Origin of the sequence: Pseudochrobactrum sp. B5, assembly GCF_001939785.1 — a bacterium.
Taxonomy (GTDB): Bacteria; Pseudomonadota; Alphaproteobacteria; order Rhizobiales; family Rhizobiaceae; genus Pseudochrobactrum; species Pseudochrobactrum saccharolyticum.
In genome coordinates, this window is the sequence record NZ_MOYL01000008.1 from 1 (window position 1) to 55932 (window position 55932).

Genomic DNA, 55932 nt, shown 5'->3' on the forward strand with positions numbered 1-55932 from the left:
ACCCGATTGGGGATGAAATATTGAAGCTATAAGCTTCAGGAACGGTTGGAGCAGCCCGTTCGACCGGCAATTGATAATCAATCAATTGCTTAACGGTCTCACCTCGTCAGGCTCATAACCTGAAGGCCGCAGGTTCAAATCCTGCCCCCGCAACCATCTTTACTTGCGATGCACCCCGCTCTCCGGCGGGGTTTTTCGTTTGTGCGGAAATCGTAAGGATTCCAGCGAGATCGCCCTGCACGTCGATCTCCATCTTGCCGTCGACCGGCGTCAGCACAATCTGATCTACCAGAGAGCGAATGGTGTCGGCTGCCTCTATCCGCTTGCCCTCTTCTTCATCCTGAAGCGACTCGTAGAGCTGCTGGATGCGCTTGCGGTATTGCAGCGCCATGCTTGGGTGCAGCAGGGGCGGCGACTCGTCAGCTTCGGCCAGGAACAGTTCCAGTTCCTTCCTCCGCTTTTCCAAGCTCACCATCTTTGTATTGAGAGCGTCGGCAGCGCCGCCTTTAAGGATCAGGTTGAGAAGGGTTTCGAGTTCGCGATCAATCTTCGCGATCTCGGTTTCCGCTGAGGCAATACCGACGCGGCCTTCCATTCGCAGGCGGTTCATCTCTTGCGTGAATACCTCGCAGAAATGGGCAAACAGCTCAGGGTCAACGAGTCGGGTGCGCAGCGCATTCAGCACGCGCGATTCCAACTCGTCGCGGCGGATATTGACCCGGTTGTCGCAGGTGCCTTTGTTGCGAGCTGTCGAGCATCCGATCAGCGTTGCCGAGATCGCGGAGTACCCGCCACCACAGCATGAACATTTGGTTAGGCCCGAGAAGAGGTATTTGGGGCGCCGCCGGTGATTGACGGTGCGGACATCTGTGTTGCCGTTATCGTCGCGGGTGAGCTTGTTCTTCTCCTGCCGTGCCTTCACAGCATTCCAGAGATCGTCGTCGAGGATCCGGAGCTCTGGCGTCTCCTGGATGACCCATTCCGATTCCGGGTTGGGGCGCGCCTGCCGCTTTCCGGTGTTCGGGTCCTTTACGAAGCGCTGGCGGTTCCAGACGATCTTGCCGACATACATCTCATTATTGAGGATGCCGTTGCCACGCTTCGGGTTGCCGTTGATCGTGCTGAAACCCCAGTCGCCGCCCGAAGGGGCCGGAATGCCGTCCTTGTTCAGTGCAAAAGCGATGGTCTTTGCCGACTTACCGGCGGCGTAGTCGCGGAAGATGCGGAGAACGACGGCGGCCTGGTCTTCGTTGATGGTGCGGTCGCCGCGAATGGGTTCGCCATTGGCGTCCAGCTTCTTGACCACATCGTAGCCATAGGAATTGCCGCCACCCGATTTGCCAGCCTCGACACGGCCGCGCTGGCCGCGGCGGGTCTTGTCAGCAAGATCTTTAAGGAAGAGGGCATTCATCGTGCCCTTCAGACCGACATGCAGATGGCTGACCTCGCCTTCAGACAAGGTGAACATCTTCACATCCGCATAGGACATGCGTTTGAAGATGCCGGCGATGTCTTCCTGATCACGCGAGAGGCGATCCATCGCCTCAGAGAGGATCACGTCGAACCGGCCGCTCATGGCGTCGGTCATCAGGGCCTGGATGCCCGGACGGATCAGGGATGCTCCTGAAATCGCGTGGTCCGTGTATTCTTCGATGACGTGCCAGCCCTGCTTTTCGGCATGGAGGCGGCACATGCGAAGCTGGTCGGCGATGGAAGCGTCGCGTTGATTGTCAGAAGAATAACGGGCGTAGATCGCGACTTTCAAAACATTGCTCCCATCCGCATCAGGAGGTCCGCTTCCTCCTTTGCCTGGACAACTTCACTTCCTCTGCAAAGCATTCCCGTGCCGCCTGCTTTGCCAGGATGCCGACCAGACGCAGAAGGCGAGGGTCGGGACTGCTGCGCGGCGTAAACGTCAACTCCGGCGCGTCCAGCAGCAAAGATTCGAGCAGCGCTTCGCGCTCGGCTCCTGTCATCTTTGCTGTGTTTTGTGGGGCTCGCAAGGTCATAACTGACAGCATTCGTCCCATGCCCGGCATAAGCAACGGAATTTGCGGGCGAACATTTGGCGGCGTTCAGTGTGCCAATGCGCGTTATGGCGTGCGGCGGCGTAACATGGCGTGCCATGGCAGAGTAAAATGACCTGTCGGAATCGCTCGATGTCGCCGTCATCTTTTGCCTCGTTGCTGGTCCCTCGGAAGCTGTTGCTTGCAAATGAGACTTTATCGTATTGTAATTAGAGATACAAGGCGCTATCTTCCGACTAAGGAGACTCGCCATGGGCAACACTGCCGAACGCAAGGAATATCCGATCTCGATGCGTCTGCCCGAAGCGGATGTTGCCATGATCGATCGCGCCGCCAGCCTGCGCGGCCGCTCGCGCACCGATTTCGTGCGCGACGCCGCTGTGCGCGCGGCCGAGGAGGTCGTCATGGAGCAGGGTCTGATCCGGATGAGCCCGGAAGGCTTTGCTCAGTTCATGGATGTGCTGTCGCGCCCGGCCGCTCCCGTTCCGGAGATGGTTGAAGTGCTGAAGCGGCCTGCGCCGTGGGAGCCCGGCTACGCGGCGAAGCGGTAATCCCTTGCTGCTTTCAGGACCCGAGCCGCTTTCCGCCGCCCACGATGTTTCTGAGTTTACCTGTGGCAAGCCGACGCTCGACCACTGGCTGAAAACCCGCGCGCTCTCCAATCAGCAGAAGGGCTTTACCGCCGTTCTCGTCGTGCATGAGGCAGGGCGTGTGGTGGGATATTACGGCCTTGCACCAACAGCCGTTGTGCCATCGGTGCTACCGCGCTCCATCCGGACGGGGCAGCCGCCTAATCCAATTCCCTGCATGCTGCTTGGTCAGCTCGCGACCGATATCGGCTCGGCCGGGTTGGGCATCGGGACTGGCCTTGTGAAGCACGCCCTCCAACGTTGCGTTCAGGCCGCATCGCTGATCGGTGGGCGGGCATTGATGGTCAACGCCGTCGACGGGGAGGCTGCCGAATTCTGGCAGCGCCGAGGATTTGAGCCTACCAGAGATGATGAACTGGTCCTGTTTCGCTCGATCAGCGATATTGCTGCGTCGCTCCGTGAGGCTGGAAGGTGAATAGCCCCATGTTTGGTGGACGTCTTCCTTGCTAAATTGAGGCAAGGACCTGCGCCGGACATTCAAGACGGTGACCGGCAAGGCGAGGATCTCGAAGGAAATCCGCGACCGCCTCCAGAACCACGCGTTGCAGGATGTCAGCTGCGAGAAGCATGACTGCTAGGCACTACATGGTGGAAAAGCGCGCCGACATGACGAAAGGGGAAAAGTTCGTCTCCGCCACGCTTGCCAAGAGGTGCCGGAAGGGCATGCAATAGCCCGGCGTTCGACGGCACTCAGATCCTGTCTGAAAACCGATCATAAGCATCGATCCGCCGAACCGGGGGATCGACCTCATATCGATAGATTTCCGTTCTCAAGAACCGTAGCTCGGCCTCGCACTGAGCCTCGGGAACGTCGATATACCATGCGCGCGGCTGCGGGCCGGGATCGCCGTTCCAGCGGTATCCCCGCGCTTTGAGGACATCCTTGAGGTCAAAGGGCGCGTTCTCCGCCCAGATGCGCCAAGAAACGGCACGAGCGCCGTCCAGGAGGCGGCTGAGACCTGTAGCGCCAGATCGGGGCAGCCACATCGCCAACAACTCGACCGTAGCAAGACAGTCGTGCATCGCGCGGTGGCGGTCGTAGAAGAAGCCGGCGGCCTGAGCGAGATAGGCGAGTTTCGTGCCCTCGAACCCCTCTGCTGCCCAATCGATCTGGCTGAGCGAGCATGCCCACGGCTTCGTCGAGAACACGTCGTTGAATCGTTCGAGGAAGCGGCGGTCGAACGCCGCATTGTGCGCGATGACGAGCGAAGCCGGCGCTGCGAATGAGGCTACCGCTGCGGGATCAACAATCTGGCCGGCCACCATCTCGTTGGTGATGCCCGTGATCGCGGTGATTTCCGGGGCGATAGGCTTGCTCGGCTGACGCAGCCTTTGGAAGCTGTCGCCCACGCTGAAAATGGTGCCATCCAAGCCGTAGTTGAATGGTGTCATGGCGAGTTCGATGATCTCGTCGCGCTGAGGGTCGAGCCCCGTGGTCTCCACATCGACCACCAGGCCGAGGCGCAGCGGCGTGCCTGGCGGAGGAACGATGCGAGGGCGCGGTTTGAGACGCCGGATGACCCGGTAGTCTCCCGTGGCCTCCAGCGCCTGCGCCAGGGTCTCCAGATGGTCAGAAGATGTCATCGTCTGACGCTTCGTTTACTGCCATCGGCTCCCCTCCAGCGGTATCGGCCGGAGCGAGTCGAATGTCGGCGGCTCGACCTTCTTCGTGGAACCACAAATCGACCACGGCGGTATCGTCGCTGCGCGGCCGCGGTGATGCCTCCCGCACCTTGAATGTCGTCGGGAGATTGACCGATGTTCCGAACACCAGCGCGTGCTGCCGAGGCAATGACGGCAAACGCTTCAAGACGGAATCCGAGATGAACGGCGTCATCTGCCGAATCTGAGAAAGATCGTCGGGGTTCTGGATGCGGTGAACCAGGAAATTGGAGCACTGGCTGAGAACCGTCTTGGACAGCTCACTCGGGCGTTGTGATGCCAAGAGCACGAACATGCCGTATTTGCGTCCTTCCTTGGCGATGCGCTCGAATATCTTGGTTGCGTCGATGGAAAACCGGGAGGGCGTAGAGGCAATATACCTGTGAGCCTCTTCGAGGAGCAGGTGTATCGGGAAGCGGTTTCTTGGTTCCGCATGACGAAGAAACCGAAAAAGCATGCGTGCGATGACCGCACTGACCAGCTCAACGATTTCATCTTCGACGGAATTCAGATCAATGATAATGACTTGATTGCGTTTGGTGAACGCTTCACCAACAGCCCTTTCCAGACCGACGATGTTGGTCAAGAACTCCAGATCGCTTACAGCCGCACCAACGTCAGCTCCTTCGTGACGTAAAAAGGCATATTCAGTCCTCTCTTGGAGAGATCGGAGCCGCGTGACCATGGACGAGCAGTAATCTCGGATTTGGCGGTTGCCGTGGGCCTCCTCATAAAGGATCGCGAAATCCAGACATTCGTGCAGCTCATCGAAAGAGAACGGCGTCCGATTGTAGGCTGGTAAGGGAGCATCCTTCTGGAGCTTCTTCCTTACTTCATCCAGAAATGCCGATTGGTTGTTGCCAGAAAAATTTCCGTATTGAAAATTCGGACTGAAGCGGTTCAACAACGCCATATTCAGATCGTTCGTCGGATACTTCTGAAGAAGGGAAACGACGCGCTGAAACTTCGACACTGGGGAGTCGCCATCCGCACCTCGAAAGCACTCGATGATGCAAGTGGCGACAAAGTGTTCGCGCAGCGCCAGAGCGTCTGGCGTGTTGGCATGAAAGAGACTTGTCAGACCTAACGCCGTCCGAAGAACCGGCAGTTGCGTTCGCTCGCTCGCCTGCAAAAGCAGTTCCCATTCTGCCATTTCCAGGAACCAGTGTGGCATCCGAAAGCCAGCGGTCGTCCCATCAAGGGTTACGCGATGGACGCCGATGCCGCCGTCTTTTGCCAAAGGAGCAAGCGCCTCGTGATACTCGCCATTCACGTCGAAGACGATAAACGTCGCTCCGCGAGCGTGATGTTCGTCCGGCTTGTCGAAAAGAGACTGTAGTACCGAGGCGACCGTGCATGACTTGCCGCTGCCGGTGTTACCCAGGACGGCAACGTGGCCACCGAAGAACTCGTTCAGACGGACTTTGACGTCGTAGTCCTCGAACACCACGGACTTGCCGATTGGCAGAACCCGGTAGCGCGTGGCGCCTTCTGGTTGGCAGACGCCACCATCCGGGCCGATTGACGGCACGACGGCCGCCTCGGTCTCGAAGATGCGATCGAGTTCGCCGTCCAGGGCATAGAGTGCGTCCGCATAGAGGGACGGGAAAACCGACACACCGAAGCGGAACGCGCCGCCGCGCATCGGCAACATGCCGACGGGCACCACATCCAGATATTTTGAGGAACCAGCCCGGTCGAAGTCGCCCCGCTCGGACGGCGTGCTCGCATCGCGTTCACGCAGGCCGACAACCTCGACCACGACATATTCCGACTGCGACGGAATCATCAGGAATGATCCCAGCCGCGCCACATAATGCACGTCGTCGAAGCCGACGACCGTGAAATTGTCGGTGCCGACGTGCATCTCGACGACAAAGCGGTCGGCCGCGACCGAGACCACCTTGCCGATCGCCCGCTTGCGATCGTCGTGGCTCATGCCTCGCCATCCTTTGTCTCGTCGCCCCTTTTCGGCGCCAGCTCCGACAACACCTTGCGGACGGCGTCATCAATCCTGTCGCTGGGGCGCTGGGGCATGAAATGCTCTACGATCATGTCGAAGTAGTGCGCCCTCGTCCCCGCGGTAGGACCATTGCCTCCAATGATCCAAATGCGCGGATCGCGCAGCGCCCGCAGCTTGGCGATCTCGCCGTCCGTATCCGGCGCCGCGAAGATCACCAGACGGAACGTCGGGATCGTTAGCGCCTGGTAGATGATGTTGTTCAGGTGCTCATCGCCGAAGGCGTAGCCGGCCGTGATGAGAACGCTCTGCTCGCGCACGATCCGGGACTGAAATTCCCGGAACAGGTCTGCGTAGGGCGAGCCGAGCGAAGAGTTCTGCTTCGCCGGCGTCGGATAGATCAGCATCTGGTTCGTGGATTCCGGTGGCCAGACTTCCTTGATCGGGAAGAGGCCATGATCGTCCTCGGTCCAAGTGACCGAACCATGCAATTTGCAGAGATAGACGAAGGCGTCCACGGCGGTCCACTTGCGGCTGGCGACGTCGAGCTGCTCGGCCAGAGCATAGCGGAAGATCGCCGGGTTGAAGCGGCGTTCCACGACGCCGGAAAAACCGTTGGCATAGGGAATGCCCAGGCGATCCATCGCCAATTCGCTGAAATGATCGTAGTTGGTCGTGAACACCCAGGGCCGGGGCAAGGACCGATCGCGTAGGACCAGTTTCTTGTAGAAACGCTCGTAGAGGTCGCGCACGGTCGTGTCGCCCTCCGTGGCGAAGGCCCCTTGGGTGACACGGGTCCATAGGAAGTCCTGGACCTTCTTGATGATGCCGTCGAGAACAGCGCGATAGGGGTGAAGATCGGGATTCTCGCTCTGGCGCAGCACGAACCGTTGCGCGAACAGCACCTCCATCAAGCGTTCCAGGTTACGGCTGTAGTCCTTCGCCAGGTTGACCCCGAGCGCATCGAGATAGTCGAGTTCGTCTTTGGTTAGCCGCCACGGCGCCGGTACAGCGCCGGCTGTTGGCGGATCGCTGTAGAATCCTGCCGCGCGTGCCTCGATGGTTTCGCCGCAAAACTCCTTGGCCAGCGGCGCCATGGTCGCAATGCCGAGTTCCTTTTTGTCCTTCATCAGGGAAGAACATCCGGCGCCGAGCAGAAATGCGATATTCTTGGCGTTCATGGCCTCGGAAATCGCCTTGCGGGCGCTCTCGATCCCCTTGTTCCAGTCCAGTTCAGATGGCTCGGCATCGCCGTCCCGCAGAAACTGGAATTTTCGCTCTTCTTCGACTTCGCTCATATACCCCCGGTCCTCCCAGTTTCTTACTCGGCTGCTCTGTTCGCGCGCGCGGCTATATCAGCGCACTGCGCCATGAGCGCTTCGAACGGCTCCTCGTCGTCGAAGAGCAGTCCATCCTCAACCATGCGGGCATAGTCATCCTCCAACGCCTTCGCGCCATCGCCGACCGGCACGAGTTGCAAGCCGCCGCTGACAGCCGCTGCATAGTCGATCGGCGTGCGGTCGGCGGCCTTCTCTGCGAAGAACATCGACTTGTGCCGGGCGACAGCGTTGACCAGGTCGCGATCGGCAAAAGCGGCTTCCGCGAAGCCGGCTTCGTCCAGTCGGACAACATCGTGCCAATGTCGCGCGAAGCGGTCGCCGCGCAGCCGCTCCTGGAGGCAGAAGACGTGGATGGCGGTCGCCTTCTCCCAGAACGTCCGCTCCGCGTGCATGACGCGCGGCCGCGCAGTCGGGAAGAGCAGCCCCTCGATCAGGCCGGCCGCGTCGCAGACGACGTCGCGCAAGCTCGCAGGTTCGCCCGTCGAGCGCGCGCCGAACTCCAGCATGACGCTTGGAGCCACATAGCCGGACCCGGCTGCGGTCGCCTCATAGTCGATGAAGAGCTTCTCATCCTCGACGCGGACGGCCGCCGCCAGCCCTTCAGCGGCCAGGGCCTTCGCGATTACCGGCTGCACCGTCTCTGCGACCCAGGCCGGCAAACGCCGGCGGACCTCGCTGGACCAGCGCTTTTCCTCGCTTCGTGTCTTCGGCAGACCCTCGCGATTGTCCCCGACCAGATCGGACGCAATCGCCCGAATGTCGTAGGTCAGATCCACATCCTCCGAAAAACGGCGAATGACCTGATAGGCTTTTGACAGCGACGTCCCGCCCTTGAACACCAGATGTTCGCCGAGCGGTGTCGCGTAGAGGGTCGCCAGCGCCCACACCACCCACACATCCTTTTCGAGAAGATGGGTGGGACGACCCGAACGGTCGGCGACGACGCCCAACGCGTCACGCCGATCCTCGGCCGAAAGCTGGAGGAAAACGTCAGCCATAGGCCGCCTTTCCGACGCTCTGCGCGAGCCATGTCGGAAGCTGCGGCGCGGCGGCGACCAGTTCGCCGAACACACCAGGCGGCATCTTCCGCTTCAAGGTCGTGAGCGCGGCCTCCGCCCTTTCGGGGCCGAGCCAGGCCAGCGCCCGCACGGCCTCGCCTGCGGGGCGGTTGGCCAGGGCCAGTTGCCAGCGCGGCGCGTGCCGCAATTCGACGACCTGCTTGCCGAGGTGCATCTTTCGGCTGCGTCCGGAGGTCAGATAGACCGAGCGGACGGGCACCTGCGTCGTCAAGCCAAGCGCGTTCGCCGCGGCGGCTCCGTTCGAGACGATGATCTCCCCTTTTTGGGTCGCGAGGGCCTCGACAGCCTGCTCGACCGAAGGTGCGCGCGTGCCAAACCGACTGGCGATGGGGCGCAGATAGACGCCACGACCGGCGCGGATGAGCTGCCCGCGCTCGGACAGACGCGACAATGCCTGATCCACGGCCGCCCGGTTTCCGAGGTGGAGCAGGCCCTTGGCGGACACAGGGACGCCTTCGGGCAGTCCCGTCGCATGGGCCAGAATCTGTTCGGTCAACCGTGTCATCGTCTTTCTCCTGTTGGAAATATATGCGAGTTTCTGACAGTTTTCAAGGAAACGCAGGGGAACATACCGAATAGGGGAAAGCCTTCCCCTGCGGCCGAGCCTTGGTCTCTGCCTACCCCTTCTGCGGGGAGATCCCCGCAACACCCCTCAGAGTGAGAGTGCGGACGGGTTTTCCGTGACGGGTTAAGAGCTGGAGGAGAGGCTTCCGGCGCCCGTCGCGGAGATCATCCCGATGGCCAGACAGGGTCGTAACCTCGCGGAAGGTGGCGCGCGCAGCAACCTTTATGACGACATCACCAACAAGATCATGGCCGAGCTGGAGCAAGGGCGGTTGCCATGGGGCCAGCCATGGGGCGCGTCGCCCGATACCGCCCCGCTGGGCCTGCCGAGAAATGCGTCAACTGGCCGGTCCTATTCCGGCATCAATATCCTGATCCTCTGGGGCGCTGTCATTCAGCATGGTTACCCTGGTCAATCGTGGCTAACTTTCCGCCAGGCGCTTTCGCTTGGCGGTAATGTCCGGAAGGGTGAGCGCGGCACCACCGTCGTATATGCCGACCGATTCACCCCCGAGGACGAAAAGCGCCGTGCCCGCGAGACCGGTGAGGATGCGCATGCCATACCGTTTCTGAAGCGGTTCACGGTCTTTAATGCCGCACAATGCGATGGCCTTCCCGATGACATCACGGCAGTCGCGCCGCCACCGCCGCCAGGCCTGATCGAACCTCGAGTCGAGGCGCTGATCGAGGCCACCGGCATCGACTTCCGTATCGGTGGTAATCGCGCCTTCTATATGCCGTCGCTCGACTATGTGCAGGTGCCGCCTCCACAAGCCTATTTCGAGCCGATCAACTGGCACCGGACGGCCCTGCACGAGCTGGGTCACGCCAGCGGCCATCACAGCCGTCTCGACCGCGATCTGACCGGCTCGTTCGGCTCGAAGAAATACGCCTTCGAGGAGATGATTGCCGAGCAGACCGCAGCTTTCAGCTGCGCTGCGCTCGGGATCGTGCCGACCGTGCGCCATGCCGATTACATCGGGTCGTGGCTGGAGGTCATGCGCGAGGATTCTCGCGCCATTGTCCGCGCAGCCTCGCAGGCGAGCAAGGCGGCAGACTGGCTGCTGTCGTATCTGCCGGCCGAGGACACCGTGGAGCAGGATGCCAGCGTAACCGACCGGAGGGCTGCGGCATGATCCTCCTGACCGGCACACAGCGTGACCGCCTGCTGGCCAATGGTCGTCAGCGCGATCAGGATCACATCCCGGTCGTGAAGTTCTTCAACCCCTTCGGCGCGGGCGTCTGGCTCGCCACCGAACTGGATGAGGATGGCGACATCATGTTCGGCCTGGCCGATCTCGGTTATCCCGAACTGGGCTCGTGGAGCCTGAGCGAGATGCAGTCAGTCCGGCTGCCCTTCGGCATGGGCATCGAGCGCGATCTGCTGTTCACCGGGGATTTCTCGATCTCGGTCTGGGCTGAGGCCGCCCGTGAGACCGGCAGCATCCGCGCCGCCGAGCGTCTGCTCTACCGCGTCGGCGCGGGCTTTTCCCGTACATCCGTCGATACGGAAAACCGGAGTGCCTGATTTCCGGGTTTCAGGTTCTGCGGCTGGCGTCGCTCTCTTCAGAGGAAGAGGGCGGCGCTTCGCTTCGTGACGGGCTGATAGCCGGAGAGAGAGGCTCACCGGCGTCCGTCATGGAGTAGCTGACATGGCCACTGCCGTTCAGAAGATCACCCTGTCGTCCTCGCGCGACATTCCCTTCAACAAGCTGGTGCTCAGCCAGTCCAATGTCCGGCGCGTCAAGGCCGGGATCTCGGTCGAGGAACTGGCCGAGTCTATCGCCCGTCGCGGCCTGATCCAGTCCCTGCATGTCCGCCCGGTGGTGGATGCCGAGGGCAAGGAAACCGGCATGTTCGAGGTGCCCGCCGGCGGTCGCCGTTTCCGGGCGCTGGAACTGCTGGTCAAGCAGAAGCGCCTCGCCAAGATCGCGCCGGTCCCCTGCGTCGTGTCGGAGGCCAGCGCCGATGTGCTGATCGACGAGGTTTCGCTCGCCGAGAACATCGAGCGCGCACCGCTGCATCCCCTCGACCAGTTCCGCGCCTTCCAGGCCATGCGCGAAAAGGGCATGACCGAGGAAGCCATCGCCGCCGCCTTCTTCGTGGATGCCAAAGTGGTGAAACAGCGCCTGCGTCTGGTTTCCGTTTCGCCGGCCCTGCTCGACGTCTATGCCGAGGACGGCATGACGCTGGAGCAGCTGATGGCCTTCAGCGTCAGCTCTGACCATGCCCGTCAGGAGCAGGTCTGGGAGGCAATCAAGGATGGCTGGCAGAAAGAACCCTACCACATCCGGCGCCTGCTGACCGAAACCACGGTCCGCGCCGCCGACAAGCGGGCGGTTTTTGTCGGCATTGCAGCCTATGAAGAGGCTGGCGGTTGCGTGCTGCGCGATCTCTTTCAGCAGGACGATGGTGGCTGGTTGCAAGATCCGGTGCTGCTCGACCGGCTCGTGGGCGAAAAGCTGAAAGCCGAGGTCGAAGCCATCGCTGCCGAGGGCTGGAAGTGGATCGAGGTCGCCATCACCTTTCCCTACGGTCACGATCATGGCCTTCGCCAGATTGTCGGCACCACGGTCGATCTGACCGAAGAGGAACGCGCCACCCGCGAAGCATTGCGCGACGAATATGACCGGCTTGAAGCCGAATATGGCGAGGCTGACGAACTGCCTGACGAGATCGACGCCCGCCTCGGTGAGATCGAACAGGCGCTGGAAACCTTCGATCGCCGTCCGATGACCTTCGAGCCGGATCAGATCGGCATGGCGGGTGTCTTCGTCAGCATCGACGCCGATGGCGAATTGCTGATCGAACGGGGCTATGTTCGCGCCGAGGATGAAACACCTGCGGAACCGGAGGCTGAGATCATTGACCCGGAAACCGGCGAGGTGATCCAGCGCGCCGAACCGGAGGTGAGCCGCATGCATGCGGTTATCACGTTGGGCGGCCAGGCGGTCGAAACAGAGGAGGAAGACGAGGCCGACACCATCAAGCCGCTGCCCGATCGCCTTGTCAGCGAACTGACTGCGCATCGCACGCTGGCGCTGCGGGATGCAGTCGCAGTGAACCCGCATGTCGCCATGACGGCACTGCTCCACCGCCTGGTCATGGATTGCTTCATGCCGCATTCTAGTCGCGGTTGCCTGGAAGCACAGGTCCGGGAGGTCCATCTGCCCGCACAGGCTGAAGATCTGCGCGATAGCGCGTCGGCCAAGGCCATTGCAGACCGGCACGAACGCTGGGGCGATCATGTCCCGGCAGACGATGCTGCCCTCTGGGATTGGCTGGCCGATCTGGACGATGGTTCGCGCATGGATCTGCTCGCCCATTGCGTCAGCTTCGGTGTCAACGCGCTCTATGAAAAACCCAACCCTTACAGCGGCACGGGCGTCAGCCAGCATGGGCTGGACGTCCGCCTGTCGCAGGCTGACCGGCTGGCCCGTTCAACTGGCCTCGACATGGTGGCCGTGGGCTGGCGGCCGACGGTTGGCAATTATCTCGGCCGCGTGACCAAACCGCGTATCTTGGAAGCCGTGCGCGAAGGGGCCGGAGATCGGGCTGCCGATCTGATCGGACACCTCAAGAAGGGCGACATGGCCAAGGAGGCCGAACGCCTGCTGGCCGAGACCGGCTGGCTGCCCGAGCCGCTGCGCATGGTGGACGATGGTATCGAAGTCGATCCGGCATCGGGCGCTGCGGCGGAAGCCGACGATCTGCCCGATTTCCTCACCGGCGATGGCGAGGACGATCCGGCTGACGACGAGGAAGATCAGCATATGGTCGCTGCTGAATAGCACTCATGCGGGGCGGCTTCGGTCGCCCCGTTTATCACCCTCCGTTTCCGCAACTCGCCCGGTCCTCGTGATCGGGCTTTTTCTTTGGAGAGCCGCCATGCCTGCCATGATCGACGTTGACGAAATCTTCGCCCAGGACCGTGAGAATCCTCCGGCTGAGCGCACGTTGCCCTGGGAGGAAAGCCGCGATGGCATCACCGTCGTCGTGGAACCGAAACCGCATTGGGCCGAAGATATGCGGGTGTTCCGTCTCGATGCCCGCGAGCATTGCCGCTACGCCGAATGGACTACCCATGGCGGCCGAGCGCGCTTCTATGGTCATATCGACACATCGGGCGACGATCTGATGATGAAAGCACGCGCGATGATCGTCCGCGAAATTGCCGATGGGCTTTGGGGCTGAAGACCCGATCGCAGGGTGCCGGGCCGTGAGGATGAGAGGTGTTCACCTCCCACAGTTCCAGCTCCAGCTTCACCATAACCCAGGTCATCCCTGCACATGGGCAAGCGGCAAACATCTCCGGCCTGAAGGGAACACGATCCTGATGCCAGCATGGTGGCAAGGCTGGCGTAGCAGAGCATCTGCGACGGGTATCCGGCATCCTGTCAGATGCGAAGCACCACCCCCGCTTCCATTCGCAAACCTTGGTCCGATCCGTCTCTTTGACATTCAACCCCAAAGGGGTCGGCTTACGCGCGCGTGCCGCCCTCGGGGATTCGGAAAAAGTCCGAACGCCCTCGGGTGATTGCAGATCCGGTCAGACACTTCGGGCGCCTGTCGCGCGGGGGATGGTCCCCCGCCTCCAAAGACAGGAGCCGGAACCCATGTCCTATGCAGATGCCACCGCCTTCGCCGCCAGCCTCGCCGCCACGCTGATGGTCTCGATCGTCGTGTTCCAGGCCGGAGACGGCACCCACGCCGCTTGCCCCGCCGCCGAGTTCGACGGCGACGACGACATGGTGAAGCTGGAGCTGGACCCGTGGGAGTAAGGCGCGAAAGCGCCTCATCCCCGACGGCCCGAGCGCGGAAAACCGCGTTTCGGGCCTTCATTGCCTTACGATGGTCCCCCATCGTTGGCAGCGGAACCGGGGACAAACCCCGGTCAGAGAGGAAGAGTGCGGGCCGTTCGGCCGTGACGGGTTGAGGGTCGGAGAGAGAGGCTTTCCGGCGCCCGTCATGGAGTAATCCCGATGGCCTTTGCCCGTTCCGAAACCTTCCGCTCCATCGGCCAGATTCTGGCTGCCGATGTTCTGCCCGCGCTTTATCGGTCGCAGAAGCTGCCGCTGTGCATCTCCTGCCTGGGCGTGGCCAGTTATGACGCCAGTGACGTGGCGAACAGCTTTGACCGCGTGATCCCGCTTGGGGAATGCCCGTCACCGGAAGAAGCCATCCAGTCCGCAGCCTTGCGCCTGTCGCGCGATGATATTTGCACGGGGCCGGACAGCTTCCCATATTTTCAGCCGCGCATCATGCTCATTCAGGACCGCGATCAGCGCCTGGTCCTCGCTGGCGAAATCCGCGCCGGCATTATCCTCTGGCAACAGCCGGTCGCTTCCGATGCCGCGGCACGCAGGATCGTGACAGAGGCAAGCCGCCTGCGCGGCATGGCGTTTCGGACATCAGATTCCGGTGATGCGAGACAGCTGCGTTACCGCGCCGCTGCGCTGGAGGCCCGTCTGGTCGATCCCTTCTGGCGCGAAACCTCGGCCGATCTGCTCCGCCTGCCGCAGGCTGCCTGAGCTTCACCCATTTCCCTCCCCTTCGGCCCAGCCATACGCCGGGCCATGTCATGTCTGGAGACCGCCATGGCCGATTATTACACGCACTTTTCCTGCCTGCTTGACGTGGGCACCCCCGAAAACGCCGCCCGCGCGCTCGATCTCTACAACGCTCTGGCGGATGACAATGCCGCTGAGGATCCGCCCTCAGATGGCTTCCTGCTCTCCATCCAGCCAGAGCATGGCGGCACGCAGCTCTGGATGCGCGATGACATTACCGGCGATCCCGAGCATGTCGTCCAGTTTGTCAAACGCTGCGCTGCCGAATTTGGCCTCAGCGGATTATGGGGTTTCCAGTACGCAAACAGCTGCTCGAAACCGCGCATCGACGGATTTGGTGGCGGCGCGCATGTCCTCGATCTTGCCACCGGTGAAACGGTGGACTGGATCTACACCGATGGTTGGCTTTCCTCGGTTCTGGAAGGGAGAGATCCCTATGCCTGAGATCATCGAAACCACAGTTTATCGCCTGGGCGAATTGTCCGATGCGGCGAAGGACAAGGCCCGCGCCTGGTATCGTGAGGGCGGCTTCGACTATGACTGGTACGATGCCGTCTATGAAGATTTCCAGCGCATCGCGGAAATCCTCGGGCTGAACCTCAACACCCGCACCGTCCGGTTGATGGGCGGCGGTACACGGCAGGACCCCTGCATCTGGTTCCGGGGCTTCTGCTCGCAGGGCGACGGTGCGTGCTTCGAGACCTTCTATTCCTACCGGAAGCATGCGCCGCGCCTGATCCGGGAATACGCCCCGCAGGACACCGAACTGCACCGCATCGCCGACGCCCTTCAGGCGGTCCAGCGCCGCAACTTCTATCAGCTTCGTGCCGATGCCAGCCATCGCGGCCATTATTATCACGAATACTGCATGTCGATCTCGGTCGAGCGAAACAGCCCGATCTGGCAGGACATGACCGCCGATGCCGAGGAGACGATCATCGAGGCGCTGCGCGATTTGGCCCGCTGGCTCTACCGCCAGCTTGAACGCGAATATGATCTTCTGTCCTCGGACGAAGTGGTCGATGAAACGATCGCCGCCAATGAATACACCTTCACCGAAGCCGGTCGCCGCTTCGGATGATCCTGAGAAGACACTGACAAGCGCCCCGCCGTCCGGTCGAGGCGCTTTTTTCCTGCTGCGGTTTGAGAGACAGAGGCTGGCCGGAAGGGGTCAGGTCCGGGCGGTCGAGAGAGCGCTGTCCGGGCTTGTCCTTCCCGCTCTCCTGAGGTTCCCGACATGAACATGGTTTTCCCCGTGACCGATCCGGTCACGCCGCTGGCGGCTGCGCCCGCAATTCTGGCTGCGGCCAATCTTCTGCTCCCCCATCTCGAACGCGGTGAGCGCGTCGATGCCGCCACCTTGCGCGGGGCGATGGAAACGGCCTTCGGTGCGTCCGACGCTACCGGCGTCTGGGATTGGAAGCTGGCCTATGAGGCGTGCGAAGTCGCCACCGTCCTTTTCCTGCGCAAATACGGAAAAGCGCTTTTCCGTAAAGCCGCTTCTCCGGCTGCACGGCTTTCCGTGCTGGCAAAGATCGTGGGGCTGTTACCCACACAGACCCGGCGTTCCGAGGAAAGCCAGAACTTCCAGCAGTTTTCGACGCCGATCCCCCTCGGCCTTTCCGCTCTGACAGCCGCCGCGATCACACCTGATGACAGGGTGCTGGAACCGTCCGCTGGCACCGGCCTTCTGGCGATCCTGGCGCAGACCATCGGCGGCTCGCTGATCCTCAACGAGCTGGCCGATACCCGTGCTGAACTGCTTGCCGAGCTCTTTCCGGCCTTTGCCGTCAACCGGTTCGACGCCGCCCAGATCGACGATCATCTGGCCCCGGATGCCGTCCCGTCCGTGGTGCTGATGAACCCGCCATTTTCGGTCATGGCCAATGTCAGCGGGCGCGCCGCTGATGCGGCCTACCGCCATGTTGCCTCGGCACTGGCCCGCCTTGCTCCCGGCGGCCGGTTGGTGACGATCACCGGCGCAGGCTTTGGCCCCGAGGCTCCGGCATGGCGTGATGCCTTCATCCGCTTGCAGGCGCGTGGTCGTGTGGTGTTCACCGCCGCCGTCGATGGCGCGGTCTACGCAAAGCACGGCACCACGATCGACACGCGGCTGACCGTGATCGACAAATTGCCCGCCGAAGATCCGGCGAGTTTTCCGGCCTCACCGGGCATCGCTCCCGATGTTGCCACGCTGATCGGATGGATCGAGGCGCATGTCCCGCAGCGTTCGCCGGTATTATTGCCGAAGATCGCGGTGCCCGCTTCAACCGCCGCGCCGAAGACCGTGCGCGGCTATCTGGCCCGCGCGACAGCATCGCGGCCTGCCGCTGCTCCGGCCAACGATCCCGAGGGCGTCGAACTCGTCTATGAGACCGTGGACTGGACGCCACCGGAAGGTGCTCGCCTGTCCGATGCCATCTATGAGGAATATGCACTGCAATCGCTGCGCATTGCTGGCGCGCAGCCGCATCCGACCAAACTGGTGCAATCCGCCGCCATGGCCTCGGTCGCACCGCCGAAACCCTCCTACCGGCCCATGCTGCCCGCTGACATCTTAGCGCGTCTGTCGGACGCCCAGCTTGAAACGGTGATCTATGCCGGTGAAGCTCATGCCGATCATCTCGCCGGCGCATGGACCGTGGACGAGCATTTCGACAATGTGAGCGCCGCGCCCGAAGATGCTGCGGGATCGATCCGCTTTCGGCGGGGCTTCATGCTCGGTGATGGAACCGGCGCTGGCAAAGGCCGCCAGTCCGCGGCCATCATTCTCGACAACTGGCTGCGCGGTCGGCGCAAGGCGATCTGGATCTCCAAATCCGACAAGCTGATCGAGGACGCGCAGCGCGACTGGTCGGCGCTCGGCATGGAACGACTGCTTGTCACGCCTCTGTCACGCTTCCCTCAAGGTGCAAAGATCACGCTGTCGGAAGGCATCCTTTTTACCACCTATGCCACGCTACGTTCCGACGATCGGGGCGAGAAGGTTTCCCGCGTCAAACAGATCGTCGAATGGTTGGGGTCCGATTTCGATGGAGCCATTATCTTCGACGAGAGCCATTCCATGCAGAATGCCGGTGGCGGAAAAGGCGAACGCGGTGATGTCGCCGCTTCTCAGCAGGGACGTGCAGGCCTGCGGCTCCAGCACGCGCTGCCCGACGCCCGCGTGGTTTACGTCTCGGCGACCGGCGCCACTACCGTCCACAATCTCGCCTATGCGCAGCGCCTCTGGGGTGGTGAGGATTTTCCGTTCCAGACCCGCGCCGAGTTCGTCGAGGCGATCGAGGCCGGTGGAGTTGCGGCCATGGAAGTGTTGGCACGCGACCTGCGGTCTCTCGGCCTCTATACCGCGCGCTCGCTCTCCTATGATGGCGTCGAATATGAACTGATCGAGCATCAGCTCACGGATGAACAACGGCATATCTACGATTCATATGCTGCCGCCTTCGCGGTGATTCATGGGAACCTGGACGCGGCCATGGAGGCCGCCAACATCACCGGCAGCGAGGGTACGCTGAACCGGCAGGCGAAGTCCGCCGCCCGCTCGGCCTTTGAAAGCACCAAGCAGCGCTTCTTCGGCCATCTGCTGACCTCCATGAAAACCCCGACCCTGATCCGGTCCATCGAGGCCGATCTGGAAGCGAGCCACGCGGCCGTCATCCAGATCGTCTCGACTGGCGAAGCCCTGATGGAACGGCGGCTGTCCGAGATCCCGACCGAGGAGTGGAATGATATTTCCGTCGATGTGACGCCCAGGGAGTATGTCGGCTCGTATTTGCAGCATTCCTTCCCGGTGCAGCTCTATGAACCCTTCACCGACGGCGAGGGAAACCTCTCGTCACGCCCCGTCTTCCGCGACGGTCAGCCGGTGGAATGCCGCGAAGCCGTAGCTCGGCGCGACGAGATGCTGGAGCAGCTGGGTTCGCTTCCACCTGTCCCGGGTGCGCTCGACCAGATCGTGCAGCGCTTCGGCACGGATATGGTGGCGGAGGTTACAGGCCGGTCGCGGCGGATCGTGCGCAAGGGCAACGGGGCATCGGTCCGCCTTGCGGTCGAGAACCGAGCGCCTTCCGCCAACCTTGCCGAGACTTCGGCCTTCATGGATGACCAGAAGCGTATCCTGATCTTCTCGGATGCCGGTGGCACGGGACGCAGCTATCACGCCGAACTCTCGGCGAAAAACCAGCGACTGCGCGTGCATTACCTGCTGGAGCCGGGCTGGAAGGCTGATGCCGCCATTCAGGGGCTGGGCCGCACCAACCGGACCAATCAGGCGCAGCCACCGCTGTTCCGGCCAATCGCCACGGACGTCAAAGCCGAGAAGCGCTTCCTCTCAACCATCGCCCGTCGCCTCGACACGCTGGGCGCGATCACCCGCGGCCAGCGCCAGACCGGCGGTCAGGGCCTGTTCCGTCCCGAGGACAATCTGGAATCCGCCTATGCCCGCGATGCGTTGCGCCAGCTCTATCTGCTGATCGTGCGCGGCAAGGTCGAGGGATGTTCGCTCGAACGGTTTGAATCCGCCACCGGCCTGAAGCTGATGGACAGCAACGGTGTGAAGGACGACCTGCCGCCGATCACGACCTTCCTCAACCGCCTGCTGGCGCTGACCATCGAGTTGCAGGGCATCCTGTTCTCGGCCTTCGAGCAGCTTCTGCAGGCGCGTATCGACGGGGCGATTGCATCCGGCACCTATGACATGGGGCTGGAAACGCTGAAGGCCGAAAGCTTCATCGTCACAGACCGGCAGGTGATCCACACCCATCCGGGCACCGGCGCGGAAACCCGGCTCCTGACGCTCACCGAGCGCAAATGCAATCGGCCGGTCACGCTCGATGCCGCCTTGGCGGAACTGGATGATCCCCGCGCAAGATTGCTCATCAACGAGCGATCCGGTCGTGCCGCGGTGCAGATCCCGACCACCAGCGTCATGCTGGATGATGGCGAGATAGAACGGCGCGTGCGGTTGATCCGGCCCATGGAGGCGATGAACATTCCGGTGCGGGCGATGGGTGAGACCCATTGGCTTGAGGCCGACCGTGCCGCCTTCACCGTGGCCTGGAAGGCGGAACTGGCCGAGGTGCCCGCGTTCACCGACAGCATCCTGCATATGGTGACGGGGTTGCTGCTGCCAATCTGGAAGCGTCTGCCGCAGGACTCCTCCCGCGTCTATCGGCTCCAGACCGACGAGGGCGAACGCATCATCGGTCGCCGTGTGTCGCCGGCCTGGGCGGCGAATGCCTCGACCAGTGGCGTTACCAGCAGCCTGACACCGGATGCCGCCTATGCCGCGCTGATCGAAGGCCGCACGATCCTGGATCTCGCCGAGGGGCTGCAACTGCGCCGCGTCCGTGTCATGGGCGCCAACCGGATCGAGCTGACCGGCTTTACTGACGCGATGCGCGACCGGCTGCGGGCCTATGGCCTCTTCAGCGAGATCATCTCGTGGAAACTGCGCTTCTTCGTGCCCATCGCTGCAACGGGACCGGAGATCATCGGCAAATTGCTTGACCGCTTCCCGGCCCTGCGCATCGGTGAGCGGGAGGCCGCATAATGGCGCGTCTCAACGCTTCCGAACTGGCGCAGCGTCTCGGCCGACAGGCCGAGGCGGTGTGCCGTCACTATCTGTCGAATGGTCGCAAACAGGGCAATTACTGGCAGGTTGGTGATGTCCGAAACACCGCTGGTCGCTCCATGTTCGTCCGGCTGCATGACAGCGTGAAAGGCATTGCCGGTAAATGGCAGGACTCGGCGACGGGTGAGTATGGCGATCTGCTGGACGTGATCCGGCACTCGCTCGGTCTGCTCGACTTCGCAGACGTTGCCGAAGAAGCCCGGCGCTTCCTCAACCTGCCGCATCCTGAACCGCAGCCGCCAGCCCGTCAGTCCCGAACGCCAGCACCATCGGGATCATCCGAGGCCGCACGTCGCCTCTGGCGCATGACGCAGCCGCTGATCGGCAGTACCGCAGAAGCGTATTTACGCGGACGCGGCATTATGGATTTACGCCGGACCGCAAATCTGCGCTTTCACCCCGACTGTTACTGGCGGCCTGAGGACGATGGGCCGACGCAAGTCTGGCCCGCCATGATCGCCGCCGTCACCGACCTTGATGGCAGGATTACCGGCGCACACCGCACATGGCTGGCCCCGGACGGTTCCGGCAAGGCGCCTGTCGATCCGCCGAGGAAGGCAATGGGCGACCTGCTCGGACATGCGGTTCGTTTCGGGTGCGTGAGGGACGTCATGGCAGCGGGGGAAGGCATCGAAACCATCCTGTCGCTGCGCCAGGCTCTGCGCAACATGCCGATGGTTTCCGCACTCTCGGCCGGACACCTCGCGGCCATCCTGTTCCCACCGCACCTGCGCAGGCTCTATATCGTCCGTGATAACGATCCGGCAGGTGATAGCGCCCGCGATAGCCTGGTGGACCGGGCGCACGAGGCCGGAATCGAGGCTATCACGCTCTCGCCCATGATGGGGGACTTCAACGAAGATCTCGCAACTTACGGGCTGAATGCCGTTCGGGCAAAGATCCGGGTGCAAATCGCTCCCGAGGACGTCAGCCGCTTCATGGCTTCAAGTGCATAGCCGGTACGGGGCCGTGATGGAGCCGTTCCAATTCCTGTCATGCGCATAGGCTGCATCCTGTCATCAGCAGAGGACCGCGCCTTGGCCTTCCGAGAGGGCGATCGGCCCACAAACGCTGCGGTCAGGCAATGGCGGCGCCCGACTGATTTCCGTCGGCGGGCAAGCTCGCCTTTACAGCGCGAAACAAATCAGCCGGGCTTTGCCATCAAGGCCCTCGCCAGAGGCTCGCGCTGCCAGACCGGAGCGCCCGTGGGCGTGTCTCGCCATGAAGGCCGCGACGGTCGCGGTCCAACTGACGGAAGCATCCCATGTACGCGCACGACGATTTCGACCCCGATCACAGCACGTCCCCGACCGGCCACGCCATCGAAGAACTCGAACTCTACGGCTACCACCCCTCGGAAGACGAGGCCGATCCCCGGATCACACCCGAAGATCACGTCATCCAGGGCGCAGTCTCCGACATCTTCGACGCCCTGATTTCCACTATGGCCGACACCAGCCTCGATTTCGACCTCGACGAAATCTTATGGTCCACCGTCAACACCTTCCACCGTGCCGTTGAGCGGATCGAACGCAAACTCGACGACAACGAGCAAGCCCAGAAGCGCCTTCAGCGCGAACAGGACGGCAGCGAGGTCAAATCCGTCCAACTCGAAACCCTGATCGGCGCGGGACAAAGCCTGATCGAGCGCCGCGACAGCATGGAAACCTTCCGCGAAACCGCCGCCGACATCTATCTGCGCACCACCGGCACGCCCTGGTCGCAACGCTCCGGCTCACGGGTCAACCATCGCCAGATGACCTCGGCCATGATCGACAGCCGCGACTTCATCGCCGCAAAACGCCGGGCCGACAACGAGGTGCTACTGCCCGCGGGGCCGAAGATCGCCTTTTCGGGTGGTAACACCACCGATCACCGGACGATCTGGGCCAAGCTCGATCAGGTTCACGCAAAGCACCCGGACATGGTGCTGATGCATGGCGGATCGCCCAAGGGCGCGGAACGCATTGCGGCCACCTGGGCCAATAACCGCAAGGTCGCGCAGGTTGCGTTCAAACCCGACTGGACGAAGCATGCTAAGGCCGCGCCCTTCAAGCGCAACGATCAGATGCTTGGCGTCATGCCGATCGGCGTCATCATCTTTCCCGGCACCGGCATTCAGGACAACCTGGCCGACAAAGCCCGCAAGATGGGCATCCCGGTCTATCGCTTCGGAAGCGGCAGCGCGTGAGCGCTGCCTATCCACATCACCGCGGGCCGGATGGTCGAAGCCACCGATCATTCCGGCTCGCGCAGCTGTGCATGTTCATGCTATATTCTCTCCTGCGCCATGGTGGTGGTGGAAGGCGCGACCGTTCAATCCCTTGCACGGAGACACCACCATGATCGTTCTCGGAATTCTTGTTTCCATCGCAGCCATTGGCACCATGTGCTGGCTGATGTTCAACCTTGCCGTCTTTGCCCTGCCGTTCTTTATCGGCCTAAATGCTGGCATCTGGACCTATGGCACGGGTGCTGGTTGGCTTGGCGCGATACTCGTTGGCCTCGCCGCGGCCGGCCTGACACTGGCTGTCGCTCAGGGCTTGCTCATGCTGATCCGCCCGATCTGGGCGCGGCTGCTGATTGCGCTGGCCTTCGTCGCTCCAGCGGGCATGGCTGGATTTTACGCCACCCTCGACATCGTCAAACATATGATGCCCTCGGAGACATGGCAGGTAATCTTCTCAGTGATTGGGGCAGCCACAGTGGGTTTGACGGCCTTCCTGCGGGTCGCGGGCATGACGGCAACTGGTGCTGTGAATGATAGCCTCGCGCACACATGAAATGCTGAACGCAGTTGCCCGAAACGCGCATGCGCCGCCAGTGGAGACCACGGTTCACCTTCACGCGAGACATGAGGACTGGCGTAGAGTTTCCTTGCTGCCGGTTGAGTAGATAGAAGGTCAGCTGACGCTGACGCCACTGGAAACAGCGGCTGCGGGTCAGTGCAGCAGGAAGCGCGCGCATTATCGAAATTAAATTACCGCCAATTTATCTTGTCGCGGTCCATGCCCTGCAACACATGGCCTAGCGCGCTGTCTGGGGCTGTCAGATGGATTACCAGATGGTCCATACTGCGCGTGAGCGGGATCATTAACCAATTCAAGGCATAAGCGCGCTGCTCAGCGGCGAGCTTTTCCTCAAACGCGGATTCGGTGAATAAGAAACCCAGATCGTTCTTGAGCTCATCGCGCAGCCTTTCGATGTCGATATCCGGTTTGGCAATGACGTAATCATAGAAAAGGTCGAGTCCCATGCACAGCGTGGCCCATCCTTCCATGCCTCGACAACTTTGATACAGCACAGCCCTCAATGCAGTCTGGCGACTAGGATATTCGCGGTTTTGCCGTGTTTCCCAATCGTAGCCGCGCCAGTAATCTGCATGATTTTGCTCTTGAACATTTTCAAACAGGTTACAGTAATTGGCTCCCGGGGTTGCGGCCGTTTGCGGTAAGCATACCAGCGCATCCACCGCCCGCATGTGCGGTTGGTTTACCAAATCTTCGCCCAGTATCTCCAGGGCGCGTTCAATCGCCCGGCGCGGCTGCGGTTCTACTAGCACAGTCACGCGGCCACCCGTCACTGCTTGGTCTGGCTCTACATCCCAATCCGGCACCTTGAGCGCATGGGCAATGTCGGTGATGGTATCACATGTCGCTGCCTTTGTGCGGCGCGAGGTACGCAATGGCACGACACGGTTCTTCGCAATATCGCCACGATCCCAGTCGCAGCGGACGCGGTCTACGAATTGATCCACCCCATCTGCTACGATTACTCGTTCCGAACCAAAGATGTCGTACATGAGATCGCGATGTTCAGTGCTCCAATCCTGACCCTCATCCACCAACAAAAAATCGTAGGGTGCTAAAATTTTTTCCCGGTATGCACTAATATCTTTCCAAGTTTCATACTCATTTTTGGTACAGTGACACAGCTTCCCCGCAACCCTGTAGGCGCAACACGGTACCTTTTCTTCTAGAAAAACCTTAGGGTCGCGCAGAGCGCGCAGAAACAGCGCCTCCCGATCCTCCAGATCGTAGAGTTCGCCTGCACGCTTCACCGTATCTCTCCCGAACGTGAGTTCAAACAGCAGCCGCATCAGCATCCAGCGGGTCTCTACCACCGGAATCGGAGAAATATCTTTGTTACGGTCGCGGATGATCGACAGGGCGCGCGACATATCCGAGATAAGCCCGTGATTGTAGGTCACGATCCGGGTGCTCTTACCTTGGCGCGCCAGATGGATTGCCATTTGTATCAGGGCAAAGGTCTTTCCCGTGCCGGCACGACCACGGAACATCAATAGTCCGCTGCCCAGTTCGCGGACATAGGCCTGCTTATCTGCATCAAACCGTTTCTGCGTCAGTGCGTTGACGCGCATTAAATCGAGCTGCGTGGGGTCAATCTTGGCGGTCAGCGTCTTTACCAGACTGATGTAGCTGTGGTTCCGGCTACCTGACCCCTCCGAAACAAGGGTTTGTATCTTTGACTGCGCGATGTTCTCCTTGAAGCCATCTATCAGCTGCTGCCAACTTAGATCTGCGTAGAAGATGCCCGTGCGGCCCGAGGTTGGCACTCCATCCAAAGCGTCGGCGGGCACGCGGGGTAGCCAGAGCACAGATTGAACAAACGTTTTATCGCGTCGTGCCTTACCAAAATGGGCGAATTGCTGAACTCCCTTCAACGCCCAAACTTGCGCATCTGCTTGCGCGGTCGCACTGTGCCATGCACCACCATATCGCACCTCCAGATGGGTGCCGTGGCGCCGCACCGCGTCCGGTGAGTGATTTTTCACTTCAACGCAGGCTACGAAAGACTGTACTGGTAAGCCTTTCGAGGTTCGGAACATGTATTCCGGCGCGCGAGTGTCTTCAAACACCAGGACGCAGTCGATCTCTAAGTCTTTGGCGAACACCTGTGGTATTATCGCCAACCGGACTTCCGGGTGGCTCAGTTCTGGCGCACTAGCGATCAATGCGGCGCGTAAATTTTCTGCGTTCGCGTGTTCTGATGTTGCATCTGGTCCAAGAATTTCAACCGTCATTTTACATTTCTCTTACCGCCAGACATCACTATATTAAACACCAGAGAAATATTTAACTGACGTTCGATGGTATAATTTATAATCAGCAGAATCTAACCCATCACGATCACCACGAATACGGCATCTGATTTGCTAGGGACGTTTCGTGCTCCCGTCATTGTCATTCAAAAAGGTGCCCGTCAGCGTCCAGATACACGCCGTCTGAAAGGTAGACCGGTTCGCCTTCCACAACACTGAGGTCATCATACAGATTGCGCAGATCGTTGTATCCAACATCGCGGGTGCTCTTCCAGGATCGGCCCAGATGAAGTTCCATTTCCTTAGCCAGTTCGCCCAAGGCCTCGATGAGTACGTCACGCGAACCCGACAATGCGACCTCCCCGAACTGGCGGCCTTTCCCATCAATGTCGATGCTTACATCCTGCCCTTGGCCACCGAGGTTCGAAACGCTACGGCGCATCGTTGCAGTTAGCTCCTCTTGATTGCGATAGACGGGGGCAGCACCAAAGTCGCTCGCCGTAGCTGTTTTGATGGCTCCGCCGGGTTTCCCCTCAAGGTTTCCGCAGGTCAGACGCAGCAACGTATAGCCGCCAGCCTCAGCATAATATTGCTCGCGAGCATAGTTGAACTTCGTCGATGGATAGATGGCGACAGTCATCCTGTTTCCTTTAGGTAAACGGTTTTGCAGGGAGCCCGTAAAGATACCGGTCGCGTGCATCTCATCTGCGCCACAAGCGGATCTGCTGTGCAATTTGGAAAAGGTTAGGCGTGCATGGAACTTCGAAGATGGCACTTACGATTGGAAGGTCGCGATCGCCCCTTACGTTGGTGATAGCAGGTCACGATCGTGCCGTTGTTATCGACGATCGCTCGAACCTTTTTTGCTGCCGCGATCGTCTGACCGTTGTAGCCAGCGGCTTCGAGATGTCGCGCGGCGCGTCCAGACAGGATATATTCCTCACAGCCACGCTGCGCTTTCACCCGTGTCCCATGCAGAAGCACAAAATCAACGATAGCGCCTCGGATACCTCGCTGGGCCATGCGCGTTGCGGCATGGCTGCTGAGCATGAATATTCCATCTTCGCAGATCGACATCATGACCAGGTCTCCTCGAACTGCTTCTTGATTTGAGCACGGTGGCGCTGAAGCTCGGCGAAGCGACGGACCACGGGGTCGTTGCGACTAAAGACGAAAGTTAGTGTCTTGCTGCCTTCGTCCTTCTCGCGAGCATCCTTCCTGCGCTGCTGATACTCGGTCAGCGTGTCCTCGTTGATGTGTCGATCTTCCTGATAGGGGTTAACCCAACTCTGGATACGTTCATCATCAGTGTAATTATTTGGACACCAACCTTCCTCATGGCAGTGCTGGGCGAGGAGGCGGTCGTACTCTTCAGCTAGGTCAGGGTGGCGCTCTTCGTAAAATGTCCGCCATGTTTTCAGCTTTTTGAGGCCAGCTTTCCGCAGCTCTTTAATTTGCTGAGCGTGCGCGTGGCGGATGGCATCCGCAAAGGTCTCGACCGAAACGGGGTCTTCTCCTTCTTTGGCTCGCTGCAGGATGGTCGACAGGCGAATGCGCCCCTTGACGATTGCCTCCGCCAGTTTCAGATCTCCACCGGAGAGTGCGCTAACAAGCTCAGTGTCCGGAACGTACCCAGCTGCCCCCGGGGCTTCTTCCGCTGCGGCGCCGACAAACCATCGTGTATCGACATAGTCTTCAATCTGCGAAGACAGGCGCCGCATTGCCTCGCTGAACAGATTGCGCGATGTTTCAACCCCTGGATCGGACGTTTCGAGGCCAAAACACTTCCTCAGCTTGCTGGCGCGAGCCTCGTTGTGCCCGCCTTGGAGGCGTGGATCGGTAAGGCGATTGTCAAAGGCGAGCCGAGCGATTTCATCATCCTGATCCGGCACTTTAAGCGCATGTCCTGCGACAATGGCGAATAGCACGGGAGCCAGCTCCATGATCTGTTTCTGGCTGACCCCGTAACGCCAGCGCATCAGTTCATAGGCATTATGGGATGCTACGGACACGTGGGCCTGAATGGAAACTTCCCCCAAACCTTTGTCAGCGAAGAACGGGTCAAAATCCTGGGGTTTGCAGTTGAGGACGCGTGCGACCGCCTCCAAGTCCTTCTGCTTGGGTGGATTAGTTCCAGCCAGCCAGCGACGCACAGTCCGTTTGTGCTTTTTGATCGCCGCAGCGAGCTCATCCGGCTTTGTGCCCTCTTCCTTGAGCTTCTTTTTGAGAAGATCTGCCTTGAACGCCATTGGTGTTTCCCTTGCAACTATGCGCTCAAGATAGGTGGCATTAATTGATATAACAATTTGGCATTTTCTGTCCGTTCCCTGCTGATAATCGCTCATTTTTCTGCGATTATGAGTGAAGCTCATGCCAGGTATGACAAAATATGTGCCATTCTGTGGACTTTGGTCCGTCTCGATAATTGAGCTCAACGGACGATGATTCGCTGACTGCGTGCTCCTGAACCGAAGTCATTCGTGGCAGCAGGGCATAGAAGCGGATATGGATCATCTGCCGCTTTCGACACGAGGGAGGCGGGGGACGCGTATAATCCCCGCATCAGCCTGAAACCCGAGCGTGGCAGGAAGACTGTATGACGGTCAGCATCAACGCTGACAGGCCGAACCGGGATACCGGCTCGACCGATGGAGAGAGGCCGGTAAAAGAAACGCGCGCGGCCAGGGACAAAGTCTGACAGACATGCCAGTGATGCCGCTCTGGTCATCTTGAGGAAGCCTCAATGTCGCCACGTCTCCGTTCAACCTCCGTGTCTCAACCGCTCCAAACGGCCTCTTCAATGGCCTGATCTGGCCGAAGAACAGCGCAAGCGCTTCGACCGCTTCGGCGCAACAGCGTCGTTGGACTTTCTTCCCCTGTCGGCTGCGCCGCCATTCCTCGCGATTGCAAGAAAGACCTACCTCGGCCGTCCAGCCCCCTTCGGGGGTGCGTCAGCGTTCGTCTCCGGCCCGTCAATCGCCATCGAGGCCGCAATGGTGCGGGCTCGGAAACGGAAAAACGGAGACTTACAATGGCAACCATCGGCACCTTCAAGAAGACCGGCTCGAACGAATTCACCGGCGAAATCGTCACCCTCAGCGTCCAGGCCAAGGGCGTGCGCATCATCCCCGACCTGCGCGCCACCGGCGAGAATGCCCCCAGCCACCGGGTTCTGGTCGGCCGCGCTGAAATCGGCGCCGCCTGGTCCAAGCGCTCCAACGAGGGCCGCGACTATCTGGGCCTCAAGCTGGACGATCCGAGCTTCAACGCTCCGATCTACGCCAACCTCTTCGACGAAGAAGACGGCGAAACCTTCTCCCTCATCTGGTCCCGCCCCAACGGTCGCCGCGGCGACTGAGGCGCGGAACAAAGGCTCCGACCGCAAGGTCGGGGCCTTTCTCATGCCTGCGGGAAAGCCGCCAGGCCCGGTGACCTGTCCGGGCTGGAACTGCTCAGCCGGTCAGGATCGGGATCATGGTTTTCACATGGGCGTCGATCCGTTCCAGCACGAGCGGGGGGACCACTTCGCGTTCCGGCAGGGTCCACCATTTTGCATCGATGCGTTTCACCGTCTCGACAACGGCCTTGAGCACGGCTGGCTCGGGAAGCCTTGCCCGATTGGCAAACATCTTCCAGCGGGCCGGGGCCAGGCCCTTGAAGGCCCGCTCGCCGCCCAGAGACAGCGCCAGCCCATCTGCCGGAATATAGGGCACGGTCGAAAGCATGTCGTAGATCGGTGCAAGAGCGGGCGTGTCGCCGTCACCCGGATAGATCAGCGACCAGTTCTTGAGGTGCATGTCGCCATTGCCCATGACCACCGAGAAGGTCAGCCGCCGGACGAACTCCAGCGCGGCGAACGGCGAGATCGCAACATTCAGCACAGAGGCGATGTCGTGGGAGGCGGCGCCATCATATTTGCGCGCCGGGTACAGGCCGAAAACCTGCGCGAAATCCTCGATATGGATGCGCTGCCCGTCTGCCCCGCGATCAAAACGCCGCACGAGCAGGACCAGCCCCTCGGCAAGTGTTTCGAACTCTTCGGGAATGCCCTCGAACTGGTCTCGGTTGACCAGTTCTCGCTCAGGCACGTCCATGCCGATGGCTTCGGCAAGCGCGAGGTTCGCGAACTCGTTTTCCGACACGCCCGGAAAGGCGGTCGAGGGGAATTTCGCAATATATTGGCCCTCGTCATCCCCGAGCGGCAAGGTCAGCCCGCCGCCCTTGCCGGTGTTCTTCATCACCGAGAGCTTCATCTGCACGCCTGCAAGCGAGAAGCGGGCCTTGGGCCGCCCTTGGGATGGCGCCGCCCCGATGCCGGGTTGACCGTCACTGGGCAGCACCCGAACGGCCCCCGGCAAATCCGCACCAAGAGCTGCCAAGAGGTCGAAATCATTCCCCGGCCGTACATTGTCCGCATGGTGCTTTTCCATCGCCTCGCGCAGCCGGTCTTCGGGTAGCAGGTTGGCAAAGAAGGGCGGCAGGCTGCCTGCGACAGGTCGCGGATCCTTGCGCAGGCCCCCTGATGCCGCGCGCAGGGACAGGCTCAGAACCGGGATGCCGCCGGTCGCGCGATAGGTCGGATCAAGGCTGAAGGCGTTGAAATCACCCGGCGTCCTGACGATCGTGCCAACCTTCGCACTGTTCAGGAACACGTCCAGCGCGGTGATGGTCTCAGCGGTACGGGCGGCTGTCATCGTCGCTCTCCGGTTGCGGGCTGAAGGCCGGATGATCGTCCTCGGCATCGGGGCGCAAAAGCGCTTCGATGGCCGGCACCATTGCCTGCGGGACCAGCATCATTTCTAGCCCAAGCGCCCTGGCAATGCTGATCAATGTCGTGGTGCGCGCAGCCGCTGCTCCCGTCTCGATGTCGCGGTAGCGCGGGCGCGAAATACCGGCAAGATCGGCCACTTGCTCCTGGGTCAGCCTCGCTGCAAGACGCGCGCGGCGAAAATGGTCGCCGATCAGCCCCAGTGTTTCTTTTTCCGCCTTCATGTGATGCCTTTACAGATCATTCCTGCTGCATTGATCTGGATAGGTATCATATCTAGTGCAGAATGCAAAGAAAATGATCTCCAAACATATCACGATCATTTCCCGTGGAGCGTTTGAGGATCATCTTGCACTGGTCGGCGTTACGGCCAGCACAAGCGCTGCATTTGCGGCATGCAGGCGAATCAGACGGGCTGCATGCTCAGCCGTGCAGATAACGCCCTGGCCAGATTCGACGATTTCGTATGGCGTATCGGACGAAGGCGACTAAAATAGCCGTAGTTCTGGAATGCGCGCCGGTCGCGATGGGAGGTGATCATGCATGATCACCGCTCGACAGTCGCGGGCCGCACGCGCGTTGCTGGGTTGGACGCAGGAGACGCTCGCTGACAAGGCCCGAATATCGCTGACTGCCCTGAAGCGCCTCGAGTCCGAGAACCGGCTCGAGGTGTATGAGACAACGCGGGATCAGGTGCGCCGGGCGCTTGAAGCAGCAGGGATTGTTCTCCTGTCCACGGATCGCGGACAAGGAGTGTTGCTGGTTCATGACCAAGACGAGAAGAGACACCGACAGATCCATGACGCCTGACCGGCGCCGGCGGCATCATCAATCCGCCGCGGCGGCCTGTGCCCTGCGGCGGCCCTCGACATGACATCCGCAGTCATCCCCTTTGACGACATCGCGCCTGTCGGCGACGAGCTGACCGAATATGATCGCGCGCACGTCAAACTCTACATGCGGCTGCTTGATGCTGACGCCGATGGTGCGGAATGGACCGAAGCCGTCAACATTCTGTTCGGTATCGACCCCGCCCTGGAACCAGTGCGCGCCCGGCAGGTCCATGACAGCCATCTGGCCCGCGCGCGCTGGATGACACAGAGCGGCTATCGTCAGCTGCTGCGTCAGCCGACAGATCGGACCTGACCTCGCCGCCGTCGCACCAGTGATGCCCTGAGAGCATCACCCCATGTCTTCGTTCCGGCTTCCATCTCGGTAGAGGCGCCGCAATTCTTTCACGCTCCACCTGTGCAGTTTCAACCAGGAGCGGAGCAATGAAGCCGGATACATCCCGCTGGCGAGACCAGGACCAGTATGAATTCTACGATGCGCTGCCCGTTGAGGGCGTCGCCTGGGAATGCCTGCGCCGTAACGCCTCCTATCAAGCCAGTTTCGATGATCTTGTAGCACAAGGCACCGGGCATCTTCCCTTTGCGGATGATGTCCAACATCGCTGGGGGTTACGATTTCCCGGCAGACCCCGGCTCTTCCGCGCTCGACCAACCGGTCATCTGGTCGCCTGTTGCCAATCCGGACATGCTGCTGCTCGGGGCAGCGCCCGATTTTCTTCCGCCTTCTCCGTCCGCCTTATCGGTAGATCTTGCTGATGCCATCTGCGGACCAGAGGGGACATATGGTGTCTGCGACGCCAGAGACGGCGTTCAATATCTGATCCTCGCCGACACCGATGCCAATTCGCAGCCGGCGATCATTCTGCCACTTGACGAAAATCTGCCGGATCGGCTCGAAGCCATTCTCAGGCTCTGGCACATGCTGGCCGGGAAACCCGCGCGCCGCGACCCCAGGATGACGCCGTATCAGCGCCGGCGGTTCCGCCTGATGATGCAAGCCGCCGACGGAAACGCCAACCACGCGACTTATCGTGAGATTGCCATCGCCATCTATGGAGAGGCGCGCGTTCGGGCCGAACCGTGGAAGACATCGGCTTTGCGCGCCTCTGTCATCGCCCTTGTCCGATCTGCCGCCGCGCTGATCGACGGCGGTTATCAGGACCTTTTGCGCCATCGTCGCAAACCCTGACACTGACGTCTGATCGAGGGTGAGGATTCTACCCCTTCGATCTTCCTCATCCCCCATGCCGCCGCGCCTTCGCCACCGTGCGCATGTCATGCCGTTGATCGTCAGCGGCATCCTGCACAACCACGGAGGCCACCCCATGCGACCTGATCTCGCCGCCTTGCCGCCACGCTATCTGCGCACCAAGGAAGCCGCCGATTTCCTCAGTCTGTCCGCGCGCACGATGGAAAAGCACAGAACCTACGGAACGGGACCTGCCTATCACAAGCTCGGCGGCCGCGTTGTCTATTCGGTCGAGGATCTCGCAGCCTGGGTTGCGCGCGGATCGGTTACCTCCACGTCGGACCCACGCGGACAAGTTCTCCCGGCGAAACCTATGCCGCCGACCGCATTCACCTCGCCCAAGCGCATCACGCGCTGAACACGGCGGTCAGCCCCTGATGGCAGCGCAGCACCCATCCGCCTCGGAACGCGGGCAACTCGATCTGTTTCGGGCGCTTCCCGGGGAATTCGCACCACGAGACGCGCAGGATCTCATGGCCTATCCTTTCTTTTCCCTTTCCAAATCGCACCGTATCCGCCCGATTGACTTTGCCTTGGGCAACGTCTCGATCCGTGTCGAAGCTGTTCCCGATCACGGTATGGCGACGATCTGGGACGCCGATATACTGATCTGGGCGGCCAGCCAGATCGTGGAAGCGCGGGACGCCGGTCTGCGCACGTCGCGCCTGATGGCGGCAACGCCTTATGAAATCCTGACATTCACAGGGCGCGGAACTTCCCTGAGGGACTATCAGCGTCTGAAAGCGGCGCTGGATCGCCTGCAATCGACCACGGTTGCGACCTCGATCCGTCAGCGCGCGAACGGACGGCGGCATCGCTTTTCGTGGATCAACGAATGGCATGAGCGGACCGATGCCAATGGCCGCCCGGACGGCATCGAGATGATCGTGCCCGACTGGTTCTACAGTGCGGTTCTGGATGACGCCCTGATCCTCACCATCGACCGGGCCTACTTCAATCTGACCGGCGGGCTGGATCGCTGGCTCTATCGCTTGGTGCGCAAGCATGGTGGGCGGCAGAAAAACGGTTGGCGGTTCGACTTCCGTCACCTGCACCAGAAATCGGGAAGTCTGTCGCCGTTCAAGCGCTTCGCCTTCGAGCTGCGCGACACTATCCGCCGCCAGCCACTGCCCGGCTACACCCTGTTCGCCGAGGTCGAAACCGGCGGCCGGATGCTGCTCGCTTTCGAGCCTGTTTCGGCCTGTGGAAAACCTGTGGATAGCCTCGTGCTATCGGGAACCCGGACTATCGTGCCATCAGGAACCGGCGGCTCGTGCTATCGGGAACCCAAACACCGCTTATCCTTCGGTAACAAAAGCGAAAATCGCGCCCTTAACTTAGAGTCTAACACAGAATCTAACTTTGAAGAGCGGCGGCGCGATGTGGAAAAGCTCATCGCGAAGGCAAGCGCGACGCTGAAATCGGGTGCCCGCAAAGGCAAGTTGACACCTCCAAAGCAGGGATCGCCCGCGTCAACAAACACGCCTGAACTACCTCTTGGCAAGCCGGGAGGACAGCGATGATCGTCGCTCTCCTCAATCAGAAAGGCGGTGTCGGAAAAACCACGTTGGCGCTGCATCTCGCCGGTGCGTGGGCTGCGGAAGGCAAACGCGTCATCCTGATCGACGCCGATCCGCAAGGCTCCGCACTCGACTGGTCGCAGCGGCGTGGCCATGAAGGGCTGCCAAGGCTGTTCAGTGTCATCGGCCTGGCCCGCGATACGCTGCACCGGGAAGCGCCGGAGCTGGCGCGTGACGCCGACCATGTCGTCATCGATGGTCCGCCCCGTGTCGCTGGTCTGATGCGCTCAGCGCTGCTTGCAGCCGATCTGGTGCTGGTCCCGGTGCAGCCATCTCCTTTCGACGGCTGGGCCTCCGCCGAGATGCTGGCGCTTCTGAACGAAGCACGCATCTATCGTCCTGAACTGGCCGCCCGTTTTCTGCTGAACCGATGCGCTGCGCGCACCGTCATCGCCCGCGAAACGGCTGAGACACTGGCGGACCAAGATCCGCCCTTGCTGGCCACGACCATCGGCCAGCGCGTCGCCTTTGCTGAAGCCGCACAAACTGGGCGACTGGTCTCAGAGACCGATGGCGGCGAACGGGCTGCACAGGAGGTCACAGCGCTGGTGGCCGAGATCGATAGCCTCGGGATCGGGAGGATTGTGCGATGACACGTCCACCCGCCAAATCCGGCTTCGCATCGCGTCCGGGTAATCCCGATAGCTGGGTCAGGGCCGCCGATGCGCCGGCAACCGGAAAGATGGCTGCCGAGGCTTTTACCGCCCGCCTGACCATCGACATCACACCCGAACTGCGCGGGCGCATCAAGGTCGCCGCTTTCCGGCGCGGCGTCACCGTCGCCGTGATGCTGCGCGAGCTGCTGGGCCGCGAGTTTCCACCCACCGAAGGAGACCGGCCATGACCGGCAAAACCGAGCGTGGTGCGCATGAACATCCGCTGGCGGACGGTCCAGCGCCCTTCACCACACTTGTCGAACTGGCCTTCCAGAAGCGGAAGGTTGAGCACTGGATACGCTTCGGCCACAAGAGCTTTGAGCAGATCATCGACCGCCGCCGCAGTCTCGTCGGCTTCGCACCCGAAAGCATCTTCGCCTTCGTCCGCTGGGCCTCCAACGACTACGGCACCATCGTTTCGCGGCTCGACATCCTGCGCGCTGTCGGGCGTGGCGAGCCGTTCCAGACCGTGCCCTTCGTCCGCCCCGGCGGCGAGATCCTGCTGCGTATTGATGGCTGGCCAAAGGTGCAGCAAGCGCTGGCCGCCATCGACGCCGTGGACGCGCTTGGCGTCGATCCTGCGGATGCTGCGCCGGACCATTGGCGGCACGTCCACAACCGCATGATCGCCGGTCAGGACCCCACCCCCTACACGCCGGAACGCCATGCCGCATGGGTCAGCCGCCGGAGGATCGCACCATGAGCCGCCGTCATATCCTCGCCGTGTCCATGTTGGCCGTCGGTACGCTTGTCGCCACGGCCGTTGCCGATCCGCCAACCAGGCTGATCTGGAATGCGACCGCCAGCGCGCCCATCGGCTTCTACACAGTTGTTCCTGCCGATGTGGTCGAAGTTCCTGAACTCGTCGTCATCGCGCCGCCCGAACCGCTGGAGCGGTTCATGGTCGAGCGCGGCTATATCGGGCGGGACGTGCCGATGCTGAAACGCGTCCTCGGCTTGCCGGGACAGCGCGTCTGCCGCAACGGTGCGACGATCACCGTCGATAACGTCGAGATGGGCGATGCACTGGAGCGCGACCGGATGGGACGCGATCTGCCGGTCTGGCAGGGCTGCCGCATCATCCGCGACGGCGAACTCTTCCTCATGAATTGGGAAATCCGGGACAGCCTCGACGGCCGTTACTTCGGACCTGTTCCCGCCAGTTCCGTCATCGGCCGGGCGCTTCCGCTCTGGACCGATGAGGAAGGCGATGGCCGCTACGAATGGCGGGCGGTCACGCATTGAACCCACGCCAAACCCACCAACACAGGAGACATACCATGCCACAGATCGGTCAATTTGCGCGTGACGCATCCGGCTTCGCCGGTCAGCTCGTCACGCTCACCATGAAGCGCGATCTCGTCATCGTGCCCGCTGAACATTCCGATGCGGAGAATGCGCCGGACTATCGCGTCCATTACATTGAGCATGACGGTCCCGAGGTCGGTGCTGCATGGAAACGCACCGGCGAAAAGGCTGGCGAATATCTCTCGGTGCTGCTCGACGATCCGGCCTTACCGCACCCGATCCGCGCCAACCTGTTCCGCGACGACGATGCAGGCTCGTCATGGTCGCTGCACTGGAGCCGCCCGCGGCCCCGCGAAGATCGCGACTGAGATCATGCGATCGCGCACCTTTCTTCTCTTCACGGCCCTGCTGTCGGCTGGCAGCGGCTCGATGCCGGCCATGGCGCAGGTCACGCTGCAACCTGCGCCTGTCACCGCGCATCCCCATGCTGCGTTCATTGCCGAGGCGTCACAGCGTTTCGGCATTCCAGAGCACTGGATTCGAGCCGTGCTGCGCGTGGAAAGCGCGGGCGATGTGCGCGCAATTTCATCGGCGGGCGCGATGGGACTGATGCAGGTCATGCCCGATACCTGGGCGGGCCTGCGCCGCCGCCATGGTCTCGGGCGCGACCCTTACGATCCGCGCGATAACATCCTCGCAGGCACGGCGTATCTGCGCGAGATGTGGAACCGCTACGGCAATGTTGCGGCCATGCTTGCCGCCTACAATGCCGGACCCGGTCGCTATGACGAGCATCTGGCGACGGGCCGCGTTTTGCCCGCAGAAACGCGCGCCTATGTCGCCACGCTCGCGCCGCTTCTTGGGCATGCGACTGCGCCCGATGTGCCGACAATCGTGCCGCCACCACCACCGGATTGGCGCGAAGCCCCGCTCTTCGTTGCGCAATCCGGCGGCATTTCAGCGGCGGCCAATCAGCCGTCGGGCGACATCCAGGCAACCGTTTCTCTGCGCGATCCCGCCGTTCAGGAACCGCAGGACAGCGGCATATTCGTGGCCCTTGCGGGCGATGGCGACAAGCCATGAGCATGGCGTTTTCGCGCTCGTTCGGTCCATTTGCGGTGTGCAGTCAGGCTTGGGGGCGCCTGGCAGCATTCCCGGCAGGAAGGGCAAAAAGGGAAGGAAAGGCGGAGGGCAAGATAAAGGAAACCGGCACCCTGTCGGGGCGGTTTCTGGGCAAGCCCTTGTCTGCACACTGTTTTGGGACGCGGGGCACGGCACCATGCTTTTGGGTTTCGCGTGCCGCGATTTGGCGCAAAGCCTTGGCTTCGCTGGGTTTTGACCGGCACTCTAACCGAATATCGGCCGATTTTCCGCCGTCGCGGCTTCGGATGCGTCGATGAGTGGCGACGACGAGAACCGCTTTCGCCCGAAGCCTGGGCGCATCAGGTCGGACGTGCCGAAGGCGGGCAAGGCGAAGAGCTTTCTGACGCAGGCGAAGAAGCTGGCGCGTCAGCATAGCAACAGCCCCGGCAGATCATCTTCATTCGCATCATGGACATCCTCGTCGTCTTCATCTGGTTCTGCCGGAAAGAGCGGGAAGGCGTCGCAGGCTGGCAAAGGTCCGGGCGTCAAGCGTGGTCGTGGTGCGGCCTTTGTTCGCGCCCGAACCCTGTCGAGCGGCTGGCGTCACAGTACGGCTGGCGCGCGTCGCGTCGTCGTCAAAACCCGATACGTTCAGAGCGCGGGGAAGAATGGCAAAGGTGCTGCCCATCTGCGCTACATCCAACGCGACGGAACATCGCGTGATGGCGAGCGTGGTCAGCTTTATTCCGCCACCGACGATCGTGCCGATGGAGATGCCTTCCTTGATCGCGGCAAGGATGATCGTCACCAGTTCCGCTTTATCGTTTCCCCCGAAGATGCCGCCGATCTTTCCGACCTCACCGAACACACCCGCGACCTGATGAACCGCATCGAGGCCGACCTTGGCACGAAACTCGATTGGGTGGCGGTCAATCACCACAATACCGGCCATCCCCATGTCCATGTCATCGTTCGGGGCAAGGACGATCTGGGCGAGAATCTGGTCATCAATGGCGATTATCTCGCCAATGGAATTCGTGAGCGGGCGAGCGAACTGACCACGCTGGAACTCGGTCCCGTGACCGAGATCGAGCAGAGCCGTAAGCTGTCTGCCGAAATCGATCAGGACCGTTTCACCCGGATCGACCGGGCAATGACCGAAGAGGCCGACGAACGGTTCCTCGATCTGCGCCATGAACCGGCCGATGCACGCCGCCAGTTCAACCGCACGCTTCGTCTGCGCCGTCTCGCCAAGCTGGAAAAGATGGGGCTGGCCACCGAACACGCACCCGGCGTCTGGGAGCTTGGCGCGAAGATGGAACCGGCGCTGCGTGAACTGGGTGAGCGCGGTGACATCATCCGTAACATGCAAGAGGCGCTGAAGGCCGATGGGCAGGAACGTGATCCGATGACCTTCCAGCTTCACGATGCCGCACCCGCGGCACCCATCACCGGCCGCGTCGTCGACAAATATCTGACCGATGAGATGGGTGAAAAGCTGACCCTCGTGGTCGACGGGATCGACGGGCGCACGCACCATCTTCCCGGCATTGATCCGGCCCGCGTCGAAGATGCCCGGATCGGCAGCATCGTGGAAGTCGGTCCCGCCGATACAGCACAACGTCCCTCTGATCGCACCATCGCTGCGATCTCGGAAAATGGTATCTACCGACCGAGCCGCCACCTCGAACAGGCGAAGTTCGAGGGACGTGTGCCGGGTGGCGACTATGAGGGCTATGTCGATGCCCATGTCCGGCGATTGGAGTCGCTACGCCGGGCCGGGATTGCCGAGCGGATCGACGCCGACCAGTGGCGCATCCCGGAAGACTTCGAGAGCCGCGCCACCGCCTATGATGCCGGTCGCAACCGGCAAGCCAGCATCCGTGTCGTCTCGACCTTCGATCTGGAAAAGCAGATCGGCGCCGATGGCGCGACCTGGTTGGACCGGCGATTGGTCACACCGGACGCCTCTGACCTTACCCCGGCAGGGTTCGGCCAGCAGGTGCGCGAGGCTATGGACCAGCGGCGTGAACACCATATCGCACAGGGCGATGCCACGCGGCAGCAGAATGGACGCATCCTCTATCGGCGCAACCTGCTCGCCAATCTGCGAGAAAGGGAAGTGGCCCGCGTCGGTGCGGAAATGGCCAGCAGCAAAGGCTTGCCGTTCCGGGCGGTTGCCGATGGCGAAAATATCAGCGGCAAGTTCACCGGGACCGCACATCTATCGAGCGGCAAGTTCGCCATTGTCGAAAAGAGCCACGAGTTCACTCTTGTCCCATGGCGGCCAGTGATCGACCGCCAGCTCGGCCGTGAGGTGATGGGCGTCGTGCAGGGTGGATCGGTATCCTGGCAGTTAGGACGGACACGAGGGCTGGGGATCTGAGCCTTCGCTGCTCTGGTGCCGCGTGAATTGTTCTGGAAATGTCGACATCTGGACGACTCTTGCGCGAACCTGTCCGATGTGCCGCCGATGATATCCGGCAGCGCTGCGGCTCGGCCTTTCCTGTTGCGACTTTCGAAAACGCCTATTCTCTGATCGGCTCCGACTCTTTTGTCGATTGGAGCTTATATGCGTGGAGGCCGAATACTCTGGGGCCAGATCATTGTCGTGTTCACCATTGTCCTGGTGATGGTCTGGACTTCGACACAATGGGTGGCCTTTCGCCTTGGCTTTCAGCCCCAGCTCGGGACTCCATGGTTCGATGTCGCGGGATGGCCGATCTATTATCCTCCGGCCTTCTTCTGGTGGTGGTTTTCCTTCGACGCCTATGCGCCTGGTATTTTCACCGAGGGCGCGTTCATCGCCACGTCCGGGGCGTTGTTCGCTATCGCCGCCGCCTTTTTCATGTCGATCATCCGGGCGCGCGAGGCGCGCAACGTCGCCACCTATGGTTCGGCCCGATGGGCCGAGGACAAGGAAATCCATGCTGCCGGATTGCTCGGCCCCGATGGCGTGGTCCTGGGAAGACACAGCAAGGACTATCTACGACATGACGGACCTGAGCATGTTCTTTGCTTCGCGCCCACCCGATCGGGCAAGGGGGTCGGTCTCGTGGTGCCGACGCTGCTGACCTGGCCGGGAAGCTGCATCGTCCATGACATCAAGGGGGAGAACTGGAATCTGACGGCAGGCTTCCGGTCCTGCCATGGCCGCGTCCTGCTGTTCGATCCGACCAATGTGCATTCCGCAGCTTACAACCCGCTGCTGGAAGTCCGTCAGGGGGAATGGGAAGTCCGCGATGTGCAGAACATCGCGGACATTCTGGTCGATCCCGAAGGCAGCCTCGACAAGCGTAACCATTGGGAAAAGACCAGCCATTCGCTACTGGTCGGCGCCATCCTGCATGTCCTCTATGCCGAGAAGGACAAGACGCTGGCCGGCGTCGCGAGTTTTCTGTCCGATCCCCGCCGACCGGTCGAGGCAACCTTGCGCGCCATGATGGACACGCCGCATCTGGGTGAAGCCGGTGTGCATCCCGTCATCGCCTCGTCGGCACGCGAGCTGCTGAACAAGTCCGAGAACGAACGCTCCGGCGTGCTGTCCACGGCGATGTCCTTTCTCGGCCTCTACCGGGATCCGGTCGTGGCCCGCGTGACGGCCCGCTGCGACTGGCGCATTGCTGACCTGGTCGGAGCAAAAGAACCTGTCAGCCTCTACCTCGTCGTACCGCCCTCGGACATCAATCGCACAAAACCGCTGATCCGCCTTATCCTCAATCAGGTCGGGCGGCGGCTGACCGAGGAACTGGAAACCTCCGGCAAGCGCCATCGCCTGCTGTTGATGCTGGACGAGTTTCCCGCGCTCGGACGGCTGGATTTCTTTGAATCGGCACTGGCCTTCATGGCCGGCTACGGCCTGAAAGCATTCCTGATTGCGCAGTCGCTCAACCAGATCGAACGGGCCTACGGGCAGAACAACGCCATTCTCGACAACTGCCATGTGCGTGTCGCCTTTGCTGCCAATGATGAACGCACCGCCAAGCGGATCAGCGACGCGCTCGGCACGGCGACAGAAATGCGCGATTCCACCAACTATGCCGGTCATCGCCTCGCGCCCTGGCTCGGGCATCTCATGGTTTCACGGCAGGAAACGGCGCGGCCGCTCCTGACACCGGGCGAGATCATGCAGCTTCCGCCAACCGACGAGATCGTCATGGTAGCGGGTGTGCCGCCCATCCGCGCCGCCAAGGCGCGCTACTATGCCGATGCCCGGTTTCAGGAACGGGTGTTGCCGCTGCCCGATCTAAAAAAGCAGTCGGTGAAAATGGCAACATCTGCACCAGACGACTGGGCGAGCCGTGTTGTTACGCCCGCGGCTGGCCACGAACCCGCGTCGAACACGTCCGACGACGATCCTGCCAATGCCGGTATCCGGCGTGAGCCGGAGCTTCCCGAGCATGAGGAAATCATCCCGCCACCACCGCCGCCATCGCAGGAGTTCGACTTTCTCGATGATGAGCCCGACGTCGATGCCGCCAAGGCCCGCGCCATGCGCGAGCGGATGCGCATGGTCGCGCGGCAGGCATCACTTGACCCCAATGACGGTATCGACATTTGAGAAGGAAGACAGGCATGACGAGCCGCACCCGCATGAATGTCTACTTCTCCCCGGATCTGCTGAAGCAGGTCGAAGGCCTGGCGCTGCGTCGCAATGTTTCAAAATCCGCAGTGATCGAGGCTGCGGTAGCATCCTTCCTGTCCGGTGACACGACCGAACGGCTGGAAGCCGCAATGTCGCGACGCCTGGATAAGCTTGGCCGCCAGTTCGATATGCTGGACGAAGATGTCGCCATCCTCGGCGAGACGCTTTCGCTGTTCGTACAATTCTGGCTCACCATGACGCCGCCGCTGTCAGATAGCGCGAAACAATCGGCGCGCATCAAGGGCAACGAGCGCTTCGAAGGCTTCATGCAGACGCTGGGCAAGCGCCTGGCTTCCGGCGACAGATTCCTGAAAGAGTTGTCGCGGGATATGGATTCGCTTCACGATCTTTCGTCACAAGGCCAGTCCGAAGCGGGTGGAAACCAGCTCTGAACTTTCGATCCATCCTATTTGCCGCCCCGCGCCGCCGATGCCCGCACACGCGTAAACATCTGTTGAAACGGCCCTAAATCAGGTTCTTTTAATCGACCCCAATCCGGGGTCCGTCTTTTGCGCGTCCCGCCATGAATGGGGCCGCCATGACCGCATCACATCAGAAACCCGAGACGATTGCGCGTGGTGCGCGGATGTTGCGCACCGCACTCGGGGCATCGATTGCTCGCTTTCTGGAAGATCCAGCTGTGGTCGAGGTGATGCTGAATCCCGATGGCCGCATCTGGGTGGATCGGCTCTCCGAAGGTCTGGCCGATACGGGGGAGAGGCTGTCGGCGGCCGATGGCGAGCGGATCGTCAGGCTGGTCGCTCATCATGTTGGCGTCGAAGTTCATACCCGAAGTCCGCGGGTCTCGGCCGAACTGCCTGAGACCGGAGAGCGTTTCGAGGGCCTGCTGCCGCCGGTGGTCGCAGCACCCGCTTTCGCCATACGCAAGCCCGCCGTCGCGGTGTTTACGCTCGACGACTATGTAAGCGCCGGAATTATGACCAGCGCTCAGGCCGAGGTGTTGCGCCTGAACGTCGCCACGCGCGCCAATATCCTTGTCGCGGGCGGCACCTCGACCGGAAAAACCACGCTGACCAACGCGCTGCTGGCAGAAGTCGCCAAGACTTCGGATCGCGTCGTGATCATTGAAGACACGCGCGAACTGCAATGCGCCGCGCCCAATCTCGTCGCCATGCGCACCAAGGATGGCGTGGCGACGCTCTCCGATCTGGTGCGCTCCTCGCTGCGCCTGCGTCCTGATCGCATCCCGGTCGGGGAGGTGCGCGGGTCCGAAGCCCTCGATCTGCTCAAAGCCTGGGGGACGGGACATCCCGGCGGGATCGGCACCATCCATGCCGGTTCCGGCATTGGTGCGCTGCGCCGCCTCGAACAGCTCATCCAGGAAGCCGTCATCACCGTCCCGCGGGCCCTGATCGCCGAGACCATCGACCTTGTCGCCGTTCTTGCCGGACGTGGATCGTCCCGCCGCCTGGTCGAACTCGCCCGCGTCGATGGGCTGGGACCGGACGGCGACTACGCCATCACGCATCCCATCACTTTGGCCACCACCTCGAAAGGGAACCCTTCATGATCCGCACGATTTCACGCGGCTGCCGCATCATGGCAACCGCCGCTGCCAATGTTTCCATCAGTCTGATGCTGGCGCCTGCCGCACACGCCTCCGGCTCCTCCATGCCCTGGGAGGCCCCGCTTCAGTCGATCCTCCAGTCGATCGAGGGGCCTGTCGCCAAGATCATCGCCGTCATCGTCATCATCGCCACCGGCCTGGCGCTGGCCTTCGGCGATACCTCCGGCGGCTTCCGCCGCCTGATCCAGATCGTCTTCGGCCTGTCCATCGCCTTCGCCGCGTCGAGCTTCTTCCTGTCGTTCTTCTCGTTCGGCGGCGGGGCGCTCATCTGATGGCGGGCGGGTTTGAACAGCTCGATGCGGTGCCGGGCTTCTCCATCCCGGTTCACCGGGCGCTGACCGAGCATATCCTGCTCGGCGGTGCACCGCGTTCGATTGCCATCGTCAACGGCACGCTGGCCGGCGCCGTCGGCCTCGGCCTTCGTCTCTGGCTGGTTGGCATCGCCATCTGGGCGGTCGGTCATTTCCTCGCGGTATGGGCTGCCAAACGCGATCCGCTTTTTGTCGAGGTGGGCCGTAGGCATCTGCGCATACCCGGTCATCTGTCGGTGTGAGGGCGCAGCCATGATGAACCTCACCGAATATCGCCGTACCGCTACCCGCCTCGCGGATTTCCTGCCCTGGGCCGCGCTGGTTGGCTCGGGCGTCGTGCTGAACAAGGACGGCAGTTTCCAGAGGACTGCGAAGTTTCGCGGGCCGGATCTGGATTCCGCTGTTGCCGCCGAACTGGTCGCGGTCGCCGGGCGTATCAACAACGCCGTGCGCCGCCTCGGCTCCGGCTGGTCGATCTTTGTTGAGGCACAACGAAGCGAAGCCGCGACCTATCCCGGCAGCCAATTTCCTGATCCGGCCTCCGCTCTGGTCGATGCCGAGCGCAAAGCTGCCTTCGAGGAAGCGGGCACGCATTTCGTGTCAGGCTACTTCCTGACCTTCCTCTGGCTGCCACCCGCCGAAGATGCGGCTCGCGCCGAGACCTGGCTCTACGAGGGCCGTGAGCAATCCGGCGTCAATCCATGGGAGCTGATGCGCGGCTTCATCGACCGCACCGACCGCGTGCTGGCGCTGCTCGACGGCTTCATGCCCGAATGCCACTGGATCGATGACGCGGGCACGCTGACCTATCTCCATTCCACGATTTCCACGAACCGCCATCGTGTCCGCGTGCCCGAAGTGCCCATGCACCTCGATGCGCTGCTGGCCGATCAGCCGCTGACTGGCGGGCTGGAACCGCGCCTTGGTGACAAGCATCTGCGCGTCCTGACCATTATCGGCTTTCCGACAGCGACCACGCCCGGCCTGCTCGACGAGATGAACCGGCTCGCGTTCCCGTATCGCTGGTCCACCCGCGCCATCCTGATGGACAAGACGGACGCGACGAAACTCCTCACCAAAATCCGCCGTCAATGGTTCGCCAAGAGAAAATCCATCGCCGCGATCCTCAAGGAGGTGATGACCAACGAGCAATCGGCGCTGGTGGACACCGATGCGTCCAACAAGGCGCTCGATGCCGACATGGCCTTGCAGGAACTGGGCGCTGACGTCGCCGGCATGGCCTATGTCACAGCAACCGTCACCGTCTGGGACGCCGATCCCCGTATCGCCGACGAGAAGCTGCGTCTGGTCGAGAAGATCATTCAGGGCCGTGACTTCACGGCTATGCCGGAAACCGTCAATGCCGTCGATGCCTGGCTAGGCTCGATCCCCGGACATGCCTACGCCAATGTCCGGCAGCCGCCGATCTCGACGCTCAACCTTGCCCACATGATCCCTCTATCGGCCGTGTGGGCGGGGCCGGAACGGAACGAACATCTCGGAGCGCCCCCCTTGCTATACGGCAAGACCGAAGGTTCGACTCCGTTCCGGCTTTCCCTTCATGTCGGCGATGTGGGCCATACCCTCGTCGTCGGCCCGACCGGCGCGGGCAAGTCCGTGCTGCTGGCGCTGTTGGCGTTGCAATTTCGCCGCTATGATCGCAGCCAGATTTTCGCTTTCGATTTCGGCGGCTCGATCAGGGCATCAGCGCTCGCCATGGGCGGCGACTGGCACGATCTGGGCGGTGGGCTGACCGAAGGGGACGAGGCGTCCGTTTCCCTGCAACCGCTGGCGTGGATCGATGACGCTTATGAACGGTCATGGGCCGCCGACTGGATCGCCGCGATCCTGATGCGCGAGGGCGTGACCATCACGCCGGAGGTGAAGGAACACATCTGGACGGCGCTGACATCGCTGGCATCCGCCCCGGCGGGGGAACGGACCATCACCGGCCTTGCCGTGCTGCTGCAATCCAACGATCTGAAACAGGCGTTGCGCCCTTACTGCATTGGCGGCGCCTATGGCCGGTTGCTCGACGCCGAGGCCGAACATCTCGGCCATGCCGATGTGCAAGCCTTCGAGATCGAAGGACTGGTGGGCACGGGCGCTGCGCCGGCTGTGCTGGCCTATCTGTTCCACCGGATCGGCGACCGGCTCGATGGTAGGCCGACGCTGCTCATCATCGACGAAGGCTGGCTGGCGCTCGATGATGAGGGGTTCGCCAACCAGCTCCGCGAATGGCTGAAGACACTCAGGAAGAAGAACGCTTCCGTCATCTTCGCCACGCAGTCGCTCTCGGACATTGACGGCAGCAATATCGCGCCCGCCATCATCGAAAGCTGCCCGACGCGGCTGCTTCTCCCGAATGAACGCGCCATCGAGCCGCAGATCACGGCAATCTACCGCCGCTTCGGCCTCAATGACCGGCAAATCGAGATCCTCGCGCGGGCCACGCCCAAGCGGGACTATTACTGCCAATCGCGGCGCGGCAATCGCCTGTTCGAGCTTGGCCTCAGCGAAGTCGGTCTCGCGCTCTGCGCCGCATCATCCAAATCCGATCAGACCCGTATCGCCGAACTCGTCTCCGAGCATGGGCAGGACGGTTTTCTCGCGGCCTGGCTGCGCGATCGCGGCGTCGAATGGGCCGTCGATCTGATCCCGAACCTTACCAATCTTGTCGAACGGACAGAGCCTGCTCGGCCGGTCGCGCCAGATCAAATCCATCCAGATGACAGCCAAGAAAAGGAGCCCCTGCCATGATCCGTATCCCCGTTTCCCGATATGTCAGTGCATCCGTGCTGGCGCTGACGCTCGCCATGCCTGTTGCACTGTCGCCCATGCTGACAAGCCCCGCTCACGCTTTTGGCTTCGGCCGCATCGTCTATGATCCGACCAACTATGCGCAGAACCTTCTGACCGCCGCCCGTACGCTGGAGCAGATCAACCACCAGATCACCTCGCTTCAGAATGAAGCGCAGATGCTCATCAATCAGGCGAAGAATCTCGCCAGTCTGCCATATTCCTCGCTCCAGACTTTGCAGCAGAACGTCCAGCGCACGCAGCAGCTTCTGGCCCAGGCGCAGAACATTGCCTTCGACGTGCAGAACGTCGATCAAATGTTCCAACAGAAATACGGCAAGGTTTCGCTATCCGCGACCGACGCCCAGCTCGTCGCCGATGCACGGTCCCGTTGGCAGAATACGGTTGGCGGCTTGCAGGACGCCATGCGCGTGCAGGCCGGTGTCGTCGGAAATATTGACACCAATCGCGCCGAGATGTCCGCCCTTGTCGGGCAGAGCCAGAACGCCACCGGCGCGTTGCAGGCCACACAGGCGGGCAATCAGCTTCTCGCGCTCCAGTCGCAGCAGCTTTCAGATCTGATCGCCCTGATGTCGGCCAATGGCCGCTCGGAGGCGCTGATCGAAGCCGAGCGCGCCACCGCCGCCGAACAGGGCCGCATCCAGCGCGAGCGTTTCCTGACGCCGGGATCGGGCTATCAGCCCGGCAATGCCCGGATGTTCGGCAACGGCAACAACTGACCGGACAGGAGCGGCGCGACATGGACGGCAAGATGCTGGCCCGGCTGGGCGCGATCATATTCGTGGCCATCGCCATCACCGCGACGGTGATCGAAATGACACGCGAGGACGAACCAGCACAGCCCCGTGCGACGCCGGCGCTTCAGACACCTGCCGATCCGCTGCGCCAGAGCCTGCGCCACTGCCAGCAGTTAGGCGAGGCCGCCGTGAACGATCCCGGCTGCCTCGCCACCTGGGCCGAGAACCGCGACCGGTTCCTCGGCGGGACGCCGGTGCCCGCCGCTCCGCATCAGAACGGGGGACAGTGAACCATGGGCGGCACCGGCGTCATCGACAATTTCCTGGGCGTCTTCACCAGCTATATCGACAGCGGCTTCGGCCTGCTCGGTGGCGAGGTCGCCTTCATCGCCACCACGCTAATCGTCATCGACGTGACGCTGGCCGCACTCTTCTGGTCCTGGGGCGCCGATGACGACATCATCGCACGCCTCGTCAAGAAGACGCTCTTCGTCGGCGTCTTCGCATACCTGATCGGCAACTGGAACAATCTCGCCCAGATCATCTTCGACAGCTTCGCCGGTCTTGGCCTGAAAGGTTCGGGCACCAGCTTTTCCGCCGCCGATCTGCTGCGGCCCGGCAAGGTAGCGCAGACCGGCCTCGATGCCGGTCGCCCGCTGCTCGAATCCATCTCGGACATGATGGGCTATTGGTCGTTCTTCGAGAACTTCATCCAGATCGCCTGCCTGATGTTCGCCTGGGCGCTGGTACTGCTCGCCTTCTTCATTCTCGCCGTACAGCTCTTCGTCACGCTGATCGAGTTCAAGCTGACTACGCTGGCGGGCTTTGTCCTCATTCCCTTCGGCCTCTTCGGCAAGACCGCCTTCATGGCCGAGCGCGTTCTTGGCAATGTCGTCTCCTCCGGCATCAAGGTGCTGGTGCTCGCCGTCATCATCGGCATCGGCTCGACATTGTTCTCGCAGTTTACGGCCGGTTTCGGCGGCGTGACGCCGACCATCGACGACGCTATGGCGATCGTGCTGGCCGCACTTTCCCTTCTCGGCCTCGGCATCTTCGGTCCCGGCATCGCTTCCGGTCTGGTTTCTGGCGGCCCGCAGCTTGGCGCAGGTGCAGCAGTTGGAACCGGCCTTGCCGCTGGCGGCATGATGCTTGCCGGCGGTGCTGCCGCAGGCATGGCCGCGAAGGGAGGGGCAGCGGCGCTGTCGGGTGGAGCTGCGGCGGTCCGTGGCGGTGCTGCTGCCGCAGGTGCGGCGAGCGCCGCCTATAGTGTCGGATCGCTCGGCCAGTCAGGCGCTGCCGGTGTTACCTCCGGCCTCGGCGGTGTTGCCCGCGCGGCAGGCTCCGCCGCCGCATCGCCTCTGAAACGGGCGGCCTCGAAAGCAGCGGAAAGCGTCAAGTCCAGCTTCTCCGATGGCGCGCGCGCCGGGCTCGGCGTCACTGGTGGGTCGTCCTCGCAGGGAACCATTGGCGGTGCGAGGGTGGCCGGCGCTGCCGCACCCGCCTCCGCACCGACGGGCAGCCCGCCTGCATGGGCGCAGCAGATGCACCGCCGCCAGGCGCTCAATCACGGCACGACCATGGCCGCCCATGCCGTCCGCTCCGGTGACAGTCACGGCGGCGGCTCTTCCGTCAACATTTCCGAAAGTGACCGCTCATGAACATCTTCAGACGTCCAGCGACCCATTACGGCAAATCGCCCGAACCCGAGACGCCTTACCAGAAAGCCGCGCAAGTCTGGGACGAGCGCATCGGCACGGCCCGCGTGCAGGCCAAGAACTGGCGCTATATGGCCTTCGGCTCGCTGATCCTCTCGGCAGGCTTCGCTGCCGCACTTGTCCTGCAATCGGCGCGAGGGACCGTGGTGCCCTGGGTGGTGCAGGTCGATAATCTCGGCCAGGCGCAGACCGTCGCCGCTGCGACGGCCGACTACCGGCCGAGCGATCCGCAGATCGCCTTCCACCTCGGCCGTTTCATCGAGCAGACGCGCTCGATCCCGGCGGATGCCATCATCGTGCGCCAGAACTGGCTGCGCGCCTATGAATTCACCACGGATAGGGGGGCGGCCGCGCTCAACGATTACGCCCGCGCCAATGATCCGTTCACCCGTGTCGGCCGCCAGCAGATCGCAGTCGAGGTTTCCAGCGTCATACGCGCCTCGAACGACAGCTTCCGCGTCGCCTGGACCGAGCGTCACTATGAGAACGGGCAGCTTTCCACGACCGAGCGCTGGACCGCGATCCTGACCATCGTGATCCAGACGCCGCGCGATGCCGAGCGTCTGCGCGCCAATCCGCTCGGCATCTACGTCAATGCAATTTCATGGTCGCGAGAGATGAGCCAATGACCCGCATGATGGTTCGTAATTCCGGCTTACCGGTTTTCCGTAAACCCGCTTTGGCGGCTTTGTTGCTGTCCGCCACCATGCTGGCCGGCTGCGCCACCAACAAAGCGCCGCAGTTCAGCTATGATGCCGATGTGCCAGCGTTGCCCGTCGTGCCGACCGCTGTCACCGATGACCGGCCTCGGCTGCTTCACACGCCGCCGGCCTGGACGGTCGCACGCGGCGGAACTGCTGCCGGAACACCGGCAGGCCGCGTCGAGAACGCCAATGCCGCCGCCCGCGTCGAGCCGCGCCGCGAGGGTTACTATAACGCCATCCAGATCTATCCCTGGTCGGAAGGCGCGCTCTATCAGGTCTATGCTGCACCTGGGCAGATCACCAATATCGCGCTGGAGCCGGGCGAAAGCCTGACCGGCGCGGGACCGATCGCGGCGGGAGACACCGCTCGCTGGATCATTGGCGATACCGAGAGCGGGAGCGGTACGTCGCGCCGGGTCCATATTCTCGTCAAACCATCCCGATCCGACATCTCAACCAATCTCGTGGTGACGACCGATCGGCGCACCTACATGATCGAGTTGCGCGCCCGCGAGGCGCTCTATATGCCGTCCGTGTCCTGGTCATATCCTGCGCTGCCTGCCGGTCAGCGCCAGACCGTTCCCGCAGCACCCATCATCCCGGTCGAGGCGGCACGCAACTATCGTTACGGCCTGACCGGAGATACGCCGCCATGGCGACCGATTTCCGTCTTCGACGATGGCCGCCGTGTCTATGTCGTTTTTCCGCGCGGCATCGTGCAGGGAGAGATGCCGCCGATCTTCGTCATCGGTTCCGAGGGCGATACCCAGATCGTCAATTCCCGTGTTCACCAGAACATCTTGATAGTCGATCGGCTGTTCGGAGCGGCTGAGCTGCGTCTTGGTAGCGGCAAGCAGCAGCAGACGGTCAGGATCGTTCGCATCGAGCAAAGGCAAGCTGCCCAGCCCGCCAAAACCGGGGAGCAACCGTCATGAGTGAAGAGGCTACCACCAACCCAACGCCGATGCGTCTGCGTGCCGAGCCGCCGCGCGTCACGCGCCTGTCGCGCAAGATGCTGGCCGGTGCCGGGGCTGTTGCGCTCCTCGGCATCGGCGGGGCGCTGATCTATGCGCTCCAGACGCGCGACATGAGCGGAAACGGTGAAGAACTCTATTCGACCGAGAATCGCGCCACGGCAGATGGACTGGCGGGTCTGCCGAAGGATTATACCGGGCCGGTCCTGGGGCCGGCATTGCCGGGCGATCTCGGTGGCCCGATCCTGGATGCCCAGAACCGGGGTCAGCCGGTCACGCCGCCCGCCATGGCGACGCCTGCCCGCGATCCTGCCGAAGAGCGCCGGCTTGCCGAAGAAGAAGCTGCGCGTCTCAGTACAGTGTTCTTCCAGTCCGGGCCAAGAGTGGCGACGACGCCTGGCTCCAATATGCCGGGCCTTGCTGGCCTTGACCTTGGTGGTCAGCCCGCAACACAGGACCGTCACACGGCATTTCTGAATGGGCCGGTGGAACGGCAGACCGTTGCCATAGATCGGATCATGGCGCCAGCCTCGCCCTACATCCTTCAGGCAGGGGCCGTAATCCCGGCGGCGATGATTACCGGCATCCGCTCGGACCTTCCCGGCCAGATCACCGCGCAGGTGACGGAAAATGTCTATGACAGTCCGACCGGCAGCCTGCTCCTGATCCCGCAGGGAACGCGCATCATCGGTCAGTATGACGCCGGTGTGCAGTTCGGTCAGCGCCGCGTGCTGCTGGTCTGGAACCGCCTGATTCTGCCCAACGGCCGCTCCATCGTGCTGGAGCGCCAGCCCGGTGCGGACGCTTCCGGTTATGCCGGGCTGGAAGATGGCGTTGACTACCACTGGTGGGATCTGATGAAGGCGGCGGGGCTGTCCACGTTGCTCGGCATCGGCACGGAACTGGCGACCGACGACGAGGATCGTCTGATCCGCGCCATCCGCGACGGAGCGCAGGATACCATCAATCAGGCCGGGCAACAGATCGTCCAGCGCCAGTTGCAGGTCGCGCCGACCCTGACGATCCGGCCGGGCTACCCGGTCAGGGTCATCGTTACCCGCGATCTCGTACTCGAACCTTACAGGAACTGACCATGACGAAGCTGAAACTCGGCCCCCTCATCGAAGACAAGCCCGTGAAGGTGACGGTGGAACTGCCGGGGCCGCTGCACCGCGATCTTGCCGCCTATGCCGAAGTGCTGGCTCGCGAAACCGGCCAGCCCGCTGCCGATCCTGTCAGGCTGATTGTGCCGATGCTGGAGCGGTTCATTGCGACAGATCGGGGCTTTGCCAGCGCCCGAAGATCTCGCTCATGAGGCGCCGCGCGTGCCATTGCGCGTCGCGGCGATGATTTCCATCAACGTATCGACGGCCTCTCGTGTCGCGTCCCATTTGGCGGGCTGATCCATTTCCCGGTTCTGAAGGGTGAGGCTTACCGCACCATGTACCGTTGACCAGAACATAAAGCTGTAACGGCTCAGATCCATGCCGGGCAAAAAGCCTTGGTCCTGAGAGCAGCGAAGTCCCGTCAGCAATAGATTTAGTATCTGTCTTCCAGCTTCGCCCGACCATGGATCATCGCTGACTCCGAGCCGTGGCGGCGGTGTGAACATCAGCCGGTACAGCGTGGGGTTTTCCAACGCAAAGCGGACATAGGCATAGCTCCCGTCACGCAAATAGCCGAATGGGTTGCCGCGCATCTGTTCGAAGATGGCCAGCTTTTCCCTGTATAGCCGGTTGAACCCTTCTTCCCGAACGGCGCGCAGCAAGGCGCTTTTGTTCCGGAAATGGCCGTAAAGCGCTGGCGCTGTGCATCCGACGGCATGAGCGACCGCAGTCAGCGGTACGTCGAGGTCTCCACGCTCTGACAGCAGCCGGATCGTTTCGTCGATCGCACGACGAGCAATATCAAGTTCTTGCTCTTTCCGGGGACGGGCCATTCCGATGCCTGTTGCAACTTGTCGTGAAAACTAAACGGCATTTACTTTTTTCGTTGACGGGACGGAAGTCAAGAAGCAGCATTCGGTAACTGAACGTCGTTTAGTTTGAGGATGTGCGGAGAGCTGATGAACGCACACAGATCGATTTTCGCGTTGATGATGGCGGGGTGTCCGTCAGAAACCGAACGCTGTTTCGGATGATGCACCATGGCTGTGATCGGGAACAATCAGACCTCGCCTGATGATAGCCTCACAAAGGTCGTTGAGGGGAAACCCGGTACATCTGCGGTCCGGCTGAACCAGTTGCGATATTTTGTTGCCGCCGTCGACTATGGGAGTTTTCGTAAGGCTGCTGCTGCGCTTTCTGTGCAGGAATCCTCCATCAGCCGACGAATCCGTGATCTCGAAGATGAACTCGGGGCGTCGCTTTTTATGCGACATGCTGGCGGGGTGCGGTTGACCGTTGCCGGGCGGGAATTCCTGCGCAACGCTCGCCATGCTCTTCGTCAGATCGACATTGGGGTGACCAAGGTGGCGGCGGTTGGCCGGGCGGAGCAAGGGCTGATCAAGGTCGGGATATTTTCGTCCCTTGCGTCAGGATTTCTGTTCGATCTGTTGCGTGCCTTCGGCACGCGCCACCCGAACGTGCAGGTCGACCTTATTGACGGCAATCCGCCCGAGCACATCGCGGCTGTCCGGAAACTTTGTCTGGACGTCGCATTCATCACGGGAACCGCGGCATGGGATGGCTGTGAGGCGGAGCATTTATGGTGCGAGAAGGTTTTCGTGGTGCTGCCCGATAACCACCCTTTGACGGGCAAGCCGGAACTTGGATGGGGCGATTTGGTCTCCGAGCGGTTCATTGTGAGTGACGTTGCGCCGGGTCAGGAGATCCACGACTATTTGGTTGCTCACCTTGCCGGTCTCGGCCGCCACCTCGATATTCAGTCTCAGCAGGTCGGCCGCGACAATATCCTATCGCTGGTCGCTCTCGGTCGCGGCCTCACTCTGACGAGCGAAGCAACGACCGTCGCCCAGTTTCCAGGGATCACCTACCGGGAACTTGCGGACGAGGTGCTGCCGTTCAGCATGGTCTGGTCCGCGCAAAACGACAATCCGGCGTCTCGGCGGTTGTTGAGCCTGGCACGATCGCTGACAGGGCTGGCCCGGCGAAAATAGGGTTTGACGGTACTGTACGATCACGCCGTAGCATTGGCTGCAATCGACATCGACCGTGTCGGTATCGAAGATGTCGTGGCCCTGCCCACGTCCAGGCTGACCGACTTCGATAGCGCTTTTGCCCCGCCGTGTTTGTGCACGGTGACACGGTGCGCATCCGGCCTTCCTCGGGCTTGACAGTTTGAGGTTTGTTAGAATAGAAAATATACGGACATCGCAAGGTGTCCCATATACTTTTTATCCTTTCAAGTGCGGCGGGACGAGCAATGCTGAAATGGGGTGTCGAGAGGCGGTTGGAGTTCATCGAATTCCGCCTGTTCTGGGAGGGGGGTGTCAATCGCTCTGACCTGATCGATACGTTTGGCGTCTCCGTTCCGCAGGCGTCAAAGGACTTGACCCATTATCAGGAGCGTGCGCCGCAGAATGCGGTCTATGACAAAAGCGCTCGCCGCTACGTAGCCGGCCCGGAATTTCAGCCGGTGTTTCTAGACCCGGACCCGGACGCCTATCTCATGCGGCTCCGATCGATGGCGGAAGGTTTCGCCGACGCGGGGGCGAACTGGCTCGCTGCCCCGCCTGACATGGATATCGCTCTGACTTTGCGCCGTAAGGTCGATACCGAAGTTCTGCGTTCAGTTCTGGCGGCAGTGCGGGAGGAAAGGTCGCTGGACCTTCACTACCAATCCATGAACCGCGATCGGCCCGATCCGGCATGGCGGCGGATTACCCCGCATGCCTTCGGCTTTGATGGTCTGCGCTGGCATGTGCGGGCCTGGTGCCATGAGACGGAGCGCTTCAAGGATTTCCTGCTTTCGCGTGTCCTTGGATTCGGCGAGTTCGGCGAGCCAGGTGCTGCTGCGGCACAGGACCGGCTGTGGCAGGAAACCTTCGATATCACCCTTGTGCCGCATCCTGATCTGTCGGTCGGTCAGCAGGCGGTGGTCGCAAAGGATTACAACATGGCGGACGGGCGCGCTGTGCTGACAGTTCGCTACGCCATGCTGTTCTATGTGCTCAAGCGGCTAGGACTCCTTGATGGGGCTAGGCTGCGTGATCCCCGGACCCAGCATATCGTTGCGGCTGACGAAGACGAGGTTGCCGCCGCCCTTGAGCGTGCGCAGCATGAGTTCGATGAGGCTGACACAGCAAGCGGGGCGGTACCTAAATGATGGTGGCCGCAGCGAAATATCGGATGTCCTTTGGCGTGGGCGGGCTGATGCTCAATGAGAGCATCGTGATTGCTCAAGCTTATCAACCCGGTGAGAACTGGGCATCTGCTCGTGAGCGTTTGCTGGCCCAGGGCGCGTCATCCTTACCCAAACTGGCCTCGCAAACCCGCGCGCTTCGTGAAGTGTACGACCGGATAGGCCATCTCTCCGATGCCGAACGTCATTACCTGTCGGTAGAGGCTGACCGCGCCGAGCAGCAGGCGATGATGTGGCTGGCGGTCTGCCGGACCTATCGTTTTGTCCACGAATTCGCAGTCGAGGTGATCAGCGAACGCTACCAATCATGGCGGCTCGACCTGGGCCATGAGGTTTTTGACCGCTTTCTCGCGGAGAAGGCTGAAAGCGATCCCGGCCTCGCCGCTCTTTCAGCTTCAACCTGCGCGAAATTGCGTCAGGTCTTGTTTCGGATACTACGTGAAGTTGGTTTGATAAGCGTCGAGGGTAGAATTCAGCCGATTTGGTTATCGGGGCGCATGAAGCGGCTGATTGAGGAGAGTAATCCGGCGGACTTGCAGGTCTTTCCCGGAAATGGGGGGTAATAGTGGGCACGAAAACTGATCGGCGCGCCCGCGCCGAGCACCTATTCAGGGTAGTTTCCAGCGATCGGTTCTTGCAAAAGCAAGGGCTGGGAAACGAGGTTCCCTTTTTTATCTGCGCTTTTGATGCCGAAGACGGACTGAGCCTGGGCGAGGATCGCGAGGATCTGATCGCCCGGCTGAGCCACGCCGGTGTGCGCGTACTTGATATCGATCTCTATGACCTTTCGATCAGGATCCTCGAAGACCGGGGTATCTTCGAGCAGATCCTTGAGGTTGAAGCCGAAACGGAAAAGGCGGAGCTCAAGGAACTGTTGCAGGGGGTTCTGGACCCGCAGGCACACCTCATTCCAGAGATTGCGCGGCGCATCGAAGAAGTCCCGCACGACGTGATCTTCCTGTCAGGCGTAGGCGAGGTTTACCCCTACCTGCGGTCGCACAACGTACTCAACAACCTGCAAAGCACCGCGAAAGATCGCCCGACGGTCATGTTCTTTCCGGGAAAATACACGCACGCGCTGGCGACAGGAGCATCGCTGGAATTGTTCGGCTTACTCCATGACGACAAATA

The 55932-nt window shown here is 61.7% G+C and carries 58 protein-coding genes and 1 pseudogene (1 of these 59 only partly in view); 46 read left to right on the forward strand and 13 right to left on the reverse strand.

Translation table 11 applies throughout. The features are described from left to right. Window positions 1-112: 112 nt before the first annotated feature. Window positions 113-1765: a recombinase family protein gene (locus tag BKD14_RS17675; protein WP_075657493.1), complete on the reverse strand. Its 1653-nt coding sequence runs from the start codon at window positions 1763-1765 to the stop codon at window positions 113-115. 513 nt (window positions 1766-2278) lie between these two features. On the opposite strand from BKD14_RS17675, the gene BKD14_RS17685 reads away from it, so the two are divergent. The 3 genes and pseudogenes from BKD14_RS17685 to BKD14_RS19690 form a co-directional block, all read left to right on the forward strand. Next, entirely contained in the window at window positions 2279-2578 is a 300-nt protein-coding gene (locus BKD14_RS17685; protein WP_010335689.1) for a DUF1778 domain-containing protein, read from the forward strand. Between the two features lie 4 nt (window positions 2579-2582). Then, on the forward strand, window positions 2583-3092 hold the full coding sequence (locus BKD14_RS17690; protein WP_075657494.1) for a GNAT family N-acetyltransferase: 510 nt from the start codon (window positions 2583-2585) through the stop codon (window positions 3090-3092). A gap of 43 nt (window positions 3093-3135) precedes the next feature. Beyond that, window positions 3136-3349: pseudogene (locus BKD14_RS19690) on the forward strand (site-specific integrase); the annotation flags it as partial. 18 nt (window positions 3350-3367) lie between these two features. On the opposite strand, the gene BKD14_RS17695 reads toward BKD14_RS19690, so the two are convergent. From BKD14_RS17695 to BKD14_RS17715, 5 genes are read right to left on the reverse strand one after another with little or no spacing between them, the layout of a single operon-like run. Next, window positions 3368-4261 carry a 3'-5' exonuclease gene (locus BKD14_RS17695; RefSeq protein WP_075657495.1) on the reverse strand — a complete coding sequence of 298 codons (894 nt, stop codon included), beginning with the start codon at window positions 4259-4261 and terminating at the stop codon, window positions 3368-3370. After that, window positions 4248-6278 (reverse strand): ATP-binding protein, encoded by a 2031-nt coding sequence (locus tag BKD14_RS17700; RefSeq protein ID WP_010335692.1) that lies wholly within the window; start codon window positions 6276-6278, stop codon window positions 4248-4250. The genes BKD14_RS17695 and BKD14_RS17700 overlap by 14 nt, the downstream gene beginning before the upstream one ends. After that, window positions 6275-7597, reverse strand: coding sequence for an SIR2 family protein (locus BKD14_RS17705; RefSeq protein WP_075657496.1), 1323 nt, complete (start codon window positions 7595-7597; stop codon window positions 6275-6277). Before BKD14_RS17705 ends, BKD14_RS17700 begins: the two co-directional genes overlap by 4 nt. 23 nt (window positions 7598-7620) lie before the next feature. Then, complete coding sequence (locus BKD14_RS17710) at window positions 7621-8637, reverse strand: nucleotidyl transferase AbiEii/AbiGii toxin family protein (protein ID WP_075657497.1); 1017 nt, start codon at window positions 8635-8637, stop codon at window positions 7621-7623. Further along, window positions 8630-9223: a DUF6088 family protein gene (locus BKD14_RS17715; protein WP_063987285.1), complete on the reverse strand. Its 594-nt coding sequence runs from the start codon at window positions 9221-9223 to the stop codon at window positions 8630-8632. The genes BKD14_RS17710 and BKD14_RS17715 overlap by 8 nt, the downstream gene beginning before the upstream one ends. 232 nt (window positions 9224-9455) lie before the next feature. Here BKD14_RS17715 and BKD14_RS17720 point away from each other — a divergent pair, with 232 nt between their 5' ends. The 12 genes from BKD14_RS17720 (at window position 9456) to BKD14_RS17770 (ending at window position 23270) form a co-directional block, all read left to right on the forward strand. Then, window positions 9456-10418 (forward strand): zincin-like metallopeptidase domain-containing protein, encoded by a 963-nt coding sequence (locus BKD14_RS17720; RefSeq protein ID WP_075657498.1) that lies wholly within the window; start codon window positions 9456-9458, stop codon window positions 10416-10418. Next, entirely contained in the window at window positions 10415-10810 is a 396-nt protein-coding gene (locus BKD14_RS17725) for a DUF2958 domain-containing protein (RefSeq protein WP_075657499.1), read from the forward strand. Before BKD14_RS17720 ends, BKD14_RS17725 begins: the two co-directional genes overlap by 4 nt. 124 nt (window positions 10811-10934) lie before the next feature. Next, window positions 10935-13073 (forward strand): ParB/RepB/Spo0J family partition protein, encoded by a 2139-nt coding sequence (locus BKD14_RS17730; protein WP_075657500.1) that lies wholly within the window; start codon window positions 10935-10937, stop codon window positions 13071-13073. Between the two features lie 97 nt (window positions 13074-13170). Then, entirely contained in the window at window positions 13171-13476 is a 306-nt protein-coding gene (locus BKD14_RS17735; protein WP_075657501.1) for a hypothetical protein, read from the forward strand. Window positions 13477-13898: 422 nt separating this feature from the next. Continuing rightward, complete coding sequence (locus BKD14_RS19210; protein ID WP_009450567.1) at window positions 13899-14063, forward strand: hypothetical protein; 165 nt, start codon at window positions 13899-13901, stop codon at window positions 14061-14063. Window positions 14064-14264: 201 nt separating this feature from the next. Next, entirely contained in the window at window positions 14265-14813 is a 549-nt protein-coding gene (locus tag BKD14_RS17740) for a hypothetical protein (RefSeq protein ID WP_075657502.1), read from the forward strand. A 66-nt stretch (window positions 14814-14879) separates the two neighbouring features. Next, on the forward strand, window positions 14880-15296 hold the full coding sequence (locus BKD14_RS17745; protein WP_075657503.1) for a hypothetical protein: 417 nt from the start codon (window positions 14880-14882) through the stop codon (window positions 15294-15296). Beyond that, window positions 15289-15933 (forward strand): antitoxin of toxin-antitoxin stability system, encoded by a 645-nt coding sequence (locus BKD14_RS17750; RefSeq protein WP_075657504.1) that lies wholly within the window; start codon window positions 15289-15291, stop codon window positions 15931-15933. The genes BKD14_RS17745 and BKD14_RS17750 overlap by 8 nt, the downstream gene beginning before the upstream one ends. A 156-nt stretch (window positions 15934-16089) precedes the next feature. Beyond that, the gene (locus BKD14_RS17755; protein ID WP_075657505.1) at window positions 16090-20406 is read left to right on the forward strand and encodes a strawberry notch-like NTP hydrolase domain-containing protein; all 4317 of its coding nucleotides are present in this window, start codon (window positions 16090-16092) and stop codon (window positions 20404-20406) included. Next, a complete protein-coding gene (locus BKD14_RS17760; RefSeq protein ID WP_075657506.1) occupies window positions 20406-21443 on the forward strand; it encodes a toprim domain-containing protein in 1038 nt (345 codons plus the stop codon). The genes BKD14_RS17755 and BKD14_RS17760 overlap by 1 nt, the downstream gene beginning before the upstream one ends. 308 nt (window positions 21444-21751) lie before the next feature. Beyond that, window positions 21752-22678 carry a DUF2493 domain-containing protein gene (locus tag BKD14_RS17765; protein WP_075657507.1) on the forward strand — a complete coding sequence of 309 codons (927 nt, stop codon included), beginning with the start codon at window positions 21752-21754 and terminating at the stop codon, window positions 22676-22678. A gap of 151 nt (window positions 22679-22829) precedes the next feature. Beyond that, window positions 22830-23270 carry a hypothetical protein gene (locus tag BKD14_RS17770; protein ID WP_075657508.1) on the forward strand — a complete coding sequence of 147 codons (441 nt, stop codon included), beginning with the start codon at window positions 22830-22832 and terminating at the stop codon, window positions 23268-23270. A gap of 197 nt (window positions 23271-23467) precedes the next feature. On the opposite strand, the gene BKD14_RS17775 is transcribed toward BKD14_RS17770, so the two are convergent. The 4 genes from BKD14_RS17775 to BKD14_RS17790 form a co-directional block, all read right to left on the reverse strand. Then, entirely contained in the window at window positions 23468-25531 is a 2064-nt protein-coding gene (locus tag BKD14_RS17775; RefSeq protein ID WP_075657509.1) for a hypothetical protein, read from the reverse strand. 160 nt (window positions 25532-25691) lie between these two features. Then, entirely contained in the window at window positions 25692-26189 is a 498-nt protein-coding gene (locus BKD14_RS17780) for a hypothetical protein (RefSeq protein ID WP_075657510.1), read from the reverse strand. A 104-nt stretch (window positions 26190-26293) separates the two neighbouring features. Next, window positions 26294-26629: a DUF4258 domain-containing protein gene (locus BKD14_RS17785; protein WP_075657511.1), complete on the reverse strand. Its 336-nt coding sequence runs from the start codon at window positions 26627-26629 to the stop codon at window positions 26294-26296. Next, the gene (locus tag BKD14_RS17790; RefSeq protein WP_175576134.1) at window positions 26626-27894 is read right to left on the reverse strand and encodes a helix-turn-helix transcriptional regulator; all 1269 of its coding nucleotides are present in this window, start codon (window positions 27892-27894) and stop codon (window positions 26626-26628) included. The genes BKD14_RS17785 and BKD14_RS17790 overlap by 4 nt, the downstream gene beginning before the upstream one ends. A gap of 686 nt (window positions 27895-28580) precedes the next feature. Here BKD14_RS17790 and BKD14_RS17795 point away from each other — a divergent pair. After that, entirely contained in the window at window positions 28581-28907 is a 327-nt protein-coding gene (locus tag BKD14_RS17795; RefSeq protein WP_009450558.1) for a DUF736 domain-containing protein, read from the forward strand. 94 nt (window positions 28908-29001) lie between these two features. Here BKD14_RS17795 and BKD14_RS17800 read toward each other — a convergent pair whose 3' ends face one another. Both BKD14_RS17800 and BKD14_RS17805 read right to left on the reverse strand, forming a co-directional pair. Then, the gene (locus BKD14_RS17800; RefSeq protein WP_075657513.1) at window positions 29002-30243 is read right to left on the reverse strand and encodes a HipA domain-containing protein; all 1242 of its coding nucleotides are present in this window, start codon (window positions 30241-30243) and stop codon (window positions 29002-29004) included. Further along, entirely contained in the window at window positions 30221-30541 is a 321-nt protein-coding gene (locus BKD14_RS17805; RefSeq protein ID WP_075657514.1) for a helix-turn-helix transcriptional regulator, read from the reverse strand. The genes BKD14_RS17800 and BKD14_RS17805 overlap by 23 nt, the downstream gene beginning before the upstream one ends. Before the next feature lie 319 nt (window positions 30542-30860). Here BKD14_RS17805 and BKD14_RS17810 point away from each other — a divergent pair, with 319 nt between their 5' ends. The 26 genes from BKD14_RS17810 to BKD14_RS17940 all read left to right on the forward strand — a co-directional run bounded on the left by BKD14_RS17810 (window position 30861) and on the right by BKD14_RS17940 (window position 51793). Continuing rightward, on the forward strand, window positions 30861-31127 hold the full coding sequence (locus BKD14_RS17810; RefSeq protein ID WP_075657515.1) for a helix-turn-helix transcriptional regulator: 267 nt from the start codon (window positions 30861-30863) through the stop codon (window positions 31125-31127). A gap of 60 nt (window positions 31128-31187) precedes the next feature. Next, complete coding sequence (locus BKD14_RS17815; protein ID WP_075657516.1) at window positions 31188-31463, forward strand: DUF2285 domain-containing protein; 276 nt, start codon at window positions 31188-31190, stop codon at window positions 31461-31463. Between the two features lie 128 nt (window positions 31464-31591). Continuing rightward, complete coding sequence (locus BKD14_RS19610; protein WP_245293683.1) at window positions 31592-31924, forward strand: DUF6499 domain-containing protein; 333 nt, start codon at window positions 31592-31594, stop codon at window positions 31922-31924. Further along, window positions 31854-32357, forward strand: coding sequence for a DUF2285 domain-containing protein (locus BKD14_RS17825; protein ID WP_075657517.1), 504 nt, complete (start codon window positions 31854-31856; stop codon window positions 32355-32357). The genes BKD14_RS19610 and BKD14_RS17825 overlap by 71 nt, the downstream gene beginning before the upstream one ends. Before the next feature lie 136 nt (window positions 32358-32493). Next, entirely contained in the window at window positions 32494-32775 is a 282-nt protein-coding gene (locus BKD14_RS17830) for a helix-turn-helix domain-containing protein (protein WP_075657543.1), read from the forward strand. A 19-nt stretch (window positions 32776-32794) separates the two neighbouring features. Next, the gene (locus BKD14_RS17835; RefSeq protein ID WP_075657518.1) at window positions 32795-33940 is read left to right on the forward strand and encodes a replication initiator protein A; all 1146 of its coding nucleotides are present in this window, start codon (window positions 32795-32797) and stop codon (window positions 33938-33940) included. After that, window positions 33937-34590 (forward strand): ParA family partition ATPase, encoded by a 654-nt coding sequence (parA, locus tag BKD14_RS17840; protein WP_035746336.1) that lies wholly within the window; start codon window positions 33937-33939, stop codon window positions 34588-34590. Before BKD14_RS17835 ends, parA begins: the two co-directional genes overlap by 4 nt. Further along, window positions 34587-34841 carry a hypothetical protein gene (locus BKD14_RS17845; protein ID WP_009450548.1) on the forward strand — a complete coding sequence of 85 codons (255 nt, stop codon included), beginning with the start codon at window positions 34587-34589 and terminating at the stop codon, window positions 34839-34841. Before parA ends, BKD14_RS17845 begins: the two co-directional genes overlap by 4 nt. Beyond that, entirely contained in the window at window positions 34838-35356 is a 519-nt protein-coding gene (locus BKD14_RS17850) for a DUF2840 domain-containing protein (protein ID WP_075657519.1), read from the forward strand. Before BKD14_RS17845 ends, BKD14_RS17850 begins: the two co-directional genes overlap by 4 nt. Further along, window positions 35353-35898: a S26 family signal peptidase gene (locus BKD14_RS17855; RefSeq protein ID WP_075657544.1), complete on the forward strand. Its 546-nt coding sequence runs from the start codon at window positions 35353-35355 to the stop codon at window positions 35896-35898. Before BKD14_RS17850 ends, BKD14_RS17855 begins: the two co-directional genes overlap by 4 nt. Before the next feature lie 35 nt (window positions 35899-35933). After that, entirely contained in the window at window positions 35934-36269 is a 336-nt protein-coding gene (locus BKD14_RS17860) for a DUF736 domain-containing protein (RefSeq protein WP_009450545.1), read from the forward strand. 61 nt (window positions 36270-36330) lie between these two features. Continuing rightward, entirely contained in the window at window positions 36331-36984 is a 654-nt protein-coding gene (locus tag BKD14_RS17865; protein WP_245293684.1) for a lytic transglycosylase domain-containing protein, read from the forward strand. A 1153-nt stretch (window positions 36985-38137) separates the two neighbouring features. Next, window positions 38138-39370 (forward strand): DUF3363 domain-containing protein, encoded by a 1233-nt coding sequence (locus BKD14_RS19615; RefSeq protein ID WP_280949124.1) that lies wholly within the window; start codon window positions 38138-38140, stop codon window positions 39368-39370. Between the two features lie 186 nt (window positions 39371-39556). After that, a complete protein-coding gene (locus BKD14_RS17880; RefSeq protein ID WP_075657522.1) occupies window positions 39557-41545 on the forward strand; it encodes a conjugal transfer protein TraG in 1989 nt (662 codons plus the stop codon). A gap of 14 nt (window positions 41546-41559) precedes the next feature. After that, window positions 41560-42021, forward strand: a complete 462-nt coding sequence (locus tag BKD14_RS17885; protein ID WP_075657523.1) for a CopG family transcriptional regulator — start codon at window positions 41560-41562, stop codon at window positions 42019-42021. A gap of 146 nt (window positions 42022-42167) precedes the next feature. Further along, window positions 42168-43160 (forward strand): P-type conjugative transfer ATPase TrbB, encoded by a 993-nt coding sequence (trbB, locus tag BKD14_RS17890; protein WP_075657545.1) that lies wholly within the window; start codon window positions 42168-42170, stop codon window positions 43158-43160. Then, window positions 43157-43489: a TrbC/VirB2 family protein gene (locus BKD14_RS17895; RefSeq protein ID WP_075657524.1), complete on the forward strand. Its 333-nt coding sequence runs from the start codon at window positions 43157-43159 to the stop codon at window positions 43487-43489. Before trbB ends, BKD14_RS17895 begins: the two co-directional genes overlap by 4 nt. Beyond that, complete coding sequence (locus BKD14_RS17900; protein ID WP_009450537.1) at window positions 43489-43770, forward strand: VirB3 family type IV secretion system protein; 282 nt, start codon at window positions 43489-43491, stop codon at window positions 43768-43770. Before BKD14_RS17895 ends, BKD14_RS17900 begins: the two co-directional genes overlap by 1 nt. 10 nt (window positions 43771-43780) lie before the next feature. Beyond that, complete coding sequence (gene trbE / locus BKD14_RS17905; RefSeq protein ID WP_075657525.1) at window positions 43781-46288, forward strand: conjugal transfer protein TrbE; 2508 nt, start codon at window positions 43781-43783, stop codon at window positions 46286-46288. Then, entirely contained in the window at window positions 46285-47067 is a 783-nt protein-coding gene (gene trbJ / locus BKD14_RS17910; RefSeq protein ID WP_010336163.1) for a P-type conjugative transfer protein TrbJ, read from the forward strand. Before trbE ends, trbJ begins: the two co-directional genes overlap by 4 nt. Window positions 47068-47087: 20 nt before the next feature. Further along, window positions 47088-47375, forward strand: a complete 288-nt coding sequence (gene trbK-alt, locus BKD14_RS17915; protein WP_075657526.1) for a putative entry exclusion protein TrbK-alt — start codon at window positions 47088-47090, stop codon at window positions 47373-47375. Window positions 47376-47378: 3 nt separating this feature from the next. Beyond that, window positions 47379-48743, forward strand: a complete 1365-nt coding sequence (gene trbL / locus BKD14_RS17920; protein ID WP_075657527.1) for a P-type conjugative transfer protein TrbL — start codon at window positions 47379-47381, stop codon at window positions 48741-48743. Then, window positions 48740-49429 (forward strand): conjugal transfer protein TrbF, encoded by a 690-nt coding sequence (gene trbF, locus BKD14_RS17925; RefSeq protein WP_075657528.1) that lies wholly within the window; start codon window positions 48740-48742, stop codon window positions 49427-49429. Before trbL ends, trbF begins: the two co-directional genes overlap by 4 nt. Next, on the forward strand, window positions 49426-50439 hold the full coding sequence (gene trbG / locus BKD14_RS17930; protein ID WP_075657529.1) for a P-type conjugative transfer protein TrbG: 1014 nt from the start codon (window positions 49426-49428) through the stop codon (window positions 50437-50439). The genes trbF and trbG overlap by 4 nt, the downstream gene beginning before the upstream one ends. Then, on the forward strand, window positions 50436-51569 hold the full coding sequence (locus BKD14_RS17935) for a TrbI/VirB10 family protein (RefSeq protein WP_075657530.1): 1134 nt from the start codon (window positions 50436-50438) through the stop codon (window positions 51567-51569). The genes trbG and BKD14_RS17935 overlap by 4 nt, the downstream gene beginning before the upstream one ends. 2 nt (window positions 51570-51571) lie before the next feature. Beyond that, on the forward strand, window positions 51572-51793 hold the full coding sequence (locus BKD14_RS17940; protein WP_038148826.1) for a DUF2274 domain-containing protein: 222 nt from the start codon (window positions 51572-51574) through the stop codon (window positions 51791-51793). Here the strand turns inward: BKD14_RS17940 and BKD14_RS17945 are convergent. Then, on the reverse strand, window positions 51788-52417 hold the full coding sequence (locus BKD14_RS17945; RefSeq protein WP_075657531.1) for a TetR/AcrR family transcriptional regulator: 630 nt from the start codon (window positions 52415-52417) through the stop codon (window positions 51788-51790). The two genes, BKD14_RS17940 and BKD14_RS17945, sit on opposite strands and share 6 nt — an antisense overlap. A 207-nt stretch (window positions 52418-52624) precedes the next feature. On the opposite strand from BKD14_RS17945, the gene BKD14_RS17950 reads away from it, so the two are divergent. The 4 genes from BKD14_RS17950 to BKD14_RS17965 form a co-directional block, all read left to right on the forward strand. Beyond that, window positions 52625-53596 (forward strand): LysR family transcriptional regulator, encoded by a 972-nt coding sequence (locus BKD14_RS17950; RefSeq protein ID WP_075657532.1) that lies wholly within the window; start codon window positions 52625-52627, stop codon window positions 53594-53596. Window positions 53597-53862: 266 nt separating this feature from the next. Next, complete coding sequence (locus tag BKD14_RS17955; protein ID WP_009450526.1) at window positions 53863-54765, forward strand: WYL domain-containing protein; 903 nt, start codon at window positions 53863-53865, stop codon at window positions 54763-54765. After that, a complete protein-coding gene (locus tag BKD14_RS17960; RefSeq protein ID WP_069709526.1) occupies window positions 54762-55364 on the forward strand; it encodes a DUF1819 family protein in 603 nt (200 codons plus the stop codon). Before BKD14_RS17955 ends, BKD14_RS17960 begins: the two co-directional genes overlap by 4 nt. Window positions 55365-55366: 2 nt before the next feature. Continuing rightward, window positions 55367-55932 carry the 5' portion of a DUF1788 domain-containing protein gene (locus tag BKD14_RS17965; RefSeq protein WP_075657533.1) on the forward strand. The gene runs 37 nt beyond the window's last position, so the window shows 566 of its 603 coding nt (coding positions 1-566); the start codon lies at window positions 55367-55369; its stop codon lies beyond the right edge, outside the window.

What these genes read in the sequence shown, in the direction of transcription:
- BKD14_RS17685 (WP_010335689.1), top strand. Translation starts at nt 2,279, where the DNA reads ATGGGCAACACTGCCGAACGCAAGGAATATCCGATCTCGATGCGTCTG.
- BKD14_RS17695 (WP_075657495.1), bottom strand. Translation starts at nt 4,261, where the DNA reads ATGACATCTTCTGACCATCTGGAGACCCTGGCGCAGGCGCTGGAGGCC.
- BKD14_RS17700 (WP_010335692.1), bottom strand. Translation starts at nt 6,278, where the DNA reads ATGAGCCACGACGATCGCAAGCGGGCGATCGGCAAGGTGGTCTCGGTC.
- BKD14_RS17705 (WP_075657496.1), bottom strand. Translation starts at nt 7,597, where the DNA reads ATGAGCGAAGTCGAAGAAGAGCGAAAATTCCAGTTTCTGCGGGACGGC.
- BKD14_RS17710 (WP_075657497.1), bottom strand. Translation starts at nt 8,637, where the DNA reads ATGGCTGACGTTTTCCTCCAGCTTTCGGCCGAGGATCGGCGTGACGCG.
- BKD14_RS17715 (WP_063987285.1), bottom strand. Translation starts at nt 9,223, where the DNA reads ATGACACGGTTGACCGAACAGATTCTGGCCCATGCGACGGGACTGCCC.
- BKD14_RS17720 (WP_075657498.1), top strand. Translation starts at nt 9,456, where the DNA reads ATGGCCAGACAGGGTCGTAACCTCGCGGAAGGTGGCGCGCGCAGCAAC.
- BKD14_RS17725 (WP_075657499.1), top strand. Translation starts at nt 10,415, where the DNA reads ATGATCCTCCTGACCGGCACACAGCGTGACCGCCTGCTGGCCAATGGT.
- BKD14_RS17730 (WP_075657500.1), top strand. Translation starts at nt 10,935, where the DNA reads ATGGCCACTGCCGTTCAGAAGATCACCCTGTCGTCCTCGCGCGACATT.
- BKD14_RS17735 (WP_075657501.1), top strand. Translation starts at nt 13,171, where the DNA reads ATGCCTGCCATGATCGACGTTGACGAAATCTTCGCCCAGGACCGTGAG.
- BKD14_RS19210 (WP_009450567.1), top strand. Translation starts at nt 13,899, where the DNA reads ATGTCCTATGCAGATGCCACCGCCTTCGCCGCCAGCCTCGCCGCCACG.
- BKD14_RS17740 (WP_075657502.1), top strand. Translation starts at nt 14,265, where the DNA reads ATGGCCTTTGCCCGTTCCGAAACCTTCCGCTCCATCGGCCAGATTCTG.
- BKD14_RS17745 (WP_075657503.1), top strand. Translation starts at nt 14,880, where the DNA reads ATGGCCGATTATTACACGCACTTTTCCTGCCTGCTTGACGTGGGCACC.
- BKD14_RS17750 (WP_075657504.1), top strand. Translation starts at nt 15,289, where the DNA reads ATGCCTGAGATCATCGAAACCACAGTTTATCGCCTGGGCGAATTGTCC.
- BKD14_RS17755 (WP_075657505.1), top strand. Translation starts at nt 16,090, where the DNA reads ATGAACATGGTTTTCCCCGTGACCGATCCGGTCACGCCGCTGGCGGCT.
- BKD14_RS17760 (WP_075657506.1), top strand. Translation starts at nt 20,406, where the DNA reads ATGGCGCGTCTCAACGCTTCCGAACTGGCGCAGCGTCTCGGCCGACAG.
- BKD14_RS17765 (WP_075657507.1), top strand. Translation starts at nt 21,752, where the DNA reads ATGTACGCGCACGACGATTTCGACCCCGATCACAGCACGTCCCCGACC.
- BKD14_RS17770 (WP_075657508.1), top strand. Translation starts at nt 22,830, where the DNA reads ATGATCGTTCTCGGAATTCTTGTTTCCATCGCAGCCATTGGCACCATG.
- BKD14_RS17775 (WP_075657509.1), bottom strand. Translation starts at nt 25,531, where the DNA reads ATGACGGTTGAAATTCTTGGACCAGATGCAACATCAGAACACGCGAAC.
- BKD14_RS17780 (WP_075657510.1), bottom strand. Translation starts at nt 26,189, where the DNA reads ATGACTGTCGCCATCTATCCATCGACGAAGTTCAACTATGCTCGCGAG.
- BKD14_RS17785 (WP_075657511.1), bottom strand. Translation starts at nt 26,629, where the DNA reads ATGATGTCGATCTGCGAAGATGGAATATTCATGCTCAGCAGCCATGCC.
- BKD14_RS17790 (WP_175576134.1), bottom strand. Translation starts at nt 27,894, where the DNA reads ATGAGCGATTATCAGCAGGGAACGGACAGAAAATGCCAAATTGTTATA.
- BKD14_RS17795 (WP_009450558.1), top strand. Translation starts at nt 28,581, where the DNA reads ATGGCAACCATCGGCACCTTCAAGAAGACCGGCTCGAACGAATTCACC.
- BKD14_RS17800 (WP_075657513.1), bottom strand. Translation starts at nt 30,243, where the DNA reads ATGACAGCCGCCCGTACCGCTGAGACCATCACCGCGCTGGACGTGTTC.
- BKD14_RS17805 (WP_075657514.1), bottom strand. Translation starts at nt 30,541, where the DNA reads ATGAAGGCGGAAAAAGAAACACTGGGGCTGATCGGCGACCATTTTCGC.
- BKD14_RS17810 (WP_075657515.1), top strand. Translation starts at nt 30,861, where the DNA reads ATGATCACCGCTCGACAGTCGCGGGCCGCACGCGCGTTGCTGGGTTGG.
- BKD14_RS17815 (WP_075657516.1), top strand. Translation starts at nt 31,188, where the DNA reads ATGACATCCGCAGTCATCCCCTTTGACGACATCGCGCCTGTCGGCGAC.
- BKD14_RS19610 (WP_245293683.1), top strand. Translation starts at nt 31,592, where the DNA reads ATGAAGCCGGATACATCCCGCTGGCGAGACCAGGACCAGTATGAATTC.
- BKD14_RS17825 (WP_075657517.1), top strand. Translation starts at nt 31,854, where the DNA reads ATGCTGCTGCTCGGGGCAGCGCCCGATTTTCTTCCGCCTTCTCCGTCC.
- BKD14_RS17830 (WP_075657543.1), top strand. Translation starts at nt 32,494, where the DNA reads ATGCGACCTGATCTCGCCGCCTTGCCGCCACGCTATCTGCGCACCAAG.
- BKD14_RS17835 (WP_075657518.1), top strand. Translation starts at nt 32,795, where the DNA reads ATGGCAGCGCAGCACCCATCCGCCTCGGAACGCGGGCAACTCGATCTG.
- parA (WP_035746336.1), top strand. Translation starts at nt 33,937, where the DNA reads ATGATCGTCGCTCTCCTCAATCAGAAAGGCGGTGTCGGAAAAACCACG.
- BKD14_RS17845 (WP_009450548.1), top strand. Translation starts at nt 34,587, where the DNA reads ATGACACGTCCACCCGCCAAATCCGGCTTCGCATCGCGTCCGGGTAAT.
- BKD14_RS17850 (WP_075657519.1), top strand. Translation starts at nt 34,838, where the DNA reads ATGACCGGCAAAACCGAGCGTGGTGCGCATGAACATCCGCTGGCGGAC.
- BKD14_RS17855 (WP_075657544.1), top strand. Translation starts at nt 35,353, where the DNA reads ATGAGCCGCCGTCATATCCTCGCCGTGTCCATGTTGGCCGTCGGTACG.
- BKD14_RS17860 (WP_009450545.1), top strand. Translation starts at nt 35,934, where the DNA reads ATGCCACAGATCGGTCAATTTGCGCGTGACGCATCCGGCTTCGCCGGT.
- BKD14_RS17865 (WP_245293684.1), top strand. Translation starts at nt 36,331, where the DNA reads ATGCCGGCCATGGCGCAGGTCACGCTGCAACCTGCGCCTGTCACCGCG.
- BKD14_RS19615 (WP_280949124.1), top strand. Translation starts at nt 38,138, where the DNA reads ATGACCGAAGAGGCCGACGAACGGTTCCTCGATCTGCGCCATGAACCG.
- BKD14_RS17880 (WP_075657522.1), top strand. Translation starts at nt 39,557, where the DNA reads ATGCGTGGAGGCCGAATACTCTGGGGCCAGATCATTGTCGTGTTCACC.
- BKD14_RS17885 (WP_075657523.1), top strand. Translation starts at nt 41,560, where the DNA reads ATGACGAGCCGCACCCGCATGAATGTCTACTTCTCCCCGGATCTGCTG.
- trbB (WP_075657545.1), top strand. Translation starts at nt 42,168, where the DNA reads ATGACCGCATCACATCAGAAACCCGAGACGATTGCGCGTGGTGCGCGG.
- BKD14_RS17895 (WP_075657524.1), top strand. Translation starts at nt 43,157, where the DNA reads ATGATCCGCACGATTTCACGCGGCTGCCGCATCATGGCAACCGCCGCT.
- BKD14_RS17900 (WP_009450537.1), top strand. Translation starts at nt 43,489, where the DNA reads ATGGCGGGCGGGTTTGAACAGCTCGATGCGGTGCCGGGCTTCTCCATC.
- trbE (WP_075657525.1), top strand. Translation starts at nt 43,781, where the DNA reads ATGATGAACCTCACCGAATATCGCCGTACCGCTACCCGCCTCGCGGAT.
- trbJ (WP_010336163.1), top strand. Translation starts at nt 46,285, where the DNA reads ATGATCCGTATCCCCGTTTCCCGATATGTCAGTGCATCCGTGCTGGCG.
- trbK-alt (WP_075657526.1), top strand. Translation starts at nt 47,088, where the DNA reads ATGGACGGCAAGATGCTGGCCCGGCTGGGCGCGATCATATTCGTGGCC.
- trbL (WP_075657527.1), top strand. Translation starts at nt 47,379, where the DNA reads ATGGGCGGCACCGGCGTCATCGACAATTTCCTGGGCGTCTTCACCAGC.
- trbF (WP_075657528.1), top strand. Translation starts at nt 48,740, where the DNA reads ATGAACATCTTCAGACGTCCAGCGACCCATTACGGCAAATCGCCCGAA.
- trbG (WP_075657529.1), top strand. Translation starts at nt 49,426, where the DNA reads ATGACCCGCATGATGGTTCGTAATTCCGGCTTACCGGTTTTCCGTAAA.
- BKD14_RS17935 (WP_075657530.1), top strand. Translation starts at nt 50,436, where the DNA reads ATGAGTGAAGAGGCTACCACCAACCCAACGCCGATGCGTCTGCGTGCC.
- BKD14_RS17940 (WP_038148826.1), top strand. Translation starts at nt 51,572, where the DNA reads ATGACGAAGCTGAAACTCGGCCCCCTCATCGAAGACAAGCCCGTGAAG.
- BKD14_RS17945 (WP_075657531.1), bottom strand. Translation starts at nt 52,417, where the DNA reads ATGGCCCGTCCCCGGAAAGAGCAAGAACTTGATATTGCTCGTCGTGCG.
- BKD14_RS17950 (WP_075657532.1), top strand. Translation starts at nt 52,625, where the DNA reads ATGGCTGTGATCGGGAACAATCAGACCTCGCCTGATGATAGCCTCACA.
- BKD14_RS17955 (WP_009450526.1), top strand. Translation starts at nt 53,863, where the DNA reads ATGCTGAAATGGGGTGTCGAGAGGCGGTTGGAGTTCATCGAATTCCGC.
- BKD14_RS17960 (WP_069709526.1), top strand. Translation starts at nt 54,762, where the DNA reads ATGATGGTGGCCGCAGCGAAATATCGGATGTCCTTTGGCGTGGGCGGG.